General features: G+C 71.6%; 52 protein-coding genes, 1 pseudogene and 1 riboswitch (1 of these 54 running past the window's edge). Of the genes and pseudogenes, 34 read left to right on the plus strand and 19 right to left on the minus strand.

Annotated features, from left to right (window positions below):
- Window positions 1-264 precede the first annotated feature (264 nt).
- Together A37W_RS0107850 and A37W_RS0107855 are read right to left on the minus strand one after the other, a co-directional pair.
- Window positions 265-1,197: an alpha/beta fold hydrolase gene (locus tag A37W_RS0107850; protein WP_040753683.1), complete on the minus strand. Its 933-nt coding sequence runs from the start codon at window positions 1,195-1,197 to the stop codon at window positions 265-267.
- Between the two features lie 28 nt (window positions 1,198-1,225).
- Complete coding sequence (locus A37W_RS0107855) at window positions 1,226-1,516, minus strand: SCP2 sterol-binding domain-containing protein (RefSeq protein ID WP_018302482.1); 291 nt, start codon at window positions 1,514-1,516, stop codon at window positions 1,226-1,228.
- A gap of 164 nt (window positions 1,517-1,680) precedes the next feature.
- Between A37W_RS0107855 and A37W_RS0107860 the strand changes: the two genes are divergently transcribed.
- The 5 genes from A37W_RS0107860 (at window position 1,681) to A37W_RS0107880 (ending at window position 6,757) form a co-directional block, all read left to right on the plus strand.
- A complete protein-coding gene (locus A37W_RS0107860) occupies window positions 1,681-2,148 on the plus strand; it encodes a tetratricopeptide repeat protein (RefSeq protein WP_018302483.1) in 468 nt (155 codons plus the stop codon).
- A gap of 84 nt (window positions 2,149-2,232) precedes the next feature.
- On the plus strand, window positions 2,233-5,292 hold the full coding sequence (locus tag A37W_RS0107865; RefSeq protein WP_018302484.1) for a helicase-related protein: 3,060 nt from the start codon (window positions 2,233-2,235) through the stop codon (window positions 5,290-5,292).
- Window positions 5,293-5,317: 25 nt separating this feature from the next.
- Entirely contained in the window at window positions 5,318-5,617 is a 300-nt protein-coding gene (locus tag A37W_RS0107870) for an RNA-binding S4 domain-containing protein (protein ID WP_051081039.1), read from the plus strand.
- A 57-nt stretch (window positions 5,618-5,674) separates the two neighbouring features.
- Window positions 5,675-6,010, plus strand: a complete 336-nt coding sequence (gene fdxA, locus A37W_RS0107875; RefSeq protein WP_018302486.1) for a ferredoxin FdxA — start codon at window positions 5,675-5,677, stop codon at window positions 6,008-6,010.
- A gap of 234 nt (window positions 6,011-6,244) precedes the next feature.
- Window positions 6,245-6,757 (plus strand): CarD family transcriptional regulator, encoded by a 513-nt coding sequence (locus tag A37W_RS0107880; protein WP_018302487.1) that lies wholly within the window; start codon window positions 6,245-6,247, stop codon window positions 6,755-6,757.
- 441 nt (window positions 6,758-7,198) lie between these two features.
- Here A37W_RS0107880 and purD read toward each other — a convergent pair whose 3' ends face one another.
- On the minus strand, window positions 7,199-8,461 hold the full coding sequence (gene purD / locus A37W_RS0107885) for a phosphoribosylamine--glycine ligase (RefSeq protein WP_018302488.1): 1,263 nt from the start codon (window positions 8,459-8,461) through the stop codon (window positions 7,199-7,201).
- A gap of 67 nt (window positions 8,462-8,528) precedes the next feature.
- On the opposite strand from purD, the gene xseA reads away from it, so the two are divergent.
- Window positions 8,529-10,085, plus strand: coding sequence for an exodeoxyribonuclease VII large subunit (gene xseA / locus A37W_RS0107890; RefSeq protein ID WP_018302489.1), 1,557 nt, complete (start codon window positions 8,529-8,531; stop codon window positions 10,083-10,085).
- Between the two features lie 118 nt (window positions 10,086-10,203).
- Here the strand turns inward: xseA and A37W_RS0107895 are convergent, their stop codons facing one another.
- Window positions 10,204-10,599, minus strand: a complete 396-nt coding sequence (locus A37W_RS0107895) for a hypothetical protein (protein ID WP_026198362.1) — start codon at window positions 10,597-10,599, stop codon at window positions 10,204-10,206.
- A 37-nt stretch (window positions 10,600-10,636) separates the two neighbouring features.
- Window positions 10,637-11,647 (minus strand): alkane 1-monooxygenase, encoded by a 1,011-nt coding sequence (locus tag A37W_RS0107900; RefSeq protein ID WP_018302491.1) that lies wholly within the window; start codon window positions 11,645-11,647, stop codon window positions 10,637-10,639.
- Between the two features lie 69 nt (window positions 11,648-11,716).
- Here A37W_RS0107900 and A37W_RS21230 point away from each other — a divergent pair, with 69 nt between their 5' ends.
- The 3 genes from A37W_RS21230 to A37W_RS0107915 are packed head-to-tail and all read left to right on the plus strand — an operon-like array spanning window position 11,717 to window position 14,581.
- Entirely contained in the window at window positions 11,717-12,373 is a 657-nt protein-coding gene (locus tag A37W_RS21230) for a lysoplasmalogenase family protein (RefSeq protein ID WP_018302492.1), read from the plus strand.
- Window positions 12,374-12,398: 25 nt separating this feature from the next.
- Window positions 12,399-13,847, plus strand: coding sequence for a signal recognition particle-docking protein FtsY (gene ftsY / locus A37W_RS0107910; protein ID WP_018302493.1), 1,449 nt, complete (start codon window positions 12,399-12,401; stop codon window positions 13,845-13,847).
- A complete protein-coding gene (locus A37W_RS0107915; RefSeq protein ID WP_018302494.1) occupies window positions 13,844-14,581 on the plus strand; it encodes a hypothetical protein in 738 nt (245 codons plus the stop codon). The genes ftsY and A37W_RS0107915 overlap by 4 nt, the downstream gene beginning before the upstream one ends.
- A 1-nt stretch (window position 14,582) precedes the next feature.
- On the opposite strand, the gene A37W_RS0107920 is transcribed toward A37W_RS0107915, so the two are convergent.
- Window positions 14,583-15,077, minus strand: a complete 495-nt coding sequence (locus A37W_RS0107920; RefSeq protein WP_018302495.1) for an MgtC/SapB family protein — start codon at window positions 15,075-15,077, stop codon at window positions 14,583-14,585.
- 59 nt (window positions 15,078-15,136) lie between these two features.
- Here A37W_RS0107920 and A37W_RS0107925 point away from each other — a divergent pair, with 59 nt between their 5' ends.
- The 8 genes from A37W_RS0107925 to A37W_RS0107960 all read left to right on the plus strand — a co-directional run bounded on the left by A37W_RS0107925 (window position 15,137) and on the right by A37W_RS0107960 (window position 22,571).
- Window positions 15,137-16,039, plus strand: a complete 903-nt coding sequence (locus A37W_RS0107925) for an EamA family transporter (protein WP_018302496.1) — start codon at window positions 15,137-15,139, stop codon at window positions 16,037-16,039.
- A complete protein-coding gene (locus A37W_RS21235; protein WP_018302497.1) occupies window positions 16,036-16,530 on the plus strand; it encodes a GNAT family N-acetyltransferase in 495 nt (164 codons plus the stop codon). Before A37W_RS0107925 ends, A37W_RS21235 begins: the two co-directional genes overlap by 4 nt.
- Window positions 16,527-17,135: an inner membrane-spanning protein YciB gene (locus tag A37W_RS0107935; protein WP_018302498.1), complete on the plus strand. Its 609-nt coding sequence runs from the start codon at window positions 16,527-16,529 to the stop codon at window positions 17,133-17,135. The genes A37W_RS21235 and A37W_RS0107935 overlap by 4 nt, the downstream gene beginning before the upstream one ends.
- An 80-nt stretch (window positions 17,136-17,215) precedes the next feature.
- Window positions 17,216-17,779, plus strand: coding sequence for a hypothetical protein (locus A37W_RS0107940; protein WP_047772344.1), 564 nt, complete (start codon window positions 17,216-17,218; stop codon window positions 17,777-17,779).
- A 22-nt stretch (window positions 17,780-17,801) separates the two neighbouring features.
- A riboswitch (SAM riboswitch) is annotated at window positions 17,802-17,880 on the plus strand.
- A 52-nt stretch (window positions 17,881-17,932) separates the two neighbouring features.
- Window positions 17,933-19,108: an O-succinylhomoserine sulfhydrylase gene (gene metZ / locus A37W_RS0107945; RefSeq protein WP_040753691.1), complete on the plus strand. Its 1,176-nt coding sequence runs from the start codon at window positions 17,933-17,935 to the stop codon at window positions 19,106-19,108.
- Between the two features lie 22 nt (window positions 19,109-19,130).
- Window positions 19,131-19,868: a glutamine amidotransferase gene (locus tag A37W_RS0107950; protein WP_018302501.1), complete on the plus strand. Its 738-nt coding sequence runs from the start codon at window positions 19,131-19,133 to the stop codon at window positions 19,866-19,868.
- Between the two features lie 75 nt (window positions 19,869-19,943).
- Entirely contained in the window at window positions 19,944-21,041 is a 1,098-nt protein-coding gene (gene folE2 / locus A37W_RS0107955; protein ID WP_018302502.1) for a GTP cyclohydrolase FolE2, read from the plus strand.
- Window positions 21,042-21,122: 81 nt separating this feature from the next.
- Window positions 21,123-22,571, plus strand: coding sequence for a TrkH family potassium uptake protein (locus tag A37W_RS0107960; protein WP_018302503.1), 1,449 nt, complete (start codon window positions 21,123-21,125; stop codon window positions 22,569-22,571).
- Window positions 22,572-22,971: 400 nt separating this feature from the next.
- Here the strand turns inward: A37W_RS0107960 and A37W_RS0107965 are convergent, their stop codons facing one another.
- Window positions 22,972-24,789 carry a trypsin-like peptidase domain-containing protein gene (locus A37W_RS0107965; RefSeq protein WP_018302504.1) on the minus strand — a complete coding sequence of 606 codons (1,818 nt, stop codon included), beginning with the start codon at window positions 24,787-24,789 and terminating at the stop codon, window positions 22,972-22,974.
- Window positions 24,790-24,986: 197 nt separating this feature from the next.
- Between A37W_RS0107965 and A37W_RS0107970 the strand changes: the two genes are divergently transcribed.
- The 6 genes from A37W_RS0107970 (at window position 24,987) to A37W_RS0107995 (ending at window position 31,058) form a co-directional block, all read left to right on the plus strand.
- Window positions 24,987-25,907, plus strand: coding sequence for a glycine--tRNA ligase subunit alpha (locus A37W_RS0107970; RefSeq protein WP_018302505.1), 921 nt, complete (start codon window positions 24,987-24,989; stop codon window positions 25,905-25,907).
- The gene (locus A37W_RS0107975) at window positions 25,904-26,452 is read left to right on the plus strand and encodes a DUF6446 family protein (protein ID WP_018302506.1); all 549 of its coding nucleotides are present in this window, start codon (window positions 25,904-25,906) and stop codon (window positions 26,450-26,452) included. The genes A37W_RS0107970 and A37W_RS0107975 overlap by 4 nt, the downstream gene beginning before the upstream one ends.
- A 553-nt stretch (window positions 26,453-27,005) precedes the next feature.
- Window positions 27,006-28,748 carry an L-arabinonate dehydratase gene (gene araD / locus A37W_RS0107980; protein ID WP_018302507.1) on the plus strand — a complete coding sequence of 581 codons (1,743 nt, stop codon included), beginning with the start codon at window positions 27,006-27,008 and terminating at the stop codon, window positions 28,746-28,748.
- A 12-nt stretch (window positions 28,749-28,760) separates the two neighbouring features.
- Window positions 28,761-29,471, plus strand: coding sequence for a ribonuclease activity regulator RraA (locus tag A37W_RS0107985; RefSeq protein WP_018302508.1), 711 nt, complete (start codon window positions 28,761-28,763; stop codon window positions 29,469-29,471).
- 376 nt (window positions 29,472-29,847) lie between these two features.
- Window positions 29,848-30,549, plus strand: coding sequence for a cytochrome c oxidase assembly protein (locus A37W_RS0107990; RefSeq protein WP_040753694.1), 702 nt, complete (start codon window positions 29,848-29,850; stop codon window positions 30,547-30,549).
- A complete protein-coding gene (locus A37W_RS0107995; protein ID WP_026198363.1) occupies window positions 30,546-31,058 on the plus strand; it encodes a CopD family protein in 513 nt (170 codons plus the stop codon). The genes A37W_RS0107990 and A37W_RS0107995 overlap by 4 nt, the downstream gene beginning before the upstream one ends.
- On the opposite strand, the gene A37W_RS0108000 is transcribed toward A37W_RS0107995, so the two are convergent.
- Complete coding sequence (locus A37W_RS0108000) at window positions 31,028-31,543, minus strand: DUF2231 domain-containing protein (RefSeq protein WP_018302511.1); 516 nt, start codon at window positions 31,541-31,543, stop codon at window positions 31,028-31,030. The genes A37W_RS0107995 and A37W_RS0108000 overlap by 31 nt on opposite strands.
- Before the next feature lie 114 nt (window positions 31,544-31,657).
- On the opposite strand from A37W_RS0108000, the gene A37W_RS0108005 reads away from it, so the two are divergent.
- The 6 genes and pseudogenes from A37W_RS0108005 to nadE all read left to right on the plus strand — a co-directional run bounded on the left by A37W_RS0108005 (window position 31,658) and on the right by nadE (window position 37,857).
- A complete protein-coding gene (locus A37W_RS0108005) occupies window positions 31,658-32,218 on the plus strand; it encodes a cytochrome c oxidase subunit II (RefSeq protein ID WP_018302512.1) in 561 nt (186 codons plus the stop codon).
- Window positions 32,215-34,671 carry a cytochrome c oxidase subunit I gene (ctaD, locus tag A37W_RS0108010; RefSeq protein ID WP_018302513.1) on the plus strand — a complete coding sequence of 819 codons (2,457 nt, stop codon included), beginning with the start codon at window positions 32,215-32,217 and terminating at the stop codon, window positions 34,669-34,671. Before A37W_RS0108005 ends, ctaD begins: the two co-directional genes overlap by 4 nt.
- Entirely contained in the window at window positions 34,668-34,985 is a 318-nt protein-coding gene (locus A37W_RS0108015; RefSeq protein ID WP_018302514.1) for a hypothetical protein, read from the plus strand. Before ctaD ends, A37W_RS0108015 begins: the two co-directional genes overlap by 4 nt.
- 17 nt (window positions 34,986-35,002) lie before the next feature.
- Window positions 35,003-35,218, plus strand: a pseudogene (locus A37W_RS24250) (hypothetical protein); the annotation flags it as partial.
- Window positions 35,219-35,369: 151 nt separating this feature from the next.
- Window positions 35,370-36,368 carry a TIGR03885 family FMN-dependent LLM class oxidoreductase gene (locus tag A37W_RS0108025; RefSeq protein ID WP_018302516.1) on the plus strand — a complete coding sequence of 333 codons (999 nt, stop codon included), beginning with the start codon at window positions 35,370-35,372 and terminating at the stop codon, window positions 36,366-36,368.
- Entirely contained in the window at window positions 36,355-37,857 is a 1,503-nt protein-coding gene (gene nadE, locus A37W_RS0108030) for an NAD(+) synthase (RefSeq protein ID WP_018302517.1), read from the plus strand. Before A37W_RS0108025 ends, nadE begins: the two co-directional genes overlap by 14 nt.
- Before the next feature lie 53 nt (window positions 37,858-37,910).
- Here nadE and A37W_RS24530 read toward each other — a convergent pair whose 3' ends face one another.
- From A37W_RS24530 to A37W_RS0108050, 4 genes are all read right to left on the minus strand, one after another.
- Window positions 37,911-38,033, minus strand: coding sequence for a hypothetical protein (locus tag A37W_RS24530; protein ID WP_018302518.1), 123 nt, complete (start codon window positions 38,031-38,033; stop codon window positions 37,911-37,913).
- Between the two features lie 97 nt (window positions 38,034-38,130).
- The gene (locus tag A37W_RS0108040; protein ID WP_018302519.1) at window positions 38,131-39,447 is read right to left on the minus strand and encodes a TRAP transporter large permease; all 1,317 of its coding nucleotides are present in this window, start codon (window positions 39,445-39,447) and stop codon (window positions 38,131-38,133) included.
- Complete coding sequence (locus A37W_RS0108045) at window positions 39,440-40,030, minus strand: TRAP transporter small permease subunit (RefSeq protein WP_018302520.1); 591 nt, start codon at window positions 40,028-40,030, stop codon at window positions 39,440-39,442. Before A37W_RS0108045 ends, A37W_RS0108040 begins: the two co-directional genes overlap by 8 nt.
- Before the next feature lie 76 nt (window positions 40,031-40,106).
- The gene (locus A37W_RS0108050) at window positions 40,107-41,048 is read right to left on the minus strand and encodes a TRAP transporter substrate-binding protein (protein WP_018302521.1); all 942 of its coding nucleotides are present in this window, start codon (window positions 41,046-41,048) and stop codon (window positions 40,107-40,109) included.
- Between the two features lie 450 nt (window positions 41,049-41,498).
- On the opposite strand from A37W_RS0108050, the gene A37W_RS0108055 reads away from it, so the two are divergent.
- Window positions 41,499-42,230: a DUF2238 domain-containing protein gene (locus A37W_RS0108055; protein ID WP_018302522.1), complete on the plus strand. Its 732-nt coding sequence runs from the start codon at window positions 41,499-41,501 to the stop codon at window positions 42,228-42,230.
- Window positions 42,227-43,651 carry an aldehyde dehydrogenase family protein gene (locus tag A37W_RS0108060; protein WP_229666057.1) on the plus strand — a complete coding sequence of 475 codons (1,425 nt, stop codon included), beginning with the start codon at window positions 42,227-42,229 and terminating at the stop codon, window positions 43,649-43,651. Before A37W_RS0108055 ends, A37W_RS0108060 begins: the two co-directional genes overlap by 4 nt.
- Here A37W_RS0108060 and A37W_RS0108065 read toward each other — a convergent pair.
- From A37W_RS0108065 to crtI, 4 genes are read right to left on the minus strand one after another with little or no spacing between them, the layout of a single operon-like run.
- The gene (locus tag A37W_RS0108065) at window positions 43,637-44,821 is read right to left on the minus strand and encodes a glycosyltransferase family 2 protein (RefSeq protein WP_018302524.1); all 1,185 of its coding nucleotides are present in this window, start codon (window positions 44,819-44,821) and stop codon (window positions 43,637-43,639) included. The two genes, A37W_RS0108060 and A37W_RS0108065, sit on opposite strands and share 15 nt — an antisense overlap.
- Window positions 44,787-45,596, minus strand: coding sequence for a lysophospholipid acyltransferase family protein (locus A37W_RS0108070; RefSeq protein WP_018302525.1), 810 nt, complete (start codon window positions 45,594-45,596; stop codon window positions 44,787-44,789). The genes A37W_RS0108065 and A37W_RS0108070 overlap by 35 nt, the downstream gene beginning before the upstream one ends.
- Window positions 45,580-47,121: a phytoene desaturase family protein gene (locus A37W_RS0108075; protein ID WP_018302526.1), complete on the minus strand. Its 1,542-nt coding sequence runs from the start codon at window positions 47,119-47,121 to the stop codon at window positions 45,580-45,582. The genes A37W_RS0108070 and A37W_RS0108075 overlap by 17 nt, the downstream gene beginning before the upstream one ends.
- Window positions 47,118-48,590, minus strand: coding sequence for a phytoene desaturase family protein (crtI, locus tag A37W_RS0108080; RefSeq protein WP_229666056.1), 1,473 nt, complete (start codon window positions 48,588-48,590; stop codon window positions 47,118-47,120). Before crtI ends, A37W_RS0108075 begins: the two co-directional genes overlap by 4 nt.
- Between crtI and A37W_RS0108085 the strand changes: the two genes are divergently transcribed.
- From A37W_RS0108085 to hpnE, 3 genes are read left to right on the plus strand one after another with little or no spacing between them, the layout of a single operon-like run.
- A complete protein-coding gene (locus A37W_RS0108085; RefSeq protein WP_229666055.1) occupies window positions 48,538-49,728 on the plus strand; it encodes a squalene/phytoene synthase family protein in 1,191 nt (396 codons plus the stop codon). The genes crtI and A37W_RS0108085 overlap by 53 nt on opposite strands.
- Window positions 49,728-50,570: a squalene/phytoene synthase family protein gene (locus A37W_RS0108090; RefSeq protein WP_018302529.1), complete on the plus strand. Its 843-nt coding sequence runs from the start codon at window positions 49,728-49,730 to the stop codon at window positions 50,568-50,570. The genes A37W_RS0108085 and A37W_RS0108090 overlap by 1 nt, the downstream gene beginning before the upstream one ends.
- A complete protein-coding gene (gene hpnE / locus A37W_RS0108095; protein WP_018302530.1) occupies window positions 50,567-51,805 on the plus strand; it encodes a hydroxysqualene dehydroxylase HpnE in 1,239 nt (412 codons plus the stop codon). Before A37W_RS0108090 ends, hpnE begins: the two co-directional genes overlap by 4 nt.
- Window positions 51,806-52,000: 195 nt before the next feature.
- Here hpnE and A37W_RS0108100 read toward each other — a convergent pair whose 3' ends face one another.
- The 3 genes from A37W_RS0108100 to A37W_RS0108110 form a co-directional block, all read right to left on the minus strand.
- The gene (locus A37W_RS0108100) at window positions 52,001-54,316 is read right to left on the minus strand and encodes a phosphoketolase family protein (RefSeq protein WP_018302531.1); all 2,316 of its coding nucleotides are present in this window, start codon (window positions 54,314-54,316) and stop codon (window positions 52,001-52,003) included.
- On the minus strand, window positions 54,306-55,454 hold the full coding sequence (locus tag A37W_RS0108105) for an acetate/propionate family kinase (RefSeq protein ID WP_018302532.1): 1,149 nt from the start codon (window positions 55,452-55,454) through the stop codon (window positions 54,306-54,308). The genes A37W_RS0108100 and A37W_RS0108105 overlap by 11 nt, the downstream gene beginning before the upstream one ends.
- A gap of 190 nt (window positions 55,455-55,644) precedes the next feature.
- Window positions 55,645-55,976: the 3' end of a cytochrome P450 gene (locus tag A37W_RS0108110; protein ID WP_018302533.1), read on the minus strand. Its footprint extends 889 nt past the window's final position; the window shows 332 of its 1,221 coding nt (coding positions 890-1,221); its start codon lies off the right edge, out of view; its stop codon occupies window positions 55,645-55,647.

Raw genomic sequence — 55,976 nt, forward strand, 5'->3', positions numbered from 1 at the left:
GGACGGCTCCCGCGCCGGCTCGCGGGCTCCAAGCCCTGGGACCTCACGGGATGCCGTCCGCCACCAGCACATTGACATGATTTCGTTAGACAGGGACCTCGATCGTCCGGGCACTTGCCCGATCGCCGCGAGGCCCCGGCTCAGGGCCGGGGCGGGTGGGGATCAGGCGCACTGGCTTCCCGCGGCGGGGCTGGACCCCAGCCCGGCGCGGGGCGGTCGGGCGGATCGAATATGCCGGCAAACGCCCGCGCGGCGTGCTGCCCGTCAGCCGTGAGCCGCGAACAGCTCCACCGCCGCGTCCAAGATCCGGCCGCGCGTCCGGGGGCCTTCCATCAGGACCTCGTGCCGGGCGCCGTCGATCATCTCCAGCCGGCCGCCGGGCCAGTCGGCCATCCGGCGGTGGATGCGGCCGGGATCGACGATGGCTTCCTCGGTGCCGAGGAACGCCACCACCGGCACCCGCGGCGACGGTCGCGCGGCCAGCCCCCGCATCTCGCGCAGCGCCTCGTTCAGCCAGCGCAGCGTTGGCCCGCCGAGCGCCAGCTCGGGATGGGCGCGCAGCTGCTGCACCAGCTGCTGGAAGCTCTCGCGGTGGGTGGTCAGGGCGTTCTCTTCGAACCCGACGCTCAGGATGTAGCTCTCGGGGAGCTGGCCGGGGGTCAGGACGCCGGACAGGCCGACCGTGCGGGACAGGGTCGACAGGCTCCACGCCACGCCGCGCCGCGACGGCGTGAGGTTGAGGCCCCACATCGGCGCCGAGAAGGCCGCCGCACGCACCGGCAGGTCGCCGGTCAACGCGCGCAGCCCTATGCAGCCGCCCATCGAGTGGGCGAGCAGGTACAGCGGCTGCGGCAGGCCCTCGTCCCGGACGAACCGCAACAGCGCGGCGACGTCCGCCTGGTAGTCGCGGAACGCCGCCACGTGCCCGTGCGCCGGGCGGCGGTGCACCCGGCCGGAGATGCCCTGGCCGCGCCAGTCCACCACGGCCGACGCGTAGCCGCGGGCCAGGAGTTCGCCCGCGACGCCGCCGTACTTCTCGACGTACTCGGTGCGGCCGGGGAAGATCAGCACCGTTCCCTTCGGCGCACCGTGGCCCCAGGCCGCGACCCGGATCGTCACGCCGTCCATCGTCGCGACCCACGCCGCGACGCCGCCCTCGGGGGCGTCGGCGACGTCCTCGAAGAGGGGCGCGCGCATCTCCGTCGCGGCGGTCACGTCCAGCACGTCAGCCGAGAAGCGAGGACAGCTTCATCGCCATCCCCATGTCGCCGTCGACCTTCAGCTTGCCCTGCATGAAGGCGGCGGTCGGGTTCTGGTCGCCGTCGAGGATCGCCCGGAACGTGTCGGCGTCGGCCGTCAGCGTCACGTCGGCCGGCGCGTCGCCCGCCCGCGCGCCGTTCTCGTCGATCATGACCGTCCCTTCGCCGTCGATCACGAACTTCGCCGTGCCGTCGAACCCCTCGCCGGCCATCTTGGCGTTCAGCTGGGTCACCGCCTCGTCCACCACTGCGCTCATGCCTTGTCCTTTCTCACATGTGATGGGCCCGGTGCTGGTCGGCACCGGGCCCGCTCTGCTACAAGGCCGTTATGGGTACGCCAGGGCATCTCTTCAAATCTACCGTCGCGTCCCTCCTGCTCGCAGTCGGGTATTCCCTACCCCTCGCCGCACAGGGGGCGGACGTGGACGCGCTGCTGCAGCAGCTGGCCGAGGCCGAGCCGGGGCAGGACGCCCGGATCGAGAGCCAGATCTTCGCCGAATGGTCGAAGAGCGGGTCGCCCGCGATCGACCTGCTGCTGCAGCGCGGGCAGGACGCGCTGGACGCAGGCGACTGGACCACGGCCGCCGAGCATTTCACCGCCGCCATCGACCACGACCCCGACTTCGCCGAGGCCTACCACGGCCGCGCGACGGCCTACTACATGACCGGCCATATCGGCCCCGCCCTCGACGACCTGCGGCAGACGCTGGTCCTGAACCCGCGCCACTTCCGCGCGATGCAGGGCTTCGCCGTCATCCTGCAGGAGCTGGACCGCCCCGAGGACGCGGTGGAGGTGCTGCGCCAGGTCCACGCGATGCACCCGGCCGACGAGACCGTCGCGGACGCGCTCGAACAGCTGGAGCTGATGCTGGGCGGCCGCACGCTCTGACCGGCACCCACTGACGGGGCCGCAGGTTGCGCTCGGGCGCGGCGACGTTATCTCTGCGGACGAGCGATCGAGGATTCCCCAGGCATGGCCGATACCGGACGCGTCCTCGCGGTCCTCGGGCCCACCAACACCGGCAAGACGCACTACGCGATCGAGCGGATGCTGGGCTACCGCACCGGGGTCATCGGCCTGCCGCTGCGCCTGCTCGCGCGCGAGGTCTACGACCGCATCGTCGCCGCCCGCGGCCCGTCCTGCGTCGCCCTCGTCACCGGGGAGGAGCGGATCGTGCCGCCGCGGGTGCAGTACTGGGTCTCCACCGTGGAGGCGATGCCCGAGGGGATCGGCCCCGACTTCCTCGCCGTCGACGAGATCCAGCTGTGCGCCGACGCCGAGCGCGGACACGTCTTCACCGACCGGCTCTTGAACGCCCGCGGCCGGCACGAGACGCTGTTCATGGGGTCCGAGACGATGCGCGGCGCCATCGCGGCGCTGGTGCCGGGGGTGGAGTTCCAGAAGCGCGAGCGCTTTTCGACGCTGACCTTCACGGGTTCGAAAAAGCTCAGCCGGATGCCCGAAAGGTCGGCCATCGTCGGCTTCTCGGTCGAAAACGTGTATGCCATCGCCGAGCTGCTCCGCCGCACCAAGGGCGGCGCGGCCGTCGTGATGGGTGCGCTGTCTCCTCGGACGCGGAACGCGCAGGTGGCGATGTACCAGCGGGGCGAGGTGGACTACCTCGTCGCCACCGACGCGATCGGCATGGGGCTCAACCTCGACATCGACCACGTCGCCTTCTCCGCCATCGAGAAGTTCGACGGCCAGCGCTGGCGCCACCTCGGCCCCGACGAACTGGCGCAGATCGCCGGCCGCGCCGGGCGCTACCAGTCGCCGGGCACTTTCGGCATCACCGGCGAGGTGCGGGGCCTCGAGGACGAGGTGGTTTCGGCCATCGAGAACCATTCCTTCCGCCCGGTGACCAAGCTCCAGTGGCGTAACGCGAACCTCCGCTTTGGCTCCATCAAGGCCCTGATCGCGAGCCTCGAGGAGCGGACGGACAATCCCTGGCTCACCCGCGTGCGCGAGGCGGACGACCTGTCGGCGCTGAAGACGCTGGCCGAGGATCCGCTCGTCGCCGCCCGCGCCAAGGACGGGCCGGCGGTGCGCCTTCTCTGGGACGTCTGCCGAATCCCCGATTTCCGCGGCATCAGCCGGGGCGAGCACACGGCCCTTCTCACCCGGATCTTCGCCGACCTGCACGACCGCGGGCACGTGGACGAGGCGTGGTTCGCGGGGCAGGTTTCGCGAATCGACAGGCCCATCGGGAACATCGACCAGCTGTCCCGGCGTTTGGCGTATATCCGCACATGGACCTACGTCGCGCAGCGGACCGGCTGGCTGGCCGAGGAAAGACGTTGGCGGGACGAGACCCGCGCGGTAGAAGACCGACTGTCCGATGCGCTCCACGCCGCGCTGACGCAGGCGTTCGTGGACCGGCGGACCAGCGTGCTCGCGCGGCGGCTGAAGCAGAAGGAGAGCCTGGTGGCCGAGGTGAACGACAAGGGCGAGGTGAGGGTCGACGGCGAATTGCTCGGCCGGCTGGAGGGCTTCCGCTTCCGGGCCGACAAGACGGCGAGCCCCGACGAGGCGAAGACCGTCGCGCGCGCCGCGCGCGAGGCGCTGGCGCCGCACCTGACGCTGCGGGCCGACCGGTTCTACAATGCGCCCGATACCGAGATCGACTTCACCGAGCAGGGTGGCCTGATGTGGGGCGAGTCGGCTGTCGGCAAGCTGACCAAGGGCGCCGTCCCGCTGAAGCCGCAGGTGGAGCCGTTCGTCGACGACGAGGCGCCGGACGAGGTGCGCGAGAAGGTGCGCCGCCGCCTGCAGCACTTCATCGACCGCAAGATCGCCGCGGCGATGGAGTCGCTGATCGCGCTGCGCGACGACGCGACGCTGGCCGGGTCGGCCAAGGGCTTCGCCTTCCGCATGGTCGAGAACTTCGGCGTGATTCCCCGCGGCGACGTCGCCGACGAGGTCCGCGCCCTCGATCAGGAGGCGCGCGGGGCCCTGCGCAAGCACGGCATCCGGTTCGGCCAGTTCACCGTGTTCCAGCCCGCGCTGCTGAAACCCGCGCCGACCCGGCTGCGGCTGGTGCTGTGGAGCCTCGCAAAGGGCCTCGACGAGTTCCCCGAGGCGCCGCCGCCCGGCCTCGTCACCGTGCCGGCGGCCAAGGGAGCGGAGCCGGGCTATTTCGCGATGGCCGGCTACCGCGCCGCGGGCGACCGCGCGATCCGCATCGACATGCTGGAGCGCCTCGCCGACATGCTGCGCGACAAGGACAGCCGCGGCGGCTTCGAGGCGAGCGCCGACATGCTGTCGATCACCGGCCTCACGCTGGAGCAGTTCGCCGGCCTGATGGAGGGCCTCGGCTACCGCGCCGAGAAGGGCGAGCGACCGAAGGTTCGCGCCTCGGACACGCCCGACGTGCCGGCGCCCGAGCCGACGCCGCCCGGCCCCGACGCGCCGCCCGAAACGCCGGACCCCGGCACCCCCGACCTGCCGCCCGAACCGACCCAGCCGCCGGGCCCGGACGTGCCCGCGCCGGACCCGACGCCGACCGAGCCGGACGTGCCCGAGACCCCGCCCGAGCCCGGCACCCCCGACATCCCGCCGCCCGAGCCCGAGCCGTTCCATCCGCCGCAGCCGGACGAGACGCCCCCGGCGACCCCGCAGGAGACCCCCGTGGAGGAGCCGCCCGAGGCACCCCCGTCCGCTCCGGTCGAGGTCCCCGGCGACATGCCGGCCGAGATCCCGCCCGGGACCACCATGGCAGACGAAGCGCCGGCGGAGACCGAGACCTTCTACACCTTCACCTGGGCTGGTCGCGGCCGGGGGGAACGGCGGGGCGGCGAACGCCGGCAGGAGGGGCGCCGCGACGGACGCGAGGGCCGCGACGGCGCACCCGAGGGCCGCCGAGGCAAGCCGCAGGGGCAGAAGGGCCGTCCCAAGGGGCCGAAGCGCGACCGCGAGGACCGCGGCGGCAAGCCCAAGGTGGCCTCCGCCGCGCCACCGCGCGAGAAGCGGGACAAGCCCATCGACCCCGACAACCCGTTCGCCGCCGCACTCGCCGGCTTCAAGACGAAGTAACCTCCGCCGTCCGGTGGCGCGCGTGATGGACGGGCCACGCCCGACGATCCGCCTCGACAAGTGGCTGTGGCAGGCGCGCTTCTTCAAGACACGCGGCCTCGCCGCCACCCTCGTCACGGCCGGCCGGGTCCGCGTGAACGGCCAGCGCACCGAGAAGCCGGGTCGCGCCGTGGGCGCGGGCGACGTGCTGACCTTCCCGCAGGCGGGCCGGGTGCGGGTGATCCGCGTCGAGGATCTTGGCGCCCGCCGGGGGCCCGCAACCGAGGCGCAGGCGCTGTATGTCGACCTCGAGCCGCCTGCGGAAAGTGAAGCGCCGGGCGCTTGAATGATCCCGCCGCGGGGGCTAGTCAGGCCCGCGACCGGACGACAGGACCTTCCCCCCGTGACCTACATCGTCAACGACAGCTGCATCGCCTGCAAGTACACCGACTGCGTCGAGGTGTGCCCCGTGGATTGCTTCTACGAGGGCGAGAACATGCTGGTGATCCATCCCGACGAGTGCATCGACTGCGGCGTGTGCGAACCCGAGTGCCCGGCCGACGCGATCCGCCCGGACACCGAGCCGGACATGGAGAAGTGGGTCGAGTTCAATCGCAAGTACGCCGAGATGTGGCCGGTCATCGTGACCCGGAAGGATCCGCTCCCCGATGCCGAGGAGATGGACGGCAAGCCTGGCAAGATGGAGCTGTTCTCCGAGAAGGCGGGCGAGGGCGGCTGACCGATTCGGCCGGGGCGAAAGCCTCGGGCGCTTCGCTAAAACCCTGAGAAGCGGGCAGATTTCCGCTGCGTCAGCCGGCGCCCCTTCCGGAGCGGGCCGATTCGTGCTATATCCTCTGCAGATGCTGCCATTCGACACCTGATCCGGCCAGTTCGACCTGCACGTCCCGACGGAGCCAAATCCTCCGCCGGGCGTTTTGTCCCTGTGCGGACGTGATGTCCTGGGAAGGATGCCATGACGAAAGCCAAGAAGAACGATTTCCGACCTGACGAGTTTGTCGTCTACCCCGCCCACGGCGTGGGCAGGATCGTGTCCATCGAGAAGCAGGAGGTCGCGGGCTTCGAACTGGAGCTGTTCGTGATCTCGTTCGAGAAAGACAAGATGACCCTGCGCGTGCCGACCCACAAGGCGACCGAGGCGGGCCTGCGCTCGCTGTCCACGCCCGACGTCGTCGCCCACGCGATGAAGACGCTGAAGGGCAAGGCCAAGGTCAAGAAGGCCATGTGGTCGCGCCGGGCGCAGGAGTACGAGCAGAAGATCAACTCCGGCGACCTGATCGCGATCGCCGAGGTGGTTCGCGACCTGCACCGCGCCGACGACCAGCGCGAGCAGTCCTACTCCGAGCGCCAGCTCTACGAGGCCGCGCTGGAGCGACTGACCCGCGAGATCGCCGCCGTCGCCGGCAACGACGAGGACGCCGCGGCGAAGGAGATCGACAGCGTGCTGGTCAGCCGCGCCGCGGCCTGAGCGGGGAGGTCAGACCGAGTTTCGGAAGCCGCCCCTCGGGGCGGCTTCTTCACGTCCAGGGGCGGCCTGGGCGTTCTTGCCGGTCCGGGCGTCGTCTGCGCGGCCGTTCCCCGTCCTTGTCTTGTCTCCCGGCCATCGGGGTCCCGGGTCAAGCCCGGGACGGGTGAGGCTCCATACGACCACGCCCCCAGACGAACACCCGCCCCGGCCCTGAGCCGGCGGCCGGGGCGTCTTTGCCAATCGGGGCGTCGTCTGCGCGGCCGTTACCCTTGTCTCCCGGCCGTCGGGGTCCCGGGTCAAGCCTCGGGACGGGTGAAGCTCCGTACGACCACGCCCCCGAACGAACACCCGCCCCGGCCCTGAGCCGGGGCCTCGACCCGCAAGAGCGGCCCAGGCCTAACCCCGAACAAGCTCCCCTTGGACCCGGCGCCACCACCCCACCTACAGCGCCCGCCACCCGATGTCCCGCCGGCAGAAACCCTCCGGCCAGTCGATCGCGTTGACCATGGCGTAGGCCGCGTCCCGCGCCTCTCGCAGGGTCGCGCCTCGTGCGGTGACGTTCAGCACCCGCCCGCCGGTCGCCACCAGGCGACCGTCCTGCCGCGCGGTCCCGGCGTGGAACACCATCTGCAGCGAGGTCTCGGGCAGGGCCTCCAGCCCCCCGATTTCCGTGCCCTTTCGGTAGGCCCCCGGATAGCCCTCCGCCGCCATCACCACAGTCAGCGCATGATCGTCGGCGAAGGACGGCCGCGCCTCCGCCAGACGCCCCTCGGCGCAGGCCTGCATCAGATCCAGCGCCTGCGCGCCGAGGCGCATCATCAGGACCTGAGCCTCGGGGTCGCCGAAGCGGACGTTGTATTCCACCAGCCGGGGCGCTCCGCCCGCAATCATCAGCCCGACGTAGAGGACGCCCTGGTAGGGCGTTCCCCGCCGGGCCATCTCGGCCATCGTCGGGCGGACGATCTCGTCCAGCGCGCGCGCCTCCACCTGCGGCGTCATCACCGGCGCGGGGGAGTAGGCGCCCATGCCGCCGGTGTTCGGACCGGTGTCGCCCTCGCCAACGCGCTTGTGGTCCTGCGCGGTGCCGATGGGCACCACCGTCTCGCCGTCCACGAGGACGAAGAAGCTCGCCTCCTCGCCGGTCATGAACTCCTCGATCACGACCTCGGCGCCCGCCGCGCCGAACTCCCCGCCGAACATGTCCTCGATCGCGGCCTCCGCCTCGGCAAGCGTCTCGGCCACCACCACGCCCTTGCCCGCGGCGAGGCCGTCGGCCTTGACCACGATGGGCGCACCCGCCGCGCAGACGTAGTCGAGCGCGGCCTGCCGCTCGGTGAAGCGGGCATAGGCGGCGGTCGGCGCGCCGGCTGCGTCGCAGATCGCTTTCGTGAAGGATTTCGACGCTTCCAGCCGCGCAGCGGCGGCCGAAGGTCCGAAAACGGAAAGCCCGGCGGAGCGGAGCTTGTCGGCGATCCCCACCGCGAGCGGCGCCTCCGGTCCCACGATGACGAAGTCGACGGCGTTGCCCGCGCAGAATTCCGCCACCGCGTCGCCGTCGAGGATGTCGAGGTCGGCGCACTCGGCGATGGCCGCGATGCCGGCGTTGCCAGGCGCCACGATCAGCCGGTCGCATTTGGGATTCTGCGTGACCGCCCAGGCCAGCGCGTGCTCGCGCCCGCCGGAGCCGAGGATGAGGATGTTCATGGGCCGCCCGCCTTTCCCCCGAAGCGGCGCCGTTCTAGGGTGCAGGCCGAGCAGAGGACAAGCCCCGATGGACCTTTTCGAGGACGCCCCTGGCCCCGGAGAGGGCGAAGGCGGCAACGCCCACGAGTTCACCGTCTCGGAGATCTCCGGCGCGGTGAAGCGCACGCTGGAGAGCGAGTTCGGCTGGGTGAAGGTCCGCGGCGAGGTCGGCCGCGTCAGCCGGCCGCGCACCGGGCACATCTACTTCGACCTCAAGGACGACCGCTCCTGCCTCGCCGCCGTCACCTGGAAGGGCCAGGCGGCGCGGCTGCGGCACCTGCCCGAGGAGGGGATGGAGGTCGTCGCCACCGGCCGGATGACGACCTTCGGCCCGCAGTCCAAGTACCAGCTGGTGGTCGAGGACATCCGCCCCGCCGGCGCCGGCGCGCTGATGGCGATGCTGGAGGAGCGGCGGAAGAAGCTCGCCACCGAGGGGCTGTTCGACGCGGCCCGCAAGCGCCCGCTGCCGTTCCTGCCCGAGGTGATCGGCGTCGTCACCTCCCCCACCGGCGCGGTGATCCGCGACATCCTGCACCGCCTGCGCGATCGCTTCCCCCGCAAAGTGCTGGTCTGGCCGGTCGCGGTGCAGGGCCGCGGCAGCGCCGAGCAGGTGGCGGCGGCGATCGAGGGCTTCAACCGCCTGTCGCGCGGCGGCGCGCTGCCCCGGCCCGACGTGCTGATCGTCGCCCGCGGCGGCGGCTCGCTGGAGGACCTCTGGGGCTTCAACGAGGAGATCGTGGTCCGGGCGGCGGCGGGCTCGGCGATCCCCCTGATCTCCGCCGTCGGGCACGAGACCGACACGACGCTGATCGACCACGCTGCCGATTACCGCGCGCCCACGCCCACCGCCGCGGCCGAGCGGGCGGTGCCGGTGCGTCTCGACCTGATGGCGGCGACCGAGAGCTTCGGCGCCCGCCTCGCCCACGCGGCAGGGCAGGGGGTCGCCCAGCGGCGGCAGCGGCTGACCGACCTCGGCCGGGCGCTGCCGCGCCCCGAGACGCTGCTGGCCGGTCCGCAGCAGCGGCTGGACAATCTCGGCGACCGGCTGCCCGGCGCGCTGCGCGCCGCGACGCACCGCAAGGCGATGGAGCTGGCGCGGCTGCCGCTGTCGCCCGCGACGCTGTCCGCGCGGGTGCGGCACGACAGGCGCGTGGTCGGCGAGCTGGAAGGCCGCGGCCGGGCGGCGCTGACGCGGCAGGTGGAGCGGGCGCGCGAGCGGCTGGCCCGGCGCACCGACGCGCTCCGGCCCGAGACGATGGCGGTCCGCCTCGCGCGGCTGTCCGAGCGGCTGGACGGCCTCGGCGCCCGCCTGCGTCCCGCACTGGTGACCACGGAGATCGCGCGCGAGCGGGCGCGGCTGGAATCGCTCGACCGCCTGCGCGAGACGCTGGGCTACGAGGCGACGCTCGCCCGCGGCTTCGCCGTGGTGCGCGCCGGCGACGCCGTGGTCACCCGGGCGGCCGAGGCCGAGCGGGCGCCGGCGCTGGAGCTGCAGTTCCGGGACGGCCGCGTGACCGTCGGCCGCGGCCCGGCGCCGCGCCGCAAGGGCGGAGAGCCGGACGAGGGGCAGGGCACGCTCCTGTAGGGTGGGTGAAACCCGCCATGGGGGTCGTGTCGGTTGGTTTTACCCACCCTACGGGGCCGGCCATCATCCGTCGCGTCGAGATTTCCGTCGGCCGCGTTCACCCGGCCGACGCGCCGCCTCACACCCCGTAGTCCGGACACACCAGAGCCAGCTCGTCCTCGGTCACCTCGTAGAGGTAACTCACCGCCGGGTCGTTCACGAACTCGGCCCGCAGCCCCGAGCCTTCCTCGTAGAACCGCCAGCACTGATCCGGCTCGAGGGTCTCGTAGGAGAAGCAGATCATGCCCGGCTCTCGCTCCTCCCAGACCCCCGCCTCGCACTCGCCGCCGACGAAGGCCCAGGTGACGCGCCGCCCTTCGTGGTAGCGCTCGACGCCGTAGGGCCCCTCGGCGGTGCCGTAGGTCAGGGTGCGGCCGGTGACGTAGGCCTCGAACTCGGCCGCGGACATGGCGTCCTGAGCGGCAGCGGGGGCGGCAAGCGCGGCGAGAAGTGCCGGGATGAGGAACCGTGTCATACTGCGCAGAGTGACAGAGCGGTCGCCGCGCCGCCAGTCACTCGCCCGCGAGCGCGCGGACCCGCGGGTCCATGACCCGGCGCCAGGCGCGGGGCCAGAGCGCGAGGCACGCCATCACCGGCAGGCTGCGCGGCAGCATCGGCGCGCTGGGCGGCAGGCGCAGGCCCGGATAGGCGCGCGACGGGGCGGCGTGGTGGTCGGAATGGCGCGGCGCGTTCAGCATCAGGGCGGAGGAGGCCGGGTGCGGGCTGTTCCAGGAATGGCCGGGGGCGACCGGCTCGGGCCGGCCGTCGGGGCGCAGGGGGCGGCGCAGGCCGTAGTGCTGGACGTAGTCGGACAGCAGCAGCTGCAGCTGCGCGAAGGCGGCGAGCGACAGCAGCACAAGGGCGCCGCGCGGGCCGCCGAGCAGCGCCGCCGCGACCAAGGTCGCGGCCGCACCGCCGAGGTAGACGAGGTACGGGTTCTCCCGCCGCGGCCGGCCGGCCCGCGCCAGCCGCTCCCGCTCTGCCGCCAGTCCGGCGCGGAACGAGCCGGTCCAGGCGCGGTGGGCGTAGCGCCAGAATCCTTCGCCCAGGCGGGCGGAGTTGGGGTCGCGGGCCGTCGCCACGAACCGGTGATGCACCAGCGGATGCGCCGAGGCGTGGTGCCCGAAGAGGAGCGATACGTAGATCGCGACGCCGAGGCGGCGCAGGGCGCGCGTCGTCCTGTGGATCAGCTCGTGCGCGTTGGAGTTCGAGACCTGCCCGAAATACAGCCCCGCCGCGACGTAGGTGGCCAGGGCGCTCGCTGCGCCCGCGTCGCCCAGTCGGGCGACCAGCAGCCCCAGCAGCGCGAAGTGCGCGATCCCCAGCGTGACCGCCAGCGCGGTGCCGGCGGGGAAGCCGTCGTCGTCCGGCTGGTGCGGCGCCGCGCGGGCGGCCAGCAGATCGACTCCCGCGATCAGCAGAGTCATGGACGCCAGCGCCGCGACCGCCCACAGGCCGCCCCACAGCGCACCGGCCGCGATCAGCGGCACGGGCAGCAGCGTGGCGAGGGCGAAGAGCGGCATGGGACAGACGGGCTGGCGACGGATGCGGCCCCGGGTAGCATGGCGCCGGGGCGAAAGGGAGGCGGCACGATGGCGCTCTGGGCGGCCGGCGCCGGGCTGGTCTCGGCGGCATGGTACCTCGTGGCGTTCGCAGCGGTCGAGCGCACGTCGGCACTGCGCAGCGCGGTCAAGACCGTGGCGATCGCGACGCTGGCGGGGGCGGTGGCGCTATCCGGCGGACCGGCGCTGCTGGCCCTCGCCCTGGCGCTCGGCGCTGCGGGCGATCTCGCGCTGTCGCGACCGGGGGAGAGGGCGTTCCTCGCCGGCGTCGCGGCCTTCGCTCTGGCGCACCTCGTGTACGTCGCGCTGCTCGCGGGCCAGCCGGCTGCCGACCTGTCCGGCTGGCGGATCGCCGCGGCGGTCGCCCTCTGCACCCTGGCCGCCGTCATGGCGGCGCGCCTGTGGCGGGCGGCCGGCGCGCTGCGCGGGCCGGTCGTCGTCTATGCCGCGATCATCGTTGCGATGGGCTTCGCCGCGCTGCGCGCCGCGGACCCGCGGCTGGCGCTGTCCGCCGGGCTGTTCGTCGCGTCCGACGCGATCCTGGCGGCCGAACTGTTCCTGCTGCGGCCCGGCCACCCGGCCCGGCGATGGACGCCCTACGCGGTGTGGATCCTCTACGTCTCGGCGCAGTGGGGACTGGCGCTGTCGCTGTCGGGCGGCCTTTTCATCGCGGCGGGCAGGGGCTAGGTCACGGGGCAGCAACGGAGGCCCGATGTCCTTCTTCAAGAAACTCCGCGACCGCATGTTCCGCTCGTCGTCGAAGCTCGACGAGGGGCTGGAGGCGATCGTCGAGGAGGGCGGCGAGACGGCGGAGGCCGACGCGCCCGTCGCCGACGCGGCGCCGCGGGCGGAGCCCGCTCCGCCGGCTCCCGAGCCCGCGCCGAAGCCGGACAGCGAGCCGCCCGCTCCGGCGCCGGAACGCCGGGACGTCACGCCTCCCGCCCCCGACCGGGTCCCGCCGCCCGCCGACCCGGCGCCGGCCGACGCGGGCGACCCGCAGGACCGTCCCGCCCCGGCGCCAGAGCCGAACGCGCCGCCCGTCGCGCCCCCGCCGACGACCCCCGGCGCGACGCCGCCGGGCATGGCGCCCGAGCCGCCGGCTGCCGTGCCCGAGCCGTCGCGTCCCGCCCCGGAACCGGCCCGCCGCGAGCCGGACCCTCCGCGGCCGGCTCCCGAACCGCCCCGCCCGGCTCCCGAACCGCCCCGCCCTGCTGCCGAGCAGCAGCCCGTTCCCCTGCCGATCCCCGAACCGGAGCCGGAGCCCGAGGAGGCGCGCCGCGGCGGCTTCCTCTCGCGCCTCTTCCGCCGCGACGAGGGGCCGGTTGCCCGCCGCGTCCTCGACGACGAGATGCTGGAGCAGCTGGAGGACCTGCTGATCCAGGCCGACATGGGCGTCGACACCGCGCTGCGCGTCACCGCCAACCTCGCCGAGGGGCGGATGGGCCGCCGTTTGTCGGTGCGCGAGATCAAGGAGGCGCTCGCCGCCGAGGTCGCGCGCATCATGGCGCCCGTCGCCCGGCCGCTGCCGCTGTATCCGTCCAAGCCGCAGGTCGTCCTCGTCGTCGGCGTCAACGGCAGCGGTAAGACCACCACCATCGGCAAGCTCGCCAGCCAGTTTCGGGCCGCCGGCAAGGGCGTGGTGATCGCCGCCGGCGACACGTTCCGCGCCGCGGCGGTGGAGCAGCTGCAGGTCTGGGGCGACCGTGCCGGCGTGCCGGTGATGACCGCGCCCGAAGGGTCCGACCCCGCCTCCCTCGCCTTCGACGCGATGGAGCGGGCGAAGCGCGAGGGGGCGGACCTGCTGATGATCGACACCGCCGGGCGGCTGCAGAACCGCGCGGATCTGATGGAGGAGCTGGCCAAGATCGTCCGCGTGATCCGCAAGAAGGATCCGGACGCGCCGCACAACACCCTGCTGGTGCTGGACGCCACGACCGGCCAGAACGCCCTCACCCAAGTGGAGATCTTCCAGAAGATTGCCGACGTCTCCGGCCTCGTGATGACCAAGCTCGACGGCACCGCCAAGGGCGGCGTCCTCGTCGCGCTGGCCGACCGGTTCGGCCTGCCGATCCACGCCATCGGCGTCGGCGAGCAGATCGACGACCTCGCCGCCTTCGACCCCGAGGAATTCGCCGCCGCGCTGGTGGGGCTGGAGGGGTGAGAGCGGCCGTCGCCGTGCTGCTGGCGCTCGCCGCGCCGGCCCGCGCCGACTGCACCGCCGAGTTCGCCGCCTTCGCCGAGGTCTTCCTCGGCGGCTGGCATGAGGATCTCTCCCCCGCGCCCCTGATCGAGGAGGCCGGTGGCCGCTGTTTCCTCACCATCGACGACCCGGATCCGACCTTTGCCGCCGACTGGCGCCTCGCCCCGACCGGGGACGTGACGACGCTCGACCTCAAGGGGGCGACCCTTCCGGCCGGGCCGGGGCAGTGGTTCGCACGCCTGATCGCGATTCACGACGCCCGGGCCGGCACGGTGCGCGTCGAGATGGCGACGCTGTATCCGCCCGGCGGAGGCCTCTTCGATTTCCGCGGCACGTTGTCGGGGATCGACCTGTCCAGCACCACCCAGGCGCAGCTGTCGCTCAGCGGCGTCACGCTGGAGGAAGCAGAGCTGACCTCGGATCTGCCCGCGCCGTTCCCGCAATTGACGAACGGCGTGCCGGCTCTCGCCGAGGGCATCACCGACGGCGGAGGACAGGCGGCCTGGGCTGACTTCCTCGCCGCGCATGGCGCGGGCCGGCTGACCGCGCGGATCGAGCGGGCGCCGCGCCTGCCGATCCTGCCGCTGTTCCGCACCTACCTCTTCGGCGAGGCGATGACCTTTTCGGGGCCGATGCTGCGCGATCCCGTCGCGTGGCAAGCTGCCCTCGACTGGACGCCTGCCGGTGCGAACTGACCTAGTCGTTCTTGGGGTGGGTGCCCGTCGCCCGCTCGATCCGTCCCAGCAGGTACAGGACCACGACCGTGATCACCGTGGCAAGCGCGGCGAGCGGCACCTGCCCGGCGCCGCAGGCCAGACCGATGGCGCCGGCCAGCCACAGAGAGGCGCCGGTCGTCACGTTGCGCACCTCGCCGCCGCTGGTGAAGATCAGCCCCGCGGCGAGGAACGCGACCCCCGCCGTCACCGCCTCGATCAGGCGCAGCGGATCGACCCGCTTGTCGTCCACGTCCCCGAAGTCCAGCGCCGAGATCTCCATCCCCGCGACCACGAACAGGCAGGCCGCCATCGCGACCAGCATGTGGGTCCGCAGGCCCGCCGGCTTCTCCTTGCGCTCACGCTCGAACCCGATGACGGCGCCGAGGGCGATGGCCGCGCAGAGGCGCAGCGATGCGGTGCCCAGCGGCACCGCGGAGAAGGAGCTGGTGAGGTCCTCGAAGATGCGTTCGAACATGTTCCCTCGGGTGGCATGACATCTGCGTGTCAACCGCGCCGACCGTCGCCGGTTCCGGCATGAGCGAGTGGCTCGCCGCCATCGCCGGCACGCCCGAGGGCGCCCTCGCCGCGACCATCCTTGCCCTGATCTCGGCGGTCGCGCACGCGGCCTTCGGCGCGCTGCAGAAGGGCCGGCACGACCCCTGGCTGATCCGCGGCTCCATCGACTTCTGGCTGGCGCTGATCTCGGCCCCGGTCGCGCTGTTCCTGGTGCCCTGGCTGAACGGCGAGGTGGCGCTGATCCTCCTCGGCGCGCTCGGCATCCACTTCGTCTACAAGCTGACAGTCGCGCTCGCCTACGAACGGGCGGCATACACGGTCGTCTACCCGGTGATCCGCGGCACCGGACCTCTCGTCACCGTGCTGGCCGCGTCGGTCATCTTCCACGAGCACTTCTCGCTGCTGCAGTGGCTGGGCGTCCTCTGCCTGTCGGCGGGGATGATGCTGCTCGCCGCGCGGAACTACGCGCAGGAGCGGCTGGATCGCCGCAACCTCGTGATCGGCCTCTTCTGGGCGGTCGCGGGCGGGCTGATGGTCGCGCTCTACACCGTCTACGACGCCTACGGCATCCGCGTCTCGCCCGACCCGTTCACCTTCCTCGCCTGGTTCTTCTTCGTCACCGCCCTCGACTTCCCGCTGATCGCGTACCTGCGCTACCGCCGCACGGGGGCGCCGGACGGCGTGGGCAACCTGATGGGCCGCGGCATCGCGGGCGCCTTCATCGCCTGGGTCAGCTTCGGCGGCGTGATGCTGGCGACCTACCTCGACAAGGTCGGCGAGGCGGCGGTCCTGCGCGAGACCTCGACCATCTTCGCCGCCCTCATCGGCTGGTTCGTCCTGGGCGAGACGGTGGGGCCCCGGCGGCTGGCCTTCATGGGGCTGATCGCGCTGGGCGCGGTGATCGTCGAGTTCGGCGGGTGACCGGCGGGCTGGAGGTGGAGGAGGTGCTGGACCTCGACCTGCGCCTGCTGCGCACCCCGGCCGGCGCGCCTCTCGACCCGTCTGCCCACCGTGCAGCTCTGGAGCGCTCGCTGCCCCGGTCGCGGCACGCGGCGGTGCGCCGGGGCGGCGCGCTCGTCGCCTATGCCTACCTCTGGCCGCTGGAGGAGTCCGGCGCGTGGTTCGCCGGCGGCCTCGCGATCGCGCCGGGCCACCGAAGCGCCCCGGTCATTCGCGAGTTGCGGGACACCGTCGCGAACCTGCTGCGCGCCGAGGGCGTCCGCGTCCTGCACAGCCACGTCCGGACGGGCAACGCCGCGTCGCTGCGCCTGCATCGCCGTCTCGGCTTCCGCGAGGTGCGGCGGTCGGACGAGGCCGTCGCCTGTGTCCTCGACGTGACCGGCCCGACCTTCCAGAACGGCGCGCGACGTGCGATCAGGGCGCCGGCCGACGCAGGCGGGAGCAGACCATGACCGAACGCCCGATCAACCCGATCCTCAAGCAGGCGCTGGAGTTGGGCCCCACGATCCTGTTCTTCCTCGCCTACCTGCGGCTGCGCGACGGCACCTACACGATCGGCGGCACCGAATATTCCGGCTTCATCGTGGCCACGCTGCTGTTCGTCCCGGTCCTGCTGGTGGCGATGGCGATCCTCTGGGCGCTGACCCGGCGGCTCAGCCGGATGCAGGTCTTCACCGCCTTCATGGTGATCTTCTTCGGCGCGCTGACGGCGTGGTTCAACGACGAGCGGTTCTTCAAGATGAAGACGACCATCGTCTACGGCTGCTTCGCCATCCTCCTCGGGATCGGCCTGCTGCAGGGCAGGAGCTACCTGCAATGGGTCATGGGAGAGCTGCTGCCGATGGAGCGGGAAGGGTGGATGATCCTGACCCGCCGCCTGACGGCCATGTTCGCCGTCCTCGCGGTGGCGAACGAGGTCATCTGGCGGACGCAGTCGACGGACCTCTGGGTCAAGCTCGAGACCTTCGCCTTTCCGGCTGTCCTGTTCCTGTTCCTGTGGGTGCAGATCGTCGCGCTGCAGAAGTACGTGATCGAGGACGAGCCGCCGGCCTCCTGACCGGCCCGCTCCGGTTGTGCGCCTCTGGTTCGCCCGATCCTCGCCTTATCTGCGCCCCGGACCGCGGGGATTGAAACTTCATGTCTGATTTCTCCCTCCGGTTGCGGACCCGCGTCCGCCGCGTGCCGCCGCTGAGGCTGCGGGACATTGCGGCGCCGCTGGCGCTGTCCCTCGTCTTCGCTCTCGCCGGCGCCGCAGGCATCGCCGAGCCGTCCGCGTTGTTGCTGGCCGCCGGAGCGGCCCTGGCCCTGCAGGCCTGGCTGCGGATCCCGGCGATCGTGCGCTCTCAGGACGGGGCGGGGCAGGCGGTCGCCATCGCGGTGCTCGTCCTCCTGGCCGGGGCGGTCATCCTGGGGGCGCCGACGGAGGTCCTGGTCATGTACGGGCTGACGGCATACCTCACGATCCGCCTTGCCCGGGCCCTGACCGAGGTGCGGCTGGCCGAAGCGGACCATGCACTGCCGCCCCGGCGGCGCCGGGCCACGGTCCGCGCCCAGACCGCGAGCATCGCGCTCGCGGCCTCGCTGGCGCTCTCCGCCATCGGCGACCCGGCGATCTGGGTGGGCGGCGTCGTCCTCCTGCGCCTCGTGCTGCACCCGGTCCACTGGATCGCCATGCGCGGCACCGCGCGCGGCGACGCTTGACGCCGGGGCGCGCCGGGCCTATCCCCGGCGCCGTGGCGATTTGTCAGCCGGATTGCGGGCCACGTTAAACATTCCGCTAAAGAGGTGAGGAGGACGACTGCGCCCCGCACCGCTTATCGGCTGCGGGGTATTTTTATGGCCGGCGAGGCGACGATGACGAACTGGGACAGGCGGACGAAGGCGGTGCATGCGGGCACCCGGCGCAGCCAGTACGGCGAGGTCAGCGAGGCGATCTTCCTCACCCAGGGGTTCGTTTACGACACCGCCGAGGCGGCCGAGCAGCGGTTCACCAAGGCGGGCGACGACGAGTTCATCTATGCCCGCTACGGCAACCCCACGGTCCGCATGTTCGAGGAGCGGATGGCCGCGCTGGAAGGGGCGGAGGACGCCTTCGCCACCGCGTCCGGCATGGCGGCCGTCAACGGCGCGCTGATGGCGATGCTGAAGGCGGGCGACCATGTCGTCTCGTCCCGCGCGCTGTTCGGGTCGTGCCTCTACATCCTCGAGGACGTGCTGCGCCGGTTCGGGGTCGAGATCACCTTCGTCGACGGGACCGAGATCGCGCAATGGATGGCCGCGATCCGCCCCGAGACGAAGGCGGTGTTCTTCGAGAGCGTGTCGAACCCCACGCTGGAGGTGATCGACATCCGCGCGGTGTCGGATCTGGCGCACGAGGTCGGAGCCACGGTCATCGTCGACAACGTCTTCGCCACGCCAAGCTACAGCCGTGCGATCAGCCAGGGCGCGGACGTCGTCATCTATTCCGCGACCAAGCACATCGACGGGCAGGGCCGGGTCCTCGGCGGCGTGATCCTCGGCACCCGCGAGTTCATCCGCAAGACGGTGGAACCCTACCTCAAGCACACCGGCGGGGCGCTGTCGCCGATGTCGGCGTGGCTGCTGCTGAAGGGGCTGGAGACGATGGACCTGCGGGTCCGCGCGCAGGCGTCCGCGGCCCAGCGGCTGGCCGAGCGGCTGACCGGCCACGACAAGCTGAGATCGGTGATCTATCCCGGCCTGTCCTCCCACCGCCAGCACGCGCTGGCGATGGAGCAGACGGGGTCGGGCGGGACGGTCCTGTCGTTCGACGTCGGCTCGAAGGAGGCGGCGTTCCGGGTGCTGAACGCCCTGCAGATCATCGTCATCTCGAACAACCTCGGCGACGCCAAGTCGATCGCGACCCATCCCGCAACGACCACCCACCAGCGCCTCAGCGAGGAGCAGCGCGCGAAACTCGGCATCGGGCCCGGGCTGATCCGCCTGTCGGTCGGCCTCGAATCCCCCGCCGACCTCGAGGCGGACATCCTGCAGGCGCTGGAGCAGGCGTGAGGCGGGGCAGGGCCGACGCGCCGTGAGGCCGTTCCTGATCCTGCAGCTCCGCCCTGAGGACGAGGCGGCGGACGAGGAGTATTCCGCCTTCCTCGCCCGCGGCGGACTTTCTCCCGCGCAAACCCGCCGCGTCCGGCTCGACCAGGGCGCGCTGCCGCCGCTGTCGCTGGCGGACTATTCCGGCGTGATCGTCGGCGGCGGGCCGGGCTGCGTCAGCGACCCGCCCGAGGACAAGGACCCGGTCGAGGCGCGGATCGAGGCCGACATCCTCGGCCTGATGCCGCAGATCGTGGGCGACGACGTGCCGTTCCTCGGCTGCTGCTACGGCCTCGGCATCCTCGCCGCGCATCTCGGCGGCGAGGTGTCCAAGGCGCGCTACGGCGAGCCCGTCGGCGGCGTGGAGTGCCGCCTGACGGAGGAGGGCCGGGCCGACCCGTTGATGGCAGACCTGCCGGACACGTTCCGCGCCCTCGTCGGCCACAAGGAGGCGGTGCAGGCCCTGCCGCCGGGCGCCGTCCATCTCGCCGCGTCGGACCCGTGCCCGTTCCAGGTGATCCGGACCGGCCGCAACGTCTATGCCACGCAGTTCCACCCCGAGGCGGACGGAAACAGCTTCGCGACCCGGATCGCCGTCTACCGCGACCGCGGCTACTTTCCGCCGGACGAGGCCGACGCGCTGACCGCGCGCGTGCTGGCCGAACGCATCACCGCGCCCGAGGCGATGCTGCGCGCCTTCGTGCGGCGCTACGCCGCGGCCTGACGGGCGGCGCGGTTGGAAAACCTGTCGAAACCGCCCATATCAGGGGCATCGGGACGCGCACGGGGAGCGCAGGCCATGGACCAGATGACGAAAGAGCGGACGCCGGACCGGGCCGCCGCGGAGCGGGCGCTGAACGTCCTGCGCGACTGGGTCGCGTCCTCGACGCCCGAGGAGGTCGCGCAGCTCGACCCGCTCGTCTCGCGGCTGATCCCGGGGCAGGAGGTGTCGAACTATCCCGCCCTTGCCCGCGCCTACCCCGAGGAGTTCGAGGTGGACGAGGCCTATCGCGCCTCGATGCCCGATCTGCAGAACGGACCGACCAGTCTGATCCGCGGCGCGAAACGGATGATCCAGCATGTCGGCATCTCGAACTTCCGGCTGCCGATCCGGTTTCACACCCGCGACGACGGCGACCTGACGCTCGAGACGTCGGTGACGGGCACCGTCAGCCTCGACGCCGGGCGCAAGGGCATCAACATGAGCCGGATCATGCGGTCCTTCTACCGCTACGCCGGCGAGACCTTCTCGTTCGACGTGATCGAGAGGGCGCTCGACGACTACATGACCGACCATGCCAGCTTCGACGCGCGGATCCAGATGCGGTTCTCGTTCCCGATGAAGCTGCGGTCCCTGCGGTCGGGGCTGGAGGGGTTCCAGTACTACGACATCGCGCTGGAGCTGGTGGACAAGGGCGGGGTGCGCAAGAAGATCTTCCACCTCGACTACGTCTATTCGTCCACGTGCCCCTGTTCTCTTGAACTTTCCGAACATGCGCGCCAGTTCCGCGGCCAGCTCGCCACGCCGCACTCGCAGCGCTCGGTGGCGCGGATTTCCGTCGTCGCGCCGGAGGGGCACCCGACCCTGTGGTTCGAGGATCTCGTCGACCTCGCCCGCCGGGCGGTGCCGACCGAGACGCAGGTGATGGTCAAGCGCGAGGACGAGCAGGCCTTCGCCGAGCTGAACGCCGCGAACCCGATCTTCGTCGAGGACGCCGCCCGCCTGTTCTGCGCCGAGCTGCTGGCCGACCCCCGCGTCGGAGACTTCCGCGTCATCGCGAGCCATCAGGAGAGCCTGCACAGCCACGACGCCGTCAGCGTCCTGACCGAAGGGCCGACCTTCGAGGCCGACAGCCTGGACCCCAAGCTCTTTCACACGCTGTTCCACGTCGGCTGACGCGACACCGGGTGCAGGGACCGGTTTCGCGAGCTCTGCCCGCGGCTTGACACCGCGCGGGCCGGCGGCGAAGGCTCGCCCATGCTCGACCTGCGCCCCGTGGGATACGTCATCGGCCTTCTCCTCGGCGCGCTGGGCCTTGCCATGCTCGGCCCGCTGGTAGCCGACCTGGCCGCGGGCAACGGCCACTGGCCGGCCTTCGCCGAGAGCGCGGTCATCACCATCCTGTGCGGCGCGCTGATCGCGCTCGCCTCGTCCAACGGGGTGGGGCAGGGGCTGACGATCCGGCAGAGCTTCCTGCTGACCTCGGGCACCTGGATCATCCTGCCGCTGTTCGGCGCGCTGCCCTTCATGCTGGGACGGCCGGACCTGCCGCTGGTCGACGCCTTCTTCGAAAGCGTGTCGGGCGTGACCACCACCGGCACCACGGTGTTGACCGGCCTCGACACGCTGCCCGCGGGGATCCTGCTGTGGCGGGGCATCCTGCAATGGCTCGGCGGCCTCGGGATCATCATCGTGGCGCTGCTGTTCCTGCCGGTCATGCGGGTGGGCGGCATGCAGTTCTTCCAGGCCGAGGGGTTCGACACGCAGGGCAAGATCCTGCCCCGCGCCCTCGACATCAGCTGGGCCCTGCTGAACGTCTACCTGATGCTGACGGGGGCGATCTTCGCCGCCTACTGGGTTCTCGGCATGACCGCGTTCGAGGCGGCGGTGCACGCCTTCACCACCGTCGCGACGGGGGGCTTCTCGACCACCGACGCCAGCTTCGCCGCCTGGCCGGGGCCCGAGCAGTACGTGGCCACGATCGGCATGATCCTGTCCAGCCTGCCCTTCGTGCGGCTGATGCAGCTGACCGCCGGCCAGCCGATGCCGCTGGTCCGCGACAGCCAGGTCCGGGCCTACATCCTGTGGATCGCGATCGCCGCGGCGCTGGTGATCGGCTACCGGGCGCTGGTGCTGGGCGAGCTCAGCGAGGACACGTTCCGCAATTCGCTGTTCAACGTCGTGTCGATCATGTCGGGCACCGGCTTCGGCGACGGCGACATCTCGGCCTGGGGGGCGTTCCCGCTGGTGGTGTTCTTCTGCGTCGGCGCGATCGGCGGCTGCACCTCGTCCACCGGCTGCTCGATCAAGGTGTTCCGCTACCAGATCCTGTTCCGCGCCATCGCCGCCCAGATCAAGCGGCTGCACTCGTCGCACCGGGTCGTGTCGATCCGCTACGAGGGCCGGACCGTAGGGGAGGGGGTGCTGGATTCCGTGATCCTGCTGTTCACCCTGTTCATCCTGTCTCTGGGGCTGCTGACGGTCGCGCTGTCGCTGACCGGTCTGAGCTACCTGTCGGCGATCACGGGGGCGTGGACGGCGATCTTCAACATCGGCCCGGCCTTCGGCGCCGAGGTGGACGCGACGGGGGCGATCCCGGATTTCCCCGAGACGGCGAAGTGGCTGATGTCGGCGGGCATGATCGCCGGCCGGCTGGAGATCATCGCGGTGATCGTGCTGTTCCTGCCGCGGTTCTGGCGGGGGTAGGGGCGGGGTAGGCGTCCCGACGTCGTTTCAGCGTCGTCGCTGTATCGTCCCGTCCGGACTCAGCCCCGCCAGCGGCCCGGGCAGCGTCTGGCCGCCCCCCGGCCAGACGCTTCCTGTCGACCTGCGAGACGATCAGGGTCGTCCGAGCGCTGAGGCATGAAACCGCTCCCACCGCCGCGTCGGAGCGTCTGACCGCGGCCAGACCCTGCCCTCCGTGGATCTCATGGACGTCGCGCCCCGGGCTTGACCCGGGGCCCCGCGAGGCGAGGGTGCCGCGGCCCATCGAGGCCCCGGATCAGGTCCGGGGCGGGTGGTTCTATGTGGCGGGCCGATGGCCCGCGCCGTTTCGGGATTCACCTTCAGGCGACGAGGGGCGGCCAGCGCCGCCGCCCCCTCCCGTCTACTCCCAGCAGCTCACCAGCGTCGCGACCTCGCCGCCGAGGCGGGTGAGGCGCTCGCGGGTGACGGCGGTGCCGCCCTCCACCGCCTCGACCTGCAGGCCGGCGCGGCCGATGGAGGCGAGCAGCGCGTCGGTGTCGGCGAGGAAGTGCACGCCCTGCGGCAGCGCCGGGCCGCCCGCCGGCCCGTCCTCCAGCAGCACCCCCAGCACCCCGCCCGAGCCGTCGAACACCGGGCCGCCCGCGTCGCCCTCGCTGATCGCGATGTCGAGGCGCTTCACCTCGTCCTCGCCGTTCAGGCCGCGGATGTCGGCGAGCGTGCCGAAGGTCACGGCGGGCGCCGCGATGACGCCGCCGAACGGATAGCCCGCGACCGCGATCTCGGATCCGATCCGCGGCACGCCGGTCTGGAACCGGGCGACGCCGATCGGCGCCATCGGCGACACCGGCTGCAGCACCGCGATGCCGAGCGCCTCGTCGAGATGCGCCACCCGCGCCTCGGTGCCGTCGTCGATGGTCACCTCGCCGCAGCCGGCGACCGCGCCCGCGACCGTCAGGACCCGGCCGGTGCCGTCGATGAACACGCCCGAGCGGGTGCGGATCGGCTGCCGGATCGCGAGGCCCGAGACGAGGTCCACCGCCTGCTCCTCGCCCGCCGCGGCGAGCGCGGGGTCGAGGACGCCGTCGATCCGCAGGAAGCTGGCCCGCATCTCGTTCAGCACGCGGGTCCGCCGCTCCTCGTCGTTCGCCGGCCAGACGAGGGTGAAGCCCTTGATCTCGCCGTTCTCGAGGCTGGCCTCCGTGTACGAATGGATCCGGCCGTTGCGCCCTTCCAGCGTGAAGCTCGAGGCACCGCGCTGGCGCTCGCCCTCGGGCGGCACGATCTCCAGCGTCTGCATGATCTCGTACAGCCCGTAGAGCCGGTCCTGGTCCCCGGGCTGCGAGATCAGAAGGACGGTGACCGGCAGGTCGCCCGTGGCTTCGTAGCGGGCAAAGGGCGAGTCGTAGGCGGCGAAGTCGACGACGCCCATCGGCAGGATCATGTCGATGCCGGCCCGCCGGTCGGTGACCCGGCGCAGGCCCATCCCGTCGAGGACGGAATTGTAGGCGTCGAACAGGGCCGCACGCTGGCGCGTCGTCAGGACGCCGGTCGCCTCGTAGCCGTTCGCGGCCTGCCAGGCCCCCATCGCGGTGCGGGTGCCGCGGCCGAACAGGCCGTCGATGGTGGAGTCGTAGAAGCCGGCCCATTGCAGGGCGACCTGCAGCTGCATCTTCTCGTCGCGGCTCAGCTGCGCCTCGCTCTGCTGCGCCTCGTAGACGGTCTCGTCGGGTTCCGGCTCGGGTTCGGGCTCCGGCTCCGGCGCCGCGGGCTCGTCCACCGGCAGGATCACCGTCTGTCCCTCCGCCGGGGCGGCAGGGTCGTCGCCGTCGGTGGCGTCGGCGTTCGCCGAGACGCCGCCGGGCAGCGGCTGCGGGCTGGTCGGGGCGCCGACTCCCACCGGCCAGAACTGCTGGCGGAAGTTGCCGCCGTCGACGATGAAACTGTCCGAGGGGATAGAGCCGGCGCCGCGCAGCTGCGACAGCACCGCGCGCGCGTCGTCGTCGGCGTAGGGGCCGAGCGCGACCGCGTACCAGCCCGAGGCGAGGGCGTAGCCGACGACATTCTCGATGGCGCCGGCATAGGCGCGGACCCGCTCCTGCGCGCCGGACAGGGTCGGGCGCGCCTCGATCTGCACCCATACCCCGTTCTGCGCCATCGCCGCCGGCGCGGCGAGCGCCAGCCAGAGAACCATCGTCACCCAGGACCAGACCCGCGTCATGCAAACTCCCCTTCGCCCCGTCCGGGGCGGTCATTGATCGATCGGCGGCGAATCTAGCGAAACCGCGGCGGGGCGCATGGCAAAAGCAAGTGATTTCGCAACTTCCGCCGCCAAGCGTGTCCCGTGGGACCCGTCGATTGACCGCCTGACGGCCGGCGCGTAGGACACGGGCCAGCCGCCGCCGGAGGGCCCGTTCGATGACCGACACGCCGAAGAGCTTCCAGGAGATCATCCTGCGGCTCCAGACCTACTGGGCCGGGCAGGGCTGCGCGATCCTGCAGCCCTACGACATGGAGGTCGGCGCCGGCACCTTCCACCCGGCGACCACCCTCCGCGCACTCGGCCCGAACGCCTGGGCCGCGGCCTACGTCCAGCCCTCGCGCCGACCGACGGACGGCCGCTACGGCGAGAACCCGAACCGGCTGCAGCACTACTACCAGTACCAGGTCCTCATCAAACCCAGCCCGCCGGACCTGCAGGACCTCTATCTCGGCTCGCTCCGCGCCATCGGGATCGACACCGCGCTGCACGATATCCGCTTCGTCGAGGACGACTGGGAGAGCCCGACGCTGGGCGCCTGGGGCCTCGGCTGGGAGGTCTGGTGCGACGGGATGGAGGTGAGCCAGTTCACCTACTTCCAGCAGGTCGGCGGCCACGATTGCGCCCCTGTCTCGGGCGAGCTGACCTACGGGCTGGAGCGGCTGGCGATGTACGTCCTCGGCGTCGACCACGTGATGGACATGCCGTTCAACGACCCGTCCGCGCCCATCGCGCTGAAGTACGGCGACGTCTTCCGCCAGACCGAGGCGGAATATTCCCGCCACAACTTCGACGCCGCGAGCGTCGAGATGCTGCTGCGCCACTTCGAGGACGCCGAGGCCGAGTGCCGGCGCCTGCTGGACGCGCCCGCCGAGGATCCGCGCACCGGGCGGCGGATCGTCATGGCGCACCCCGCCTACGACCAGTGCATCAAGGCCAGCCATCTGTTCAACCTGCTGGACGCGCGCGGCGTGATCTCGGTCACCGAGCGGCAGGCCTATATCGGCCGGGTCCGGGCGCTGGCCAAGGCCTGCGCCGACGCCTTCGTGCAGACCGAGGCGGGGGGCGCCGCGGCGTGACCGGCCGGCTGCTGATCCTGCTGATGCTGGTCTCGGCGCTCGCCGTCGGCGCGGGCGTCTGGTACGCGCAGGTCTACGCCTACTACGAGGAGCCCAGCCTCGAAGAGGCGGGCGGCGTGGTCCTGACGGACGGCGAGACCGGCGAGGTCCGCGAGATCCCGGTGGAGTTCTTCCAGGCCATCGACAGCGACAGCTCTCCCATCCGGTTCCGCGCCTGCTTCGACCTGGGCGAGCGGGTGGACGCGGTGGCGTGGGCCGCGCCCTACGAGGGGGCGCAGCCGCTGGTCGCGCCGGGCTGGTTCGACTGCTTCGACGCCGGGGCGCTGGATGCCGCGCTGTCGGACGGCGGGGCGACGGCCTACCTGGGGGTGGGCGACATCCACTACGGGATCGACCGGGTCGTGGCCGTGGCGCCGGATGGCAAGGGCTGGATGTGGCACCAGATCAACCGCTGCGGCGCGGCGGTCTTCGACGGCGGCGCCCCGCCCGACGGCTGTCCGCCGCCGCCGGAGGGCACCGCTCGGCAGGGCGCCGCGCCGAACTGAAGGCAGGTGGTGGCATGTCGCCCGCCTCCATCTCATCGTTGCACGGCGCGGATCTCGCGGTCGACGGCGGCGATATCGGCCGCGGCCTGGCGGAGCCGTGCCGCGGTCATCCGCCGCAGCAGCCTGTGCCCGTGACCCTTCGCCGGGTCTTCGCGGGCATCCGGTCGCCGACCCCGGCCCCGCCGGGCGCCGGCGAGCTCGTGCAGGGCGTCCCGGACCGGATCGGGCGGAAGGCTCGGCGGTCCTCTCGCGCAGTCGGTCCGCAAGCGGAGTCGCAACATCGGTTGGGAGCGGCGCGTCGAGCGACGGCGGGAGGATCAGGACATGCCACCGATCGCTGCCGCGCGTCGGCCTGTAAGCTACCCTTAGCCGCGCCTGAAATCGCCCGGCCACCAATTTCCGAGGTGAAGGAGGCGGCCGGCCTGCCGGCGAGCAGTCCGTGGATAATGCCAAGCCTCAGGAAGCGTTCTTCGGCCAATCAAGGTGGCGCCAACCGCACTGACGGGCGATAACGGATGCGCATACATGCCGGCCCACGCGAAGGGGAGGTTCCATGCCGAACGACGGACGCATCCCGCCGGACCGGCTGCGCAGCGCGCGGTGGTTCGCGCCCGACGACCTGCGCAGCTTCGGGCACCGCTCGCGGCTGATGCAGCTGGGCTACGCCGAGGAGGAGTTCCGCGGCCGCCCGATCATCGGCATCCTCAACACATGGTCCGAGATCAATTCCTGCCACGGCCACTTCCGCGAGCGCGCTAGGGACGTGAAGCGCGGCGTGCAGATGGCGGGCGGCCTGCCGCTCGAGATGCCCGCGCTCAGCGTGGACGAGAGCTTCACCAAGCCGACCTCGATGCTCTACCGCAACATGCTGGCGATGGAGACGGAGGAGATGATCCGCTCCCACCCGTTCGATGGCGTGGTGCTGATGGGCGGCTGCGACAAGACCACGCCGGGGCTGGTGATGGGGGCGATCACGGCGGGCGTGCCGTTCGTCTACCTGCCCGCCGGGCCGATGCTGCGCGGCAACTTCGCCGGGCGGACCCTGGGGTCGGGGTCCGACGCCTGGAAGTACTGGGACGAGCGGCGGGCGGGCAACGTCACCGACGCCGAATGGCTCGGCCTGCAGGGCGGCATCGCCCGCAGCCACGGCACCTGCATGACGATGGGCACCGCCTCCACCATGACCGCCATCGTCGACGCGATGGGCCTGTCGCTGACCGGGTCGTCGTCGATCCCCGCGGTGGACGCGGAGCACCAGCGGATGGGCGCCGCCTGCGGCCGGCGGATCGTGGACATGGTGTGGGAGGCGCTGACGCCGGACCGCATCGTCACCGCCGCTAGCGTCCGCAATGCCGCGATCGTGGCGATGGCGACCGGCTGCTCGACCAACGCGGTCGTGCACCTGATCGCGATGGCGCGGCGGGCGGGGGTGGAGCTGACGCTGGACGACCTCGACGCGCTGGGGCGCGATACGCCGCTGATCGCGAACGTCCGCCCGTCGGGCAAGGACTACCTCATGGAGGATTTTCACTTCGCCGGCGGCCTGCGGGCGCTGATGGCGCAGATCGCGGCGCGGCTCGACACGTCCTGCCTGACCGTCACGGGCCGCACGCTGGGCGAGGAGCTGGAGGGCGCGCAGGTCCACAATACGGACGTCATCCGCCCGCTGTCGAACCCGGTCTACGCCGAGGGCTCGCTGGCCGTGCTGCGCGGCAACCTCGCGCCCAATGGCGCCATCATCAAGCCGGCGGCGTGCGACCCGCGCTTCTGGGTCCACGAGGGGCCGGCGCTGGTGTTCGACAGCTATCCGGCGATGAAGGCGGCGATCGACGACGAGGATCTGGACGTCACGCCGGACACGGTGCTGGTGCTGCGCAACGCCGGTCCACAGGGCGGGCCGGGGATGCCCGAATGGGGCATGCTGCCGATCCCCAAGGCGCTGATCAAACAGGGCCATCGCGACATGCTGCGGATTTCGGACGCGCGGATGTCGGGGACCAGCTACGGCGCCTGCGTCCTGCACGTCGCGCCCGAAAGCTTCGTCGGCGGGCCGCTCGCGCTGCTGAAGACCGGCGACATCGTGCGGATGGACCTGCCGAACCGCCGCCTGGACATGGTCGTGGACGAGGCCGAGCTGGAGGCCCGCCGCGCCGCTTGGAAACCGCCCGAGCCGCGGTTCCAGCGCGGCTGGGGCTGGATGTTCTCGCGCCATGTGGGACAGGCCGACACCGGCTGCGACTTCGATTTCCTCACCCGCGCCCACGGCTCCGCCGCGGGCGAGCCGGACATCTTCTGAACGAGGGACGCCATGAACGAAGAGACCCGCACGCTACTGATGGGCGTCTCCGTCGCCACGCTCGCCACCGCCCTGTTCAAGCGCGGCCTGCGCAGCCAGGTGATCCAGGGCGTCCGCCCCGTCGGCGCCAAGAGCCGCAACATGGTCGGCCCCGCCTTCACCCTGCGCTACATCCCCGCCCGCGAGGACCGCAACACGCTGGCCGAGTTCCGCAATCCCGAGCACCCCCAGCGCGTCGCCATCGAGACCTGCCCGCCCGGCCACGTCCTCGTCATGGACAGCCGCAAGAGCGCGACCGCCGCCTCGGCCGGCGACATCCTGGTAACGCGGCTGATGGTCCGCGGCGGCGCCGGCATCGTCACCGACGGCGGCTTCCGCGACGCGGCGACGATCGCGGGGCTGGACATCCCGGCCTACCACACCCGCCCATCCTCGCCGACGAACCTGACCACCAACGAGGCGATCGGGATCAACGAGCCCATCGGCTGCGGCGACGCCCCTGTCTTTCCCGGCGACATCGTCGTCGGCGACGACGACTGCGTCGTCGTCATCCCCGCCGGCATCGCCGACGAGGTCGCGGCCGAGGCGGTGGAGATGACCGCCTACGAGGATTTCGTGATCGAGCGGGTGAAGGCGGGCGAGAGCATCATCGGCCTGTACCCCCAGACGAAGGACGAGCACCGCGCGGCGTTCGAGAAATGGCGTGCGGCGAACGGTCGCTGAGGGTCAACAGGCGCGGCGCCGTCCGGACAGACAGGGACATCGCCCGTTCGCGGGCTTGTGCTGGCTTCGGCACGGGTCGATGACCGGCGCGTGATCAGCGGTATCTTTCTACATTCCGCGGACCGGAGCGCCGTGCACGACCTGCCGCAGCGCTACTGGCCGCGGACCCCGGTCTGCAACCGCTACGACAGACGGGCGAAGGCGGGGGTCTGGCTCGCACCGCCCGATCCGCCGGTGGAATGCGGTCGGTCGGACCACCGAACGGGCATCGGAACCCGATGGCTCTTGCAGGACCTTTCGGCGCCTCTCTTGTTGAGCGTCCTGGCGGCTGCTCTATGTCCAGCATGCGGTACGGGGGGCCGGACCGGGAGGGATGATGGACGGCTGGATCATCGACGGGACCTATTGCGGACCGGCGCCCGTTCCGGCGGACCTTCTCCTGTCGTGGAACCTGGATCCGGTCCTTCTGGCGGCGCTGGCCGGCGCGGCTTTCGCGCTGAGGCGGACGCGGGCGGTTTGGGGCGTGGCGGTCCTGTTCGTCGCCTTCGTCTCCCCGCTCTGCGCCCTGTCGTCGGCGCTGTTCGCCGCGCGGACAGTGCATCATGTCCTTCTCGTCGCTGTCGCCGCTCCGCTTCTTGCGGCCGGCTGGCCGACGCGGCGCGCCCCCGGCGTCGCCCTGCCGTTCCTCGTCTCGACGGCCACGCTCTGGGCCTGGCACCTGCCGGAGGCCTACGACCTCGCCCTCGGCGACATGGCCGTCTACTGGGCGATGCAGCTGTCGCTGCTGGGCACCGCGACCCTGTTCTGGCGTGCGGTCCTGGCGTCGCGGGCGGCGCCGGACGCGCTGCTGTGGTCGCTGGCCGGGCTGATGCAGATGGGCTTCCTCGGCGCGCTGCTGACCTTCGCGCCGTCGCCGCTCTACGCCGCGCACGCCGCCGCGCCGTTGGACTGGGGTCTGACCCCGCTTGCCGACCAGCAGCTGGGCGGCCTGATCATGTGGGTGCCGGCGGCGCTGCCCTATCTCGCGATGATCGCGCTGGCGGCGCGCCGCTCATGGCGCGCGGCGGTCGCCGCATGATCGAGTTCCTCAGCGGCCTGATCCCGCATCTCAAGGCGGTGCACGTGATGGGACTGCTCGTCTGGTGCGCGGGGCTGTTCGCCCTGCCGCTGATGCTGGCGCGGCACGACCCGGCGATCGGGCAGGCGGACTACACCCGGATCCGGCGGGCGACGCACTACGCCTACACCTACTTCATCACGCCTGCGGCGGTGCTCGCCATCGCCTCGGGCACCGCGCTCATCTTCCTGCGCGAGGTCTTCGTGACGTGGATGTTCGCCAAGCTGGTCTTCGTCGCCGGCCTCGTCACCTTCCACGTGTGGGTCGGCTACGTCCTCGTCGCCGTGGCCGAGCGCGAGGGCGAGCATCGGGCGCCCGATCCCGGTCTGCCGCTGACCCTTCTGCTGCTGCCGGTGCTGGGGATCCTCACCCTGGTGCTGGTCAAGCCCGACCTGGCGGAGATTCCGATGCCGGACTGGCTGCGCGAGCCGCGGGGCAATCAGCTGCCCTTCGACGTGCCCAGGCGGTAGTCGAAGACGAGCTTGCCCCCATGCCATCCCGTCACCATCACCACGAGCACGTTGAAGCCCGACAGCAGGATGCCGTAGGGCAGGATCGCCATCTCGAAACCCTGCAAGCGGTAGCCCCAGTTCGCGCCCAGCAGCGACAGCAGCAGGACCGCGATCACGAAATGGGTCCAGGCGGGCGCGCGGGCGCGGATGCCCGGCACGAGCAGCAGTTCGGCGGTGCCGGTCACGCCGGCGGCGAGCCCGAAGAGGAAGGCCGTCCCGGCCGCCCACAGCGCGGCGCGCGCCCAGAACACCTCGCCCGACCACCAGTACAGGACGTCGGCACCGAAGCAGCAGAAGGTCAGGGCGACCGGAAAGGCGACGCTCATCGCGTGCAGCGGGTGGCCCCACAGGCCGACGATGGACTCGGTCTTGTCGTAGCCCGGCGCTTCCTCGATCGGGTCGACCAGTTCCTCGTCCCGCTCCTGCACCATCCGTTCGGTCATCGCCCGTCCCTCCGCGTCCCGGTCGCCCTGCTAACGTGCCTCGCGCTCGCCGGTTGCGAGGAGCAGCTGTCGGCCGTCCATCCGGCCGGACCGGCGGCGGCGATCATCTCGCAGATGTGGTGGGTTCTCCTCGCCGGCGCCAGCCTGATCTTCCTCTTCGTCATGGCGCTGGTGGCCGTCGCCTGGCGCAGCCCGGCCCGGCCGGCGGCAGAGGAGCGGCCGTTCGTCGTCGGCCTCGGCCTCGCCTTCCCGCTGGTCGTGCTGGCGGCGCTGCTGGCCTACGGCCTGGTCGTCGGCGAGCGGCTGCTGCCCCGCCCCGGCCCCGAGGTGGTGACCGTCCGCGCCGAGGCCAGCCAGTGGCGCTGGCGCTTCGGTTACGAAGATGCGCCGGGGCTGGAGACCGAGGGCGTGCTCCACATCCCGGCCGCGCGGCCGATCGACGTCGAGATCACGACGACCGACGTGGTCCACAGCTTCTGGGTGCCGCGCCTCGCCGGCAAGCTCGACGCGATGCCCGGCCACGTGAACGTCCTGCGGATCGAGGCGGACGCGCCGGGCGAGTACGGCGGCCTGAGTGCCGAGTACAACGGCCCCGGCTACGTCCAGCACGGCTTCGTCGTCGTCGCCCACGGGCCGGACGAGTGGCGGGCGTTCATCGAGGGCGAGACGCCATGACCGCGCTGAGGCTGCACCGGGCGCTGACCCGGATCTGGGCGTCGGACCCGGGCTGGAAGGGCTGGTTCACCACCGTGAACCACACCGACCTCGGCCGGATGTTCCTGACTGTGGCGGTGTTCTTCTTCGTCGTCGGCGGCATCCTGGCGATGCTGATCCGCGCCCAGCTGGCGTCGCCCCGGTCGGCCTTCGTGGGACCGGACATCTACAACCAGCTCTTCACGATGCACGGGACATTGATGATGTTCCTGTTCGCGATCCCGCTCTTCGAGGGGTTCGCGGTCTATCTGCTGCCCAAGCTCCTCGGCACCCGCGACCTCGCCTTCCCGCGGCTCACGGCCTACGGTTTCTGGTGCTACGTCTTCGGCGGCTCGATGCTGATCTTCTCGATGCTGGCCGGGATCGCGCCGGACAGCGGCTGGTTCATGTATCCGCCGCTTTCCTCCACGCTCGGCGCGCCCGGGATCAATTCGGATTTCTGGCTGATCGGCATCACCTTCGTCGAGATCAGCGCCATCGCCGCGGCGGTGGAGATCACGGTGACGGTCCTGCGCTACCGCGCGCCGCGCATGCGCCTCGGCCAGATGCCGATCTTCGCCTGGTACGCGCTGGTGACGGCGGTGATGATCCTCACCGGTTTTCCGCCGCTGATCCTCGGCTCCATCCTGCTGGAACTGGAGCGCGCCTTCGGCCTGCCGTTCTTCCAGGTGGCGGACGGGGGCGACGCGCTCCTCTGGCAGCACCTGTTCTGGCTGTTCGGCCACCCGGAGGTCTACATCATCTTCTTGCCGGCGGCGGGGGCGATCTCGACCATCCTGCCGGTCATGGCCCGGACGCGCCTGATGGGCTACGGCTGGATCGTGGCGGCGGCGGTGTCGCTGGGCGTGCTGAGCTTCGGGCTGTGGGTGCACCACATGTTCACCACGGGCATCCCGCACATGGGGCTGGCCTTCTTCTCGGCCGCCTCGACGCTGGTGGCGGTGCCGACGGCGGTGCAGATCTTCGCCTGGATCGGGACGATGTGGCGCGGAAGCCCGCAGCTGCACCTGCCGATGCTGTGGATTCTCGGCTTCTTCGTGACCTTCGTGATCGGCGGGCTGACCGGCGTCATGGTCGCCGTGGTGCCGTTCGACTGGCAGGTCCACGACACCTACTTCATCGTGGCGCACCTTCATTACGTCCTGATCGGCGGCTTCGTCTTTCCGATGGTGGGGGCGCTGTACTACTGGCTGCCGCACTTCATCGGGCGCAAGAGCTACTTCAAGCTCGGCTACACCGCCTTCTGGCTGGTCTTCGCGGGCTTTCACGGCACCTTCCTGCTGCTGCACTGGGCCGGGCTGCTCGGCATGCGGCGGCGCATCGACACGTACGAGGCAGGGCAGGGGTGGGAGGCGATCAACCTCCTCGCCTCGATCAGCAGCTTCGTCATGGCAATCGGTTTCGCGCTGGTGATCATCGACATCGTGGTGAATGCCGTCGTGTCGGTGCGGGGCTCGCGCAACCCCTGGAACGGCGGCACGCTCGAATGGGCGATGCCGACGCCCGCGGCGGCCTACAACTTCGCCAGCCTGCCGCGGGTCGGCTCGCGCGATCCGCTCTACGACGATCCCGACCTGCCGGTGCGGATCGCGCGAGGCGAGGGCTATCTCGGGGACGCCGATCGCGGCCGGCGCGAGACGCTGTCGGTCGACGTCTCCACCGGCGCGCCGCGCTACATCACCGTCTTCCCCGGCAACACCGCGCTGCCGATCACGATGTCCGCCGTGACGGGCCTGTTCTTCCTCGGCCTGCTGATCAAGGTCTACTGGCTCGTGCCGATCGCCGCGGTCGGTGTCACCGCGCTCGCCCTGCGGTGGGTCTGGTCGTTGGGGGCAAGGCAGGTGGAGGGTGCGCTGCCGGTCGGGCGGGGCGAGAGCCTGCCCACCTCGTCCGAGGTGTCCGATCCGCCCGGCTGGTGGGGCTCTCTGTTCCTGCTGCTGGCGAATGGGACGTTCTTCGGCTCGCTGCTCTTCGGGTACGCGTTCCTGTGGACGATCGCCCCGAACTGGCCGCCGCCCGCCTGGGTGGAACCCGGCCCGGCGGTCGCCGTGCTGGCCCTTGCCGGGGCCGGGCTGGCGCTGCTGGCGGTGCAGGTGCGGGACCCGGTCCGCACCGTCCTTTCCGTCGGCGGGCTGGGCGCTTTGGTGGCGGCCTGCGTCCTCGTCCTGGGGCTGGCGTCCGATCCGACGGCCCATGCCTACGACGCCACCCTCTGGGTGCTGCTTTGCTACGCCCTCCTCCACCTCGCGCTCGCGCTCCTGATGACGGCCGTGGTCTGGACGCGGCGCAGGGCCGGGATCGTGTCGGCGCGCCTCGGTGGAGAGGGGCGCATCGTCGCCCTCTGGACCCGGTACGCGGTCGCGGTCACCTTCATCGGCCTCGTGGTCACAGGCGCGCCGGGGCTCGTCCCGTGAGCGACATCCTGCGCCTGTCGCTGCCGCTGACGCTCTGGCTCGCCTCCTTCAGCGCAGTCTACGGACTGCAGGGCCTTCTCTGTTCCAGCCGCTGGGCGCCCTTGGCGGACGGCGGTGCGGGGCGCCTGCTGCTCGTCGTTGCCGCCGCACTCGCCGTTGCGGCACAGGCCGCGCTCCTCCTGGCCCTCCGTTCCCCCCGCTGGCGCGCAAACAGCGCGTTCGTCCGCAGCGCAAGCCTCGCCCTCGCCGCTACGGCACTGATCGCCACCGCCTGGACGCTGCTGCCGGTCGCTGTCGTCTCGTACTGCTGGTGAGAGGGTCGCTCCCTGCGCGGGAGAGAGCGATGCTGCGCTTTCGGCACATGCGCAGCCTGCAGAAGTTCGCCGCCGGCCACTCTTCCGTCTGCAACCGCTTCAGCTTCGCGCGCAGTCTCTCCAGCCGATCCACCTTCAGGACGAACCGCGCTGCCGGACTTGAGGAATGGCGGGGTCTCCAGGCCGGGCACGGGTACGTCATCCGCCGCGAACCGGGACCGGTTTGCATCTGACAGCATTTCCGTGGGAGCGCCTGACCGGGATTTGCTGGAACTTCAGCGAGCACCGGCTGTTCCCATCCCGCAGGCCACCTCGGGCGCGAGGTGGCGAAGAGGTCGGGCTCGGAACTGTGCCGGCCGGCCACGCCCGCGGGATACTGAAGGAATGCCTAGTTTCGGATACCACGCCTCCCACGAGCAGTTCGCGCCGGACGAGCTCCTCGCCCTGGCGATATCGGCCGAGGCGGCGGGGTTTCAGGCGGTGATGTCCTCCGATCACTTTCATCCCTGGAGTCCGGGGCAGGGGCAGTCCGGCTTTGCCTGGTCCTGGCTCGGGGCGGCGATGCAGGCCACCTCCGTGCCTTTCGGCAGCCTCGCGATCCCGGGTGGCTGGCGCTATCACCCGGCCATCGTCGCTCAGGCCGGCGCGACGCTCGACCGGATGTTTCCCGGCCGGTTCAGGTGGATGGCCGTCGGTAGCGGGCAGGCTCTGAACGAGCACATCACGGGCGGTCGCTGGCCGCCCAAAGCCGCGCGCAACGACCGGGTGGAGGCCGCGGTCGAGATCATCCGGGCCCTCTGGGCGGGCGAGACCGTGAGCCGGGACGGGCCGATTCCGACCGAGGAGGCCAGGCTCTACACCCGACCTGCGTCCTCTCCCGGGCTCGTGGGCGCCGCGCTGTCGCCGGCGACCGCCGAACGGGTCGGTGGCTGGGCGGACGGGATGATCACCGTCAACCAGCCGCCCGATCGCCTGCGGACGATGATCGAGCGCTTCCGCGCCGGGGGCGGGGAAGGAAAGCCGCTGTTCCTGCAGGTTCACCTGTCCTTCGCCGAGACCGATGAGGAGGCCAGGGCGGCCGCGCTGGCGCAATGGCGGGCCAATATCGTCCCGGCGAACGTCGCCGAGACGCTGAGGATGCCCGAGGACTTCGAGGCCGCGACGCGGACGGTGCGGAGCGAGGACCTCGAGGGCCATGTCCTCGTTTCGGCCGACCTGCAGCGCCATCGCGATTGGCTGGCGGAGTTCGCCGAGCTCGGCTTTGAAGAGATCTACCTGCACAACGTCGGCCTGAACCAGCGGGCGTTCCTGGATGCATTCGGCGCACACGTGCTGCCGAAGCTGGCCACAGCGGATGAGGAGGGACCCGATGACACATCTTGAGGAACTGCTGGACCTGTCGCGGCAGGCGGGGCGGGGCGCGCTGTCGCCGTGGTTCGCATCGCGGCTCGACGAGCAGATCGGGAAGAGGCATTTCCTGCCGCCCGAGGACCTGCGTGCCGTGGGCGAACGCCTCGTCCGCCAGCTCGCGGACTACCGGCGCCAGACCGGCGTCTCGGTGGCGGTTCTGGGCATGTCCGGCGGCGTCGACAGCGCGGTGACCGCGGCGCTGCTCAAGGCGGCGGACTGGCGGGTGGTCGGGTACACCATGCCGATCGAGCAGAACCCCGAGGAAACGGAGCGGGGGGTCGAGGCCTGCGAGGCGCTCGGGCTGGAGCACCTGCACATCGACCTGTCCGACACCTACCGGCACACGGTCGGCGCGCTCGGCGGGCTCGACCCTTCCCTCCCCGTGTCCGATGACGGGCCGGAGCGCACGCGCAGGGGCAACGTGCGGGCCCGGCTGCGGATGATCACGCTCTACGATCAGGCGCACCGCTGGGGCGGGCTGGTCGCGAGTACCGACAACTTCTCGGAACTCGGCGCCGGCTTCTGGACGCTGCATGGCGACGTCGGCGACCTCGCGCCGGTGCAGTCCCTTCTGAAGTCGTGGGAGATTCCGTGGATGGCGCGGGAGTACGGCGTGCCCGAGCGGACCTGGCGGGCCAAGCCGACCGACGGGCTGGGCATCGGCGAGGGCGACGAGGCGCAGATCGGCGCAACCTACCTCGAATGGGACGTCGCCGTCTTCGCGGTGATGGACGCCCTCCAGCAGGATCCCCGCCTCGCTGCGGCCGATATTCCCGCCGCTCTCGGCGTGGAGGACGATCCGGTGGCGGCGCGCTCCGTTCGCACCGTCGTGGATCGGTTGCGCCGGACCTGGTTCAAGCGCGTCAACCCGATATCGCTCGAGCATCCGCGTGACGACCGGTTCGGCCTTCTCGACATGATGGATGCCCGGCTGTTCCGGCCTGCGGTGCTCGTGCGGGAGGGTGCTGCGGCCTCCTTCACCGGCGAGATCGCGGCACTGGGCCAGCAACTTGCGCAGGCATTGGCCGACCGTGACGTGCGGCTGGTCACGGCCGAATCCTGCACCGCCGGCCTGCTCGCCTCCTGCGTCGCAGCGGCACCGGGAAGTTCATCCGTGCTGGAAGGCAGCTTCGTCACCTACTGCAACAGCATGAAGACCGATGTCCTAGGTGTGCCCGAGGCGCTGCTCCGGGAGCGGACGGCCTACGACCCCGATGTCGCCGCCGCGATGGCCCGCGGCGCACTCGAGCGTGCTCGGGGCGCCGGGCTGGCGATCGCGATTACCGGGGTCGCCGGACCGGAGCCGGATCAGGGCAAGCCGGCCGGGCTGATCTACATCGCCGTCCTCCGCCGGGGAGGTGATCCGCGGGTGAAGACCTGCCACCTCCAGGGGCAACCGAAGGACGTGATCGGGGCGACGATCCGCGATGCGATCAGGCTGGGAATGGAAGCCCTCGACTGATGCACTGGACCTGAAGGTCGGCGAGCCACTCCGCCGCCGTCCGCGCCCGCGCCTCACGCCGAGGCGCGGCGCCCCGGTTCGAAGCCGACGTTGCGGATCGCCGGCGCCGCGTCGCCTCCGGCGACGCGGGCGAGACGCGCCTCGGCCACCGCGTGGCGGAGGGCGCCCCGGCCCATCTGATCCGTCTTCAGCGCCAGCTCGATACCGGAGACGAAGTCGTGGTCGCCGAGCCGACGAAGGCGATGGTCCTGCGGCAGCTTCCGGCCCCCGGCATCACCTGTACCAGAGGGCTATGTCCGGAAACGCGATGACCAGAGCCAGGGCCAGAACCTGCAATCCGATGAACGGGAGCAGGGAGGCGAAGATCGTTCCCAGGGAGATGTCGGGCGGCGCCACGCTCTTGAGGTAGAAGGCGGCCGGGCCAAAGGGAGGGGACAGGAACGAGATCTGCATGTTCAGCGAGAACAGCACGCCGAACCAGATCGGATCGTAGCCGAGCTCGATCACGATAGGCGTGAAGATCGGCACGGTCAGCAGCGCGATCCCGACCCAGTCGAGGAACATCCCGAGCACCACCAGGATCAGCATCATCACCAGCAGGACCACCATCGGATTTTCCGACACGCCCAGCAGGAGCTGCTCGATGAAGTCGATCCCGCCCATCAGGTTGTAGACCCCGATGAGGGCCGTCGCCCCGACGCCGATCCAGACGATCATGCCGCAGGTCCGCAGCGTCTGCAGCGCCGCGTCCGACATCATGCGGAAGGTGAACTCCCCCCGCAGGACGGTCGAGAGGATCACGCCGACGACGCCGATCGCCGACGCCTCGGTCACCGAGGCGATGCCGCCGTAGATCGAGCCCAAAACGAAGACGACCACCAGGAGCGGCAGGACGAGGCCGCGCAGCAGCTTCAGCCGCTCGGACAGCGGGCGGGTGTCGACCTCGGTCGGCACCGGGGCCTTGTGGGGCTGGAACCAGCCGATCAGCAGGACATAGCCGGCATAGAAGCTCGCCAGCATCACGCCCGGCACGAAGGAGGCGGTGAAGAGCTCGCCGATGGAGACGTTCGCGGAGAGCCCGAAGATGATGAGCACGATGGAGGGCGGGATCATCGTGCCGAGCGCGCCGCCGGCGCAGACGATGCCGATGGCGAGCTTGCGGTCGTAGCCGAGCCGCAGCATCTGCGGCAGGGCGAGCAGGCCGAGGAGCACGATCTCGCCGCCGATGATCCCCGACATCGCGGCCAGCACGACCGCCACCAGCAGAGTCTGCACGCCGACGCCGCCGCGGATCCGCCCGGCAACCAGGCGCATCGCGTCGAACAGGTCCCGGGCGATGCCGGACCGGTCGAGGATCGACGCCATCAGCACGAACATCGGCACCGAGACGAAGACGTACTGCATGATGAAGGAGTAGATCCGCGTCGTCACGATCGGCACCGCCATCGGGCCGAACCAGCCGAGCGCGAAGATCAGGGCCACCAGGATGGTGACGAAGGCGAGCGGCATGCCGGTCACGAGCAGGACCAGCAGCATTCCGAACATCAGAAGGCTGCCGCCGCCGATGCCGAGCGCGGAGAGATCAAACATCCTCGACGTTCCCCGCGCTGGCGACGGCCTTCGGCGGCTCGTCGTCGGGGTCGCGCCGCAGGTGCCGCAGCGCCTGCAGGGCGAACTGCGCGCACATCACGCAGAGCGTGACGAAGAGCACCGCCTTGACGATCGCCGGTGTGGGCGGGTTCCAGGCGCTGCCGCTGGTCTCCAGCCGGAACTGCCCGCCGGCGGAGACGAAGCCCTTGTAGGCGAGGCTCCAGGCCGCCCAGGCCATGAGCGCGCAGGCCAGCGCCCCGACGACACAGATGGCGACGTCGAACCACCGGCGCATGGCGGGCGAGAGGGCGTCGTAGATCAGCACGACGCGGATGTGCCGGTCGAGCGCCAGGCAATAGGCCCCGCCGAAGGCGAAGCAGATCGCCGTCAGGGCGATCGTCGTCTCGTGCACCCATTGCGTCGGCGAGTTGAAGCCGTAGCGCAGGACCACCTCCAGGAAGGTGATCGCGGTGATGAAGAGGAAGGCGAGGCTGACGACGCGCCCCAGCGGCACCAGCCGGGCCGACAGGGGATCCTGCGGCACGAGGACCGGGTCGCGGGCACTGCTCTCTTCTGCGTCCAAGGCATCCTCCCGCGTGGGCCGGGCGAAAGGCTCGCCCGGCCGGTCAGTTCAAGCTGCTCTGCTCCGTTGCGGAGCCTTAGAGCAGACCCTCGGCGGACAGGTGCGCCGTCAGCGCGTCGTAGACACGCTGCGCGTTCTCGGACCGCTCGGCGAACGGGGCCCACTGCTCCTGCGCGATCTGGCGGAACTCGCGCTTGGCCTCTTCCGACCAGGTGTGGATGGTCACGCCTTCCGTCGCGCGCAGCTCCTCGGCGACTTCCTCGTCCCGCTGACCGATCCGCTCGGCCAGGGTCTCGGCGTACCAGGCGACCGACTCGGTCAGCATCTGCTGATCCTCCTCGGACAGCGACTCCCAGGTGTCGGCGTTGATCGAGACCTCGTTGAGCGGCAGCGAGTGGAAGCCCGGCCAGATCGGGTGCAGGGCCACGTCGTGCAGGCCCATCGAATGGTTGGTGGCCAGCGTGGTGGCGTCGGCGGCGGCGATCACGCCCTTGTCGAGCGAGGTGAATACCTCCGACTGCGGCAGGTTCACCGGGGCGGCGCCGGCGGCGGCGAAGACCGACTGCACCATGCCCTCGGGCGCGCGCATCTTCACGCCCTGCAGGTCCGCGACGGAGTCGATCGGCACGGTCGAGGGGATCGCCTCGGCCGGTTGCGCGGCCGGGCCGATGAAATGGACGCCGTAGGGCTCGAGGATCTCGTTGTAGAGCTCGGTGCCGCCGCCCTCGTTGAAGAAGGCGCGCAGCTCCTCGGGCGAGGAGTAGGCGCCGACCGGGTTGCCGATCAGCGCGAAGGCGGCGTCCTTGCCGGTGAAGTAGGAGCTGTCCGTGATATGCCCGTCGAGGATGCCCGCGCCCACGGCGTCGAGCGTCTCGTTGTATTCGACGATCGAACCCACCGGGAGCATCTCCACGGTGATCCGGCCCTCGGACATCTCGCCGACGCGCGCGGCCCATTCCTGCTGGATCTCGAACGCGGCGGTGCCCGAGTTGTCGCTGCTCTGGAACTGCAGTTCCATGCTGTCCTGAGCGGCAACAGACGTGGCGATAGCCATTGCGGCGACGGTGGTCGCAAGCATTCGCATAGTCATTCGTCTTCCTCCCTTGGGGTCTTGGGCTTCATCCATTCCGATGAAGCTCTCAGCCAGCGGCCAGTCTGCGGAAAGCAATCCGGTGATGCAAGCAGCTCGACCATCGCGATGATGCGGCGGCGGGAGGCCGGTCGGACCGGCAGGAGACCTACGAACCAATGCCTTGCCCGGGCAGAGCCGCCGAGACGGCCCCCGGCGAACGCCTGCTGGTCGGTTCGCGTCGGCTCTCGCCACGCGACCCTGCCGAGAACCCGGTGACCGCCTCAGCCCACCAAGCCCCGGGACGGGCCCCCGGTCGGCTGCGCCAGCGCTCCTCGTCCTCGCCGTTGCCGCGTCCTCCGCCTACACTTCCGGCGATCCTCCCCTATCATCCGGAGCATGTCCTTCCTCAGCCTGACAAGAACCGAAGATGGCGCGCGTCCGGTCCGGATCGCCGTGTTCGGTATCTGGCTCGCGGCGTTCTGCCTCGGAGGCGTCGCGATCGTGACGGGAGACATGCTGCTGTCGATCGGGGTCGGGGGGGCGATCTTTCTGGCGTTGCTGTTGCCGGCCTACACGTGGGTCTCGGGGATCGAGATGCCGCCCGGCCTCTGCACCGGGGTGCTGGCCTTCGCCCTGTGTGCGTTCGTGGTCGGCGAGCGCTTCGGGGCCTATGCCGTGAGCTGGTGGTGGGACATCGCCTTGCATCTGCTCTCTTCCGCGGTGCTGGCCCTGATCGGTCAGGCGCTGGTCCTGCTGATGACGGCGGGCGCGCCGCCCCGGACAGGCCTCTGGGTCGCGAGCGTGCTGGCCGTGGGGTTCGCCGCGCTCGTGGGCGCAGGCTGGGAGCTGATGGAATTCTCCATCGACGCGATCTTCGACACCCATGCACAGCGATCAGGGCTGCCCGACACGATGGGAGACGTGGCCACGAACCTGTGCGGCGCGATCTACGGCGCGGTCGCGGGCCAGCTGGCGCTGAGCCGCGCAGTGCGGTTGCCGCTCTCGGGACTCCTGCTCGAGTTCTGCGGCCGCAACGGGGTGATCTATGGTGCCTGGCCCGGCGTCCCCCTATCCCGTAGCCCGAAAGAGGGCGCACGGACGGCGGCGCCGACCGTGGAGACGACGTGACGAGATCGATGCCTGCAGGCCACGACGGTCCCCGCGCCGGCGGTCCGGCCGTCGACGAGCCCGACCTTGCCGCGCTGCGTGCGGCCCACGCCGCGCTCGGCGGCCATCGTGCGCCTCCCCCCCGGGCGGAGCGGGATGCCCATCTGTCCGCGCTCGGCAACGCGGTGCGAGATGCGGCCGAGGAGATCGCGCGAGCCGTCAGCGCGGATTTCGGCCATCGCCCCCGGCAGGAGACGCTGCTGACAGAGGTCGCGATGGTGCTCCAGGCGGTGCGCCATGCCCGGCGCAACCTGCGCCGCTGGACCCGCCCGCGCCGGGTGGTTCTGCCGCCGCACCTGTGGCCGTCCACGGCTTCGATCCTGCGTGAACCGCTCGGTCTGGTTGGGATCATCGCACCCTGGAACTATCCGGTGCAGCTGGCGCTGGTGCCGCTGGTCGCGGCGCTGGCGGGGGGCAACCGGGTGATCCTGCATCCGTCCGAGCAGATGCCACGCACCGCGGAACTCCTGGCGGACCTCGCGGGTCGCGCGGTTCCCGATACGGTTCGCGTCGTCGCCGGCGGGCCCGAGGTCGCCCGGGCGCTCTGCGTACAGCCGCTGGACGGGCTCTTCTTCACCGGCTCGACCGCGACGGGCCGCCGGGTGATGGCGGCGGCGGCCGAGAACCTCGTCCCGGTGACGCTGGAGCTGGGCGGCAAGTCGCCGGCCCTGATCCTGGCGGATGCCGACCTGGACGAGGCTGCGCGCTCGATCGTCGCCGGCAAGCTGCTGAACGCCGGGCAGACCTGCATCGCGCCGGACTACCTGCTGATCCCCCGCACCCGGGCAGACGCGGTGGTCGCGGCCCTGGGTCGCGCAGCCTCCGCGCTCTACCCCGACCCGGCCGGGCCGGACTACGCGACCATCGTCCGTCCGGCGGATCGAGCGCGGCTCGAGGCGATGCTCGACGGTGTCGATGCGCGCCCGCTGATGTCGCCAATGCCGCCCGCCCCGCGCATGGGCGGCTGGGTCGTCGTGGACCCGCCCGCCGATCACCCCGTGATGCGAGACGAGATCTTCGGGCCCGTCCTGCCCCTCGTCCCCTACGACGACACGCAAGAGGCATGCCGGTTCGTCAACGACCGGCCGACCCCGCTCGCCCTCTATGTCTACGGCCGCGACACGCGTGCCGCGGCGCGCATCGTCGCGGCGGTCCGCTCGGGCGGCGCGATGATCAACGAGGCGGTGCAGCATGTCGGCGTACAGTCCCTGCCGTTCGGCGGGGCCGGCGCCTCGGGAATGGGCGCCTACCACGGCGACGAGGGCTTCCGCGCCATGACCCGCCCGCGCAGCGTGGTGACGGCGCGGCCCTCGCTCGCGCGCTTCGTCCGGCCGCCCTACGGCGCAACGATGGAGCGCATCCTGCGGTCACTGATCCGCTGAGGGTGGCGCGTAGCTGCGCCCCCGCCACGTCGCGCGCCGTCCGCGCCGGGCGCCGAGGAGCGCCGTCCATTGTATGGAGAGGACGAAGAGCACGCCCGCGGGATGCAGGGCCACCGACAGCCAGGATTGCCGCAACCGGACCGCCATCACCGCCCGTGCCGCCAGCACCAGCCCCACCGCCGCGGAGGAGAGGGCCATCGACCACGCCAGCCCCATCGCAATCGCGGCGAGGAGGGTCAGGACCGGCAGGACATGGCCGCCGAACAGCAGCAGCGTCCAGACGGGCAGGGCGCGCGGCGTCGCCATCCCCTCGGTCGCGTTCTTGGAGAAGCCGTGCCAGATGTCCGGCAGCGTGTCGTACATCCGGCAGGCGGCCAGCGGCGTCGCGTCGGTCAGGTCCGACCTGCCGCCCGCGCGCCGGACGTTCCGCGGCAGCATCAGCCCGTCGTGCATCCGCCCGGCGAACGCGGCGTGCCCGCCGGCCGCGTCGTAGGCGCTGCGCCGCACCGCCATCAACTGTCCGCAGCCCGCGCCGAAGGACGGATCGGGCGAGCGCCGCGCCATCGGCAGCGGCAGGTAGCCGAGGAGGGTGGTGAAGATCTGCGGGATCACGATGCGCTCGGCGAGGGTGAGCGTGATCTGGCGGGGAAAGCCGCTGAGGCAGTCGATTCCGTCCCGCTCCATCTGCGCGACCAGCCGCGCGGCGGCGTCGGGGGCGAGGCGGACGTCGGCGTCGACGAACAGGAGGACGGGGGTCCGGGCCGCCTGTGACAGCTGCCAGCAGGCGTGGGTCTTGCCGATCCAGCCGGGCGGCAGCTCGGCGCCCCGGATCAGGCGCAGCCGCGGGTCGGCGACGGCGCGGGCGGCGACGATGGACGCGGTGCCGTCGGTCGAGCCGTCGTCGAGGACGACCACCTCGACCTCGATGCCGGCCTGTCCCAGCGCGGAGTCGAGCGAGGCGTTGATGTTCGCCGCCTCGTCCCGCGCCGGGATCAGGATCGACACCGCCGGAAGATCCGCCCCGCCCGCGGCGGGCGGCGGGCGCAGGACGGCGAGGTTTGCGGCGACCATGCCGGCGAACAGCGCCGCGAGCGCGAGCCCGAGGATCGAGAGGGCGAGGATCACGCCGCCCCCGTCACGGCCGCCCGCCGGGCGCAGTCTCCGGCGCATGGTCCGGCGCATACGGACGGCCGGTGGCCACGGCGCGCGCCCGCTGCCACAGGCCGTAGACCCCGCCCGTGCCGCGCGCCCCGCCGATGAGGGTCTCGAACGACCCCGGATCACGGGCCACCGCCAGCGCGGCCAGCGCGTCCGCCGTATCCGTCAGCGCCGCCTCCAGCCGCGGGCCGAGGGCGACCGCGCCCTCGCCCGCCCGCGCCTCGACCGGCGCGCCGAAGCGCAGCAGGGCCTCGGGGCGCTTCTCGGACCAGAACGTATATTCCATCGCCAGCGGCACCGCGAGCACCTCGGGCCGCCGCGCCATCAGGTGCGCCGCACCGGGCCGCAGGCCCAGCGGCCGCGTGCGCACATCGGCGAAACGGCCCTGCGCGGTGATCCACAGCACCCGGTCCGGCACGTCCGTCACCCGCATCGCCTGGCGCAGGAAATCCGCGGCTCCCCGCGGATCGTCCTGTCGCACGCCGAAGACGCCGAGACGGGCCATGAAGCGGTACCGCTCCAGCATGGCCGCGTCGATCGGGCCATAGCCCTGCCTGTCCGGGAAGAATCGCGGGTGAAGCGCGATGAAGATCGCCGGGTCCCACCAGGAGGGGTGGTTGGCGTAGATCATCAGCGGCCTGTCCGGCGGCACCTCCGGCAGGCCGGGCCGCGCCAGCCGCACCGCCCGGAAGTTCGACGCCAGCTGCCGCCGCATGACGCCCGCGAAGAACCGGCAGGCGCCGTTCGAGCGGGCCGCGAGGGGGTCGCGTTCACTCGGCCGCGACATCCGCCGTATCCCCTGTCGTACGTTCCGCGCCGCCGGCATCCCGGTCGAGCGTGTCCGCCGCGATCCAGCCCGACATCAGCGCCATCGGCATGCCCGGCCCCGGATGCGCCGAGCCGCCCGCGAGGTAGAGGCCCGGCACCTGACGCGATCGGTTGCCCGGCTTGAACGCGCCCAGCACGCGGCCGTGGCTGGCAAGGCCGTAGATCGCGCCGTCGAGCACGCGGTAGCGGTCGTGGATGTCCTGCGGGGTGAGCGTGCGCTCCACCGCGATCCGCTCCTCGATGTCCTCCATCCCGGCAGTCCGTTTCAGCTTGTCCAGGATGCTGCGGCGGTAGCCGGGCAGCATCTGCGACCAGTCCTGTCCGGGGCGCAGGTAGGGCGTGTGGACGAGGATGTAGAGCGCCTCGCCGCCCTCGGGCGCGACGCCCGGCTCGGTCCGCGCGGGGGCGGCGATGTAGGCGGTGGGGTCGGGCGCGGGGACGCCCCGGTCGTAGATCGCCGCGAACTCCTCCTCGGGGTCGCGGGAGAAGACGAAGTTGTGGTGCGCGAGGTGGTCGTAGGCCTGCCGCAGGCCGAGGTAGAGGACGACGCCAGAACAGGCGGCCTCGCGCTTGCGGGACTTGCGGAAGCTCTCCCACGCCGCGCCGCCGACGAGCTCGCGGTAGGTGCGCACGCTGTCCATGTTGGACACGACGCGATCCACGGCGACCCGCTCGCCGTGCTCCGTCACCACCGCCGCCGTGCGCCCGCCCTCCAGCTCGATCCGCTCCACGCCGCAGCCGGTGCGCACTTCGACGCCGAGGTCCAGCGCCACCCGCTCCAGCGCCAGCGGCACGGCGCGGGTGCCGCCCATCGGGTACCACACGCCCTCGCCCTGCTGCATCTGCGCGATGCCGCAGAGGACGGCAGGGGAGGCGAGGGGTGAGGAGCCGACATACTGGATGAAATGCTCCAGCATCTGCGTCACCCGCAGATCGCGCACGTTGCGCTTGATCTCGCCCGCCACCGTACGGTGCATCCGCAGCGCGAGGACGTCGGACAGCGTGGACAGGGTCATGTTCGCGCGCATGTCCATCGTGTCGCGCAGGTCCTCGACGCTCTTCCAGAAGAAGAAGCGGTCGGACACGTCGGACAGCCGCCGGGCGACGGCCATGAACTTCTCGAACCCCTCGCGGTCGCGGGGGGACAGCCGCCCGATCTCCTCGGCCGCGCGGGCGGGATCGTCGCGCAGGTCGAGGACGGTGCCGTCGTCGTAGAAGCAGCGCCATTGCGGGTCGAGCCGGCGCAGGTCCAGCTCGTCGTGCAGGTCGCGGCCGGCCTCGCCGAAGATCCGCTCCAGCACCCGCGGCATGGTCAGGATCGTCGGCCCCATGTCGAAGCGGTAGCCGCCTTCCTCCAGCACCGCGGCCTTCCCGCCGAGCCAGTCGTTCTTCTCGAACAGCACGACCTTGTGGCCCCGCGCGGCGAGGGTGACGGCAGAGGCGAGGCCGCCGAGGCCGCCTCCGATGATCGCGGTCCGGCTCATTCGGCAGCCTCCTTCGGCAGGGTGGTCGTCAGGTGTCCGAGGCCCGGCAGGCCGAGGTCCTCGGCGCAGAGGCGGCTGGCGATCCGGGCGCTCTCGAAGATCGTCGGCAGGCCCGAGCCGGGATGCGTGCCGCCGCCGGTCAGGTAGACGCCGGCGATGTCCTCGAACCGGTTCCGGGGCCGCAGCGTCAGCATCTGACCGAGATTGTGGGCGAGGTTGAAGGTCGCGCCCTCGTACACCGCCATCTTCGACTGCCAGTCGTCGGGCGTATACATCACCTCGGTCCGGATCATCGGGCGGACGTCCTGCCCGATGATCCTCGACACCTTGTCCAGCAGCTTCTCACGATAGGCCGGCGCCTCCGCCGTCCAGTCGACGCCGCCCGTGAGGTTGCCGACGGGGGCGAGGACGTAGAGGGCGGAATGCCCGGCGGGCGCGAGCGTGTCGTCGGTGACGCCGGCGTTCTGCAGGTAGACGGTGGGGTCCACCGGCGCCTGCCCGGCGTCGATCTCGGCCACGTTGCGGGCGTAGTCCTGCGAGAAGGCGATGGTGTGGTGGCTCACGTCCGGGAACGTCCCCTCGACGCCGAGATACAGCATGAAGGTGGAGCAGGAGTAGCGCTTGGACGCGATCTTCCGGTCGGTCCATCGGCGGCGGGCCGCGTCCGGCACCAGCGTCGTCATCGCGTGGGCGAAGTCGGCGTTCATCACCACGGCGTCGGCGTCGTACCGGCCGTGGGCCGTCACCGCGCCTTTCGCCCGGCCCTTGTCGAGGACCAGTCGTTCCACCGGTTCGGTCAGGCGAACCTGCACGCCCATCTCCGCCGCGATCCGCGCCATCGCCGCGGTGACGGCGTTGCAGCCGCCCCGCGGGTGGTAGACGCCGAAGCCGTACTCGATGTGGGCGATGATCGTGTAGAGCGAGGGGCACTTGAACGGCGACATGCCGAGGTACTTGGACTGGAACGAGAAGGCGACGCGCACGTCCGGATTGTCGAACCAGCGGTGCAGGTCGCGGTCCACCGACGACCAGGGCCGCAGGCGGGGCAGGGCGCGCAGCATGTCGCCGCGCATCAGGTCCGCGGACGACAGGAACGGCCGCTGCAGGATCGAGCGGAAGGCCTCGAACTTGCTGCGGTTCTCGGCGAGGAAAGCGGGCACGCGGGCGGCGTCCCTGGCGTCGATGCGGGCCACCTGCTGCACCAGGCGCTCCGGGTCGGCGGTGGCGTCGATCCGGCGGCCATCGTCGAACTGCAGCCGGTACATCGGATCGAGACGGACCAGGTCGACCTCCTCGTCCAGATCGCGGCCGCACGCCGCGAAGATCTCCCGCAGGACCTCGGGATAGAGGAAGAAGGTCGGCCCGATATCGAAGGTGAACCCGTCCCGCTTGAGCGCGCCGGTGCGGCCGCCGACCGTGGCCTCCTTCTCCAGCACGGTGACCTCGGCTCCGGCCGCCCGCAGGAGCATCGCGGCGGCCAGGCCCCCGGGCCCGGCGCCGACAACGAGGACCCGCTTGCCCGGGCCCGATCCGTCGGCGGGCAGGCGAAACCGTGATCTGCCGTCCATCATCATCAACTTCTCCTGCGCGCTGTCCGATCAGGTTGATCCGAAATTGCCGTTGCGCGTAGCCCCACTAGCTTTCACCGGACGCAGATCGGCCGATGCGGTCCGCGAGCAAGCCGAAGGTAGTGCACGATTGAGAGAGGCCACGCCCGAGATGGCATATTCGAGCAGCCCGCCCGCGCCGGCCGACCCGCTTGCGGTGAACCTGCCGCGCGCTCCCGGCCGCGAGAACTTCCCCGTCGCATCGGTGCTGATCGCGTCGCATCTCCGCCCGGCGATCCGGGCCTTCTACGACGTGGTGCGTCACGCTGACGACATCGCGGACGACCCACACCTCCCGAGTGCAGAGAAGGCCCGCAGGATCGACCGGATCGCGGCCGGCCTGAACGGCGACCGGACCGGCGACGGCCGGACGATCCACCTGCTGGAGGTCCTCGACGCGACCGGCCACCGCCCCGCCGCGCGTCACGCCCTGCGCATGATGGACGCGTTCCGCGCCGACATCCGGTCCGAGCCGTGCCGTGACTGGTCCGATCTCGCCGAATACTGCCGCGCCTCGGCCGATCCGGTCGGACGCTTCCTCCTCGACCTGCATGACGAGGGGTCGGGGGCGCACGAGGCCTCCGACGCGCTGTGCACCGCGCTGCAGATCCTCAACCATCTGCAGGACATGGGCGAGGACCGGCGCGCGCTGGGGCGCGTCTATCTGCCGCTTGCGATGATCGCCGAGGCCGGCGGCCGGGTCGAGGACCTGGACCGACCGGCGCTGACGCCCGGCCTGCGCGGCGCCGTCGACAGGGCTCTCGCCCGGACCGGTGACCTGCTCGACCGGGCCGCGGAACTTCCGTCCCTCCTGCGCTCGCGCCGTCTGGCGGCGGAAGCGCGGACCATCCTTTCGCTGGCGCGATCCCTCTCCCGGCGGCTGCGCGACAGCGATCCGCTGGCACACCGGGTCGCACCGACGCGCCCCGACGCGGCGCGCGCGGTAGCGGCGGGCGTCCTGTCCCTCGCGGGCGTCGGACGTGGTCGGACAGCCACCTGATGGCGCTCGACATGGACATGCAGAAGCCCGCGGCCGAGATCGTCCGGGCCTCGGGCAGCTCCTTCGCGGCCGGGATGCGCTGCCTGCCTCGGGAGCGGCGACGGGCGATCGTCGCCGTGTACGCCTTCTGCCGTACCGTGGACGACATCGCGGACGGTGGCGGCACGGTCGAACGGAGGAGCGCGGGCCTGGACGCCTGGCAACGGGAGCTCGACCGCGTCAGACGGGATGAGGCCGTCACGCCCGTGGGGACGGAACTGGCCTGGGCGATCCGCCGCTTCGCCCTGCCGGACGAGGAACTGGATCTCGTCATCGAGGGCATGCGCATGGATGTGGACGGCATGTGCGCGCCCGACAGCCGGACGCTCGACGACTACGTGCGGCGGGTGGCCGGGTCGGTGGGGCTGCTGTCCATGCATATCTTCGGCGCGTGGCAAGGCGACGCCTCCCGGCGCTTCGCCCTGTCGCTGGCGCAGGCACTGCAGCTGACGAACATCCTGCGGGATGTCGAGGAGGACGCAGCCATCGGGCGCATCTACCTCCCCTCCGAGTTGCTCACGGAAGCGGGGGTGTCGCCCGACCCCCGGACCCTTCCCGCGGCCGCGGGGCTGCCACGGGTGCGGGGGGCGATCGCGGCCAAGGCGCGGGCCGCGTTCGACGCGGCGGAGGCGGAGATTCCCCGGCACAGCCGCCTGCGCCTCATGCCCGCCCTGATGATGATGGGACCTTACGAGCGTCTGCTGACGGAAGTCGAGCGGGACACGCGCCGACCGCCGCCGCCGCGCACCCGCCTGGGAAAGCTGCGCGACGGCCTCGTCTGCATCCTGCGCGGCCGCGCGTGAGGCGGGTCCACGTCGTCGGCGCAGGGCTCGCCGGCCTTGCAGCCGCGCTGGAGCTGGCCGAAGCGGGCACGGCCGAGGTCCACCTCCACGAGGCCACCGCGCGCGCAGGCGGGCGGTGCTGGAGCTTTCACGACGTCAAGCTCGAGCGACTCATCGACAACGGAAACCACCTCGTCCTCTCGGGCAACGACGCGGTCCTGGATCATTGCCGCCGGATCGGCACGTTCGATCTGCTCGACATCGCGCCCGACGCGGAGCTGCCGTTCCACGATCTGGCCGACGGTTCGGAGTGGACGCTGCGGATGCCCTCGGGCCTCGCCGGTCTGGTCCGCGGCGGGGCCGCGCTCCCGCCGGGGCTCGGACTCGGGGCCGTCCTCGACCTCGTCCGGCTGCTGTCTGCCGGCCCCGAGGCGACGGTGGCCGACAGGGTGCGGCGGCGGGGTCCGGCGATGGACAGGCTCTGGCATCCGCTCAGCCTCGCCGTCCTCAACGAGCCCTGCGATACGGGGGCGGCCGCCCCGCTGGCAGCGGTCCTGCGGCGCACGATCCTGAAGGGCGGTCGCGCCTGTCGGCCGATCCTCATGCCGCACGGCCTTGGCCCCACGCTGATCACCCCGGCCCTCCGCCGCCTCCGGGACCTCGGCGCCCGCGTGAGCTGGCGCGCCCCGCTGCGCGGGATCGACCGGACGGGCGACCGGGCCACGGCGCTGGTCTTCGACGGCGGCCCCGTGCCGCTCGGCCCCGACGACGCGGTCATCCTCGCGGTCCCCGCAGCCGCGGCCGGGCGCCTGCTGGAGCGACCGGCCCCCGCCGACGGACGTCCGATCCTGAACGCGCATTTCCGCGTGCCTGCGGAGGCTGTTCTGCAGGCGCCGCGGCTCCTCGGCCTGCTGGGGGGGCTTGCGCAGTGGGTATTCGTCCGGGGTGACGTGGTTTCGGTAACCGTCTCGGCAGCCGAGGCCTCCAGCCTCGGCCGCGAGGCCGGGGTGAGGCTGTGGGCCGAAGTCTCCCGGGCCCTCGGCATCTCCGGGCCGCCGTTGGCGATCCGGGTCCTGCGGGAGCCCGCGGCCACGTTCGCCGCCACGCCCGGAAGCGTCGCACGGCGCCTTCCGATGCGCACCGGCCTGCGCAACCTATTGCTCGCGGGCGATCACGTCGCCACGCCGCTGCCCTCGACCCTGGAAGGCGCTCTCCTGTCAGGCCGGGCCAGCGCCCGGGCCGTCGACAGTCGATGACTGAGCCGGGGCCGGTCCGCTGCCCCGACAAGCCGCACGCCCCGCTCTTGTGAAAGGACCTGCCCGAGCGGGAACCGCGTCACGCCGATTGAGCACCGCCGTCTTCTGGATCTGCCTGGCCCGCAAAGGCGGGGCGTGCCGTACGTCGGCGTGCCGGATGTCTTCGGGCAATGTCGGTGCGGGGTCTGGCGCAGTTCAGCGGCTGTCGATCCAGCGCCACTCCTTGATGTCCGGCAGGTCTTCCCCTGTGCGATGGCTCCACTCGTGCTGCCGCGCGCGCATGTCTCGGCAGTATCGATGGAGTTCGTCCGATCCGCGCCCGGTGCGCCCGGAGCGCTCCAGGGCGTCGAGGGCAATGGTGAAACGATCGATCCCGTTCATCGCGGTCATGTTGAACGGCGTCGTGGTCGTGCCCTTCTCGCGGTAGCCGTGGACGTGGAACAGGTCGTGACCGGTGCGGCGGTAGGTCAGCTCGTGGATCAGACCGGGATAGCCGTGGTGGTTGAAGATCACCGGCGCCTCGGTGCCGAAGACGGCGTCGAAGCGGTCGTCGCTCGCTCCGTCGGGGTTCTGACCGGGCGGCTGGAGCGCCATCAGGTCCACGACGTTCACGAAGCGAAGCGCCATCTCCGGAACGAACCGCCGCAGGAGGGTCACCGCCGCCAGCGCCTCGAGCGTCGGCACGTCGCCCGCCGCGGCGATGACGGCCTCGGGCTTCGGGTCGTCCGCCGCCCAGCCCCAGATGCCGAAGCCATCCGCCAGATGCGCCCGCGCGGCCTCCAGTGTCAGCCATTGCGGCTCGGGCTGCTTGCCGGCCACGATGCAGTTCGCCCGGTCGGTGGTGGCGAGGACGTGCTCGGCCACGGCCAGCAGCGAGTTCGCGTCGGGCGGCAGGTAGAGGCGGACCATCTCGGCGCCCTTGGTCGCGAGGTGGTCGAGGAAGCCGGGGTCCTGATGGGTGAAGCCGTTGTGGTCCTGCCGCCAGACATGGCTCGACAGCAACCAGTTCAGCGAGGGGATCGGCGCCCGCCACCCCGTCTCGCTCGCCGCGCGCATCCACTTGATGTGCTGGTTCGCCATCGAGTCGATGATGTGGATGAAGGCTTCGTAGGAGTTGAAGAGGCCATGCCGCCCGGTCAGCAGGTAGCCCTCCAGCCAGCCCTCGCACAGATGCTCGGACAGCACCTCCATCACCCGGCCCTCGGGGGACAGCGCGGCGTCCGTGTCCCGTACCGGACCGGGGGCGTAGCGGGGGGAGGTCTCGAACACGGCGTCGAGCTTGTTGGACTTCGTCTCGTCGGGCCCGAAGAGCCGGAAGTTGCGCGGGTTGCGCCGCATGAGGTCGGCCAGCCAGCGGCCGAGCACGGTGGTGGCGCTGTCGGTGACCGCCCCCGGCGCGCCCAACGTCAGCGCATGATCCTCTGCCGGCGGCAGGTCGAGCGGCACCATCAGCCGTCCGCCATCGGCATGGGGCGTCGCGCCGAGCCGGCGGTCACCTTCGGGGACCAGCGACAGGACCTGCGGCGAGGGCCGGCCGCCGGGGAACAGCTCCTCGGGGCGGTAGCGGCGCAGCCACTCCTCCAGCTGGCGCAGGTGCGGCCCCTCCTCGCGCGGGACGTGCAGCGGCACCTGGTGGGCGCGGAAGGTGCCTTCGACCGGCTCCCCATCGACTTCGCGCGGCCCGGTCCAGCCCTTGGGGCTGCGCAGGACGATCATCGGCGGACGGCCGTCACCCTCGTGCACGATGCGGGCATGGGCGTCGAGGCAGGCATCCATCGCCGCGGCCATCTCGCGATGCATCCGCTCGGGCTCGTCGCCCTCGACGAAGAGCGGCTGCCAGCCGTAGCCCCGGAACAGGGCGTCGATCTCCTCCCGCGCCATCCGCCCCAGCAGCGTCGGCGCGGCGATGCGGTAGCCGTTGAGGTGCAGCACCGGCAGGACGAACCCGTCGCGCCCGGGCCGCAGGAAGCGGTGGGAATGCCAGCTCGTCGCCAGCGCCCCCGTCTCGGCCTCGCCGTCGCCAATGGCGCACAGGACCGTCAGGTCCGGGTTGTCGAAGGCGGCCCCCGTGGCGTGGGCGAGGGAATAGCCCAGTTCGCCCCCCTCGTGGATCGAGCCCGGCGTGGGCGCAGCGGCGTGGGAGGGGACGCCGCCGGGAAAGGAGAACTGGCGGAACAGCTCGCGCATGCCCGCAGCATCCCGCGGCACGTCCGGGTGCCTTTCGCTGTAGGAGCCGTCGAGCCAGGCGCCGGCCAGCATCGCAGGGCCGCCGTGGCCGGGGCCGGCGACGAAGAGCATGTCGATGCCTCGCTCGACGATGACCCGGTTGGCGTGCGCCTGCATGAAGGTCAGGCCCGGCGAAGTGCCCCAGTGGCCCAGCTGCCGCGCTTTGATGTCCTCGGGCTTCAGCGGCCGCTCCAGCAACGGGTTGTCCACCAGGTAGATCTGCGCGGCGGCGAGGTAGTTGGCCGCGCGCCACCAGGCGTCGACGGCGGAAAGTTCAGGGGGCATGCGTGTCCTCATCCATCAGGGCCGTGGCGTGGTCGGCCATCATCCGCTCCTCCTCCGCCGGGATCGTCCGGATCTGCACGGGACTGCCGGGGGCGGAGATGATAGGCGCGTCGCGTCCGTTCGCGGTGTCGTCCAGCGACAGGCCCAGCCAGGCGAGGTCCGCCACGATCCGCTGCCGGATCGCCGGCTGCTTCGCGCCCGCCCCCCCGGTGAAGACCAGCGCGTCGAGGCCTCCGGCCGAGACCGACATTTCCGCCACGGCCTTGGCCGCCCGCCGGCAGAACAGCGCGACGGCCGCTTCCGCCCGATCGCCCCCCTCGGACAGGATGTCGCGCAGGTCGGAGGAGACGGCGGACAGCCCCTTCAGCCCCGACCGGTGCCAGAGAAGGTCTTCCAGGTCTTCGCGGCCCAGTCCCCGCCCGAGGGCGTAGAGCAGCAAGCCGGGATCCACCGCGCCCGAACGCGTGCCCATCATCAGCCCGTCCAGCGGGGTCGCTCCCATCGTCGTGTCGACGCTCCGGCCGCCGAGGATCGCGCAGGCGCTTGAGCCGCCCGACAGGTGCAGTGACACGATGCGCCGGCGTTCCGGCGCGTCCTTCGCCATCCGCCGCGCCACCCAGCCGTGCGACAGGCCGTGAAAGCCGAACCGGCGCAGACCCGCGAACGGCCCCTCGGGCGCGACCGGAAGCCGGCGTGCGACGGCGGGCATGGTGCGATGGAAAGCGCTGTCGAATACGCCGATCTGGCGCAGGTCCGGCCGCTCCGCAGACAGCCGCCGCACCACCGACAGGCCTGCCGGCTGGTGGAGCGGCGCGAGCGGCGTCAGCGCGTCCAGCCGCGCCACTTCCGCCTCGTCCAGCCAGGCCGCCGCCCGCTCCGTCTCGCCGCCGTGCACGATGCGATGGACGGGGACGGCGCCTTGCCCCTCCCGATCGATCAGTCGGGCGACGACGGCGGGAAAGTCCTTCGGATCGTCCACCTCCAGCACCTCCGGCTTCTCTCCGGGCCGGCGCAACGTCACCGCCTCCTCCGCCGAGAGGTCGATCCCGCCCGCCACGACGGCATCCGAGGCGCCGGAGGGAAAAAGCGCGAAGGCGAGGCTCGAAGAGCCGACGTTGAGGCACAGCAGCGGGAGCATCAGAGGGCGTGACCGGATGGGGTGATGTCTAGTCAATCCTGCGATGGTCTCGCGGTTCCAGCCGCGTCGGCGCCGCGGGCCCCTAGATCGTGACCACGGGGACGGGCGACATCCGACGCCAGAGCGTCTGCTGGTACGCGCGCGGCGCTTGCAGGAGCCGGTGGATGCGCGCGCCGGGCGCCGAGGGCCGCTAGTCTTCGTGCAACCGCACCAGCCGCGTGCCGCTGCGCGGCGCGGCGGGAATCCGCGACAGGTCGGGCGACAGGTCCTGTGGCGGGGCGTGCCAGCCGAGGGAGAGGAGCACCTCCACCGCCGCGGCGATGAGGGCGACGGTCACCTTTTCTCCCGGGCAGCGGTGGGTCGTCCCGACGTCGCCAGCGCCCTGCGGGCAGAAGACCGGCTCCGCCGTGCGCCAGTCCAGGGCGCGGCTAGGACGGAACAGCTGCGGGCGATCCCAAAGGGCAGCGTCATGCAGCGTGCCCCACAGGTCGGCGATCACCCACTGGCCCTTCGGCAGGTCCA

Origin of the sequence: Wenxinia marina DSM 24838, from assembly GCF_000379485.1 — a bacterium.
Classification (GTDB): Bacteria; Pseudomonadota; Alphaproteobacteria; order Rhodobacterales; family Rhodobacteraceae; genus Wenxinia; species Wenxinia marina.

Bases quoted from the DNA above. Each gene is read 5' to 3' on its own strand.
- A37W_RS0107850 (WP_040753683.1), bottom strand. From the start codon at position 1,197: ATGCGCGCGCCCCTCTTCGAGGACGTCGCCGACGCCCCCGAGGGCGGC.
- A37W_RS0107855 (WP_018302482.1), bottom strand. From the start codon at position 1,516: ATGAGCGCAGTGGTGGACGAGGCGGTGACCCAGCTGAACGCCAAGATG.
- A37W_RS0107865 (WP_018302484.1), top strand. From the start codon at position 2,233: ATGGCCGATACCGGACGCGTCCTCGCGGTCCTCGGGCCCACCAACACC.
- A37W_RS0107870 (WP_051081039.1), top strand. From the start codon at position 5,318: ATGGACGGGCCACGCCCGACGATCCGCCTCGACAAGTGGCTGTGGCAG.
- A37W_RS0107880 (WP_018302487.1), top strand. From the start codon at position 6,245: ATGACGAAAGCCAAGAAGAACGATTTCCGACCTGACGAGTTTGTCGTC.
- purD (WP_018302488.1), bottom strand. From the start codon at position 8,461: ATGAACATCCTCATCCTCGGCTCCGGCGGGCGCGAGCACGCGCTGGCC.
- xseA (WP_018302489.1), top strand. From the start codon at position 8,529: ATGGACCTTTTCGAGGACGCCCCTGGCCCCGGAGAGGGCGAAGGCGGC.
- A37W_RS0107895 (WP_026198362.1), bottom strand. From the start codon at position 10,599: ATGACACGGTTCCTCATCCCGGCACTTCTCGCCGCGCTTGCCGCCCCC.
- A37W_RS0107900 (WP_018302491.1), bottom strand. From the start codon at position 11,647: ATGCCGCTCTTCGCCCTCGCCACGCTGCTGCCCGTGCCGCTGATCGCG.
- A37W_RS21230 (WP_018302492.1), top strand. From the start codon at position 11,717: ATGGCGCTCTGGGCGGCCGGCGCCGGGCTGGTCTCGGCGGCATGGTAC.
- ftsY (WP_018302493.1), top strand. From the start codon at position 12,399: ATGTCCTTCTTCAAGAAACTCCGCGACCGCATGTTCCGCTCGTCGTCG.
- A37W_RS0107920 (WP_018302495.1), bottom strand. From the start codon at position 15,077: ATGTTCGAACGCATCTTCGAGGACCTCACCAGCTCCTTCTCCGCGGTG.
- A37W_RS0107925 (WP_018302496.1), top strand. From the start codon at position 15,137: ATGAGCGAGTGGCTCGCCGCCATCGCCGGCACGCCCGAGGGCGCCCTC.
- A37W_RS0107935 (WP_018302498.1), top strand. From the start codon at position 16,527: ATGACCGAACGCCCGATCAACCCGATCCTCAAGCAGGCGCTGGAGTTG.
- A37W_RS0107940 (WP_047772344.1), top strand. From the start codon at position 17,216: ATGTCTGATTTCTCCCTCCGGTTGCGGACCCGCGTCCGCCGCGTGCCG.
- metZ (WP_040753691.1), top strand. From the start codon at position 17,933: ATGACGAACTGGGACAGGCGGACGAAGGCGGTGCATGCGGGCACCCGG.
- folE2 (WP_018302502.1), top strand. From the start codon at position 19,944: ATGGACCAGATGACGAAAGAGCGGACGCCGGACCGGGCCGCCGCGGAG.
- A37W_RS0107960 (WP_018302503.1), top strand. From the start codon at position 21,123: ATGCTCGACCTGCGCCCCGTGGGATACGTCATCGGCCTTCTCCTCGGC.
- A37W_RS0107965 (WP_018302504.1), bottom strand. From the start codon at position 24,789: ATGACGCGGGTCTGGTCCTGGGTGACGATGGTTCTCTGGCTGGCGCTC.
- A37W_RS0107970 (WP_018302505.1), top strand. From the start codon at position 24,987: ATGACCGACACGCCGAAGAGCTTCCAGGAGATCATCCTGCGGCTCCAG.
- araD (WP_018302507.1), top strand. From the start codon at position 27,006: ATGCCGAACGACGGACGCATCCCGCCGGACCGGCTGCGCAGCGCGCGG.
- A37W_RS0107985 (WP_018302508.1), top strand. From the start codon at position 28,761: ATGAACGAAGAGACCCGCACGCTACTGATGGGCGTCTCCGTCGCCACG.
- A37W_RS0107990 (WP_040753694.1), top strand. From the start codon at position 29,848: ATGGACGGCTGGATCATCGACGGGACCTATTGCGGACCGGCGCCCGTT.
- A37W_RS0107995 (WP_026198363.1), top strand. From the start codon at position 30,546: ATGATCGAGTTCCTCAGCGGCCTGATCCCGCATCTCAAGGCGGTGCAC.
- A37W_RS0108000 (WP_018302511.1), bottom strand. From the start codon at position 31,543: ATGACCGAACGGATGGTGCAGGAGCGGGACGAGGAACTGGTCGACCCG.
- A37W_RS0108005 (WP_018302512.1), top strand. From the start codon at position 31,658: ATGTGGTGGGTTCTCCTCGCCGGCGCCAGCCTGATCTTCCTCTTCGTC.
- ctaD (WP_018302513.1), top strand. From the start codon at position 32,215: ATGACCGCGCTGAGGCTGCACCGGGCGCTGACCCGGATCTGGGCGTCG.
- A37W_RS0108025 (WP_018302516.1), top strand. From the start codon at position 35,370: ATGCCTAGTTTCGGATACCACGCCTCCCACGAGCAGTTCGCGCCGGAC.
- nadE (WP_018302517.1), top strand. From the start codon at position 36,355: ATGACACATCTTGAGGAACTGCTGGACCTGTCGCGGCAGGCGGGGCGG.
- A37W_RS24530 (WP_018302518.1), bottom strand. From the start codon at position 38,033: ATGGGCCGGGGCGCCCTCCGCCACGCGGTGGCCGAGGCGCGTCTCGCC.
- A37W_RS0108040 (WP_018302519.1), bottom strand. From the start codon at position 39,447: ATGTTTGATCTCTCCGCGCTCGGCATCGGCGGCGGCAGCCTTCTGATG.
- A37W_RS0108050 (WP_018302521.1), bottom strand. From the start codon at position 41,048: ATGGAACTGCAGTTCCAGAGCAGCGACAACTCGGGCACCGCCGCGTTC.
- A37W_RS0108055 (WP_018302522.1), top strand. From the start codon at position 41,499: ATGTCCTTCCTCAGCCTGACAAGAACCGAAGATGGCGCGCGTCCGGTC.
- A37W_RS0108065 (WP_018302524.1), bottom strand. From the start codon at position 44,821: ATGCGCCGGAGACTGCGCCCGGCGGGCGGCCGTGACGGGGGCGGCGTG.
- A37W_RS0108070 (WP_018302525.1), bottom strand. From the start codon at position 45,596: ATGTCGCGGCCGAGTGAACGCGACCCCCTCGCGGCCCGCTCGAACGGC.
- A37W_RS0108075 (WP_018302526.1), bottom strand. From the start codon at position 47,121: ATGAGCCGGACCGCGATCATCGGAGGCGGCCTCGGCGGCCTCGCCTCT.
- crtI (WP_229666056.1), bottom strand. From the start codon at position 48,590: ATGCTCCTGCGGGCGGCCGGAGCCGAGGTCACCGTGCTGGAGAAGGAG.
- A37W_RS0108090 (WP_018302529.1), top strand. From the start codon at position 49,728: ATGGCGCTCGACATGGACATGCAGAAGCCCGCGGCCGAGATCGTCCGG.
- A37W_RS0108100 (WP_018302531.1), bottom strand. From the start codon at position 54,316: ATGCCCCCTGAACTTTCCGCCGTCGACGCCTGGTGGCGCGCGGCCAAC.
- A37W_RS0108105 (WP_018302532.1), bottom strand. From the start codon at position 55,454: ATGCTCCCGCTGCTGTGCCTCAACGTCGGCTCTTCGAGCCTCGCCTTC.